General features: G+C 43.9%; 47 protein-coding genes and 1 tRNA gene (2 of these 48 running past the window's edge). 27 read left to right on the top strand and 21 right to left on the bottom strand.

What is annotated here, in order from left to right:
- The 5 genes from MJ612_RS14575 to MJ612_RS14555 all read left to right on the top strand — a co-directional run.
- Positions 1-1,190, top strand: partial view of a gliding motility-associated C-terminal domain-containing protein gene (locus MJ612_RS14575; RefSeq protein ID WP_187030952.1) — the 3' end only. 8,158 nt of this gene lie to the left of the window's left edge; 1,190 of the gene's 9,348 nt are visible here — the last part of the coding sequence; its start codon lies off the left edge, out of view; its stop codon occupies positions 1,188-1,190.
- 8 nt (positions 1,191-1,198) lie between these two features.
- Complete coding sequence (locus tag MJ612_RS14570) at positions 1,199-2,203, top strand: PorP/SprF family type IX secretion system membrane protein (protein WP_187030954.1); 1,005 nt, start codon at positions 1,199-1,201, stop codon at positions 2,201-2,203.
- Between the two features lie 122 nt (positions 2,204-2,325).
- Positions 2,326-2,859, top strand: coding sequence for a hypothetical protein (locus tag MJ612_RS14565; RefSeq protein ID WP_187030956.1), 534 nt, complete (start codon positions 2,326-2,328; stop codon positions 2,857-2,859).
- Between the two features lie 26 nt (positions 2,860-2,885).
- Positions 2,886-3,290 (top strand): DUF2721 domain-containing protein, encoded by a 405-nt coding sequence (locus tag MJ612_RS14560; protein ID WP_187030958.1) that lies wholly within the window; start codon positions 2,886-2,888, stop codon positions 3,288-3,290.
- An 85-nt stretch (positions 3,291-3,375) separates the two neighbouring features.
- On the top strand, positions 3,376-4,593 hold the full coding sequence (locus tag MJ612_RS14555) for an S-adenosylmethionine:tRNA ribosyltransferase-isomerase (protein ID WP_187030960.1): 1,218 nt from the start codon (positions 3,376-3,378) through the stop codon (positions 4,591-4,593).
- Between the two features lie 175 nt (positions 4,594-4,768).
- Here MJ612_RS14555 and MJ612_RS14550 read toward each other — a convergent pair whose 3' ends face one another.
- From MJ612_RS14550 to MJ612_RS14540, 3 genes are all read right to left on the bottom strand, one after another.
- Positions 4,769-6,169: a M20/M25/M40 family metallo-hydrolase gene (locus tag MJ612_RS14550; protein WP_187030962.1), complete on the bottom strand. Its 1,401-nt coding sequence runs from the start codon at positions 6,167-6,169 to the stop codon at positions 4,769-4,771.
- A 148-nt stretch (positions 6,170-6,317) separates the two neighbouring features.
- Positions 6,318-6,764, bottom strand: coding sequence for a hypothetical protein (locus MJ612_RS14545; protein WP_187030964.1), 447 nt, complete (start codon positions 6,762-6,764; stop codon positions 6,318-6,320).
- A 278-nt stretch (positions 6,765-7,042) separates the two neighbouring features.
- Entirely contained in the window at positions 7,043-8,038 is a 996-nt protein-coding gene (locus tag MJ612_RS14540; RefSeq protein WP_187030966.1) for a DUF1028 domain-containing protein, read from the bottom strand.
- A gap of 189 nt (positions 8,039-8,227) precedes the next feature.
- On the opposite strand from MJ612_RS14540, the gene MJ612_RS14535 reads away from it, so the two are divergent.
- The 7 genes from MJ612_RS14535 (at position 8,228) to MJ612_RS14505 (ending at position 18,752) form a co-directional block, all read left to right on the top strand.
- A complete protein-coding gene (locus MJ612_RS14535; protein WP_187030967.1) occupies positions 8,228-9,022 on the top strand; it encodes an NYN domain-containing protein in 795 nt (264 codons plus the stop codon).
- A 58-nt stretch (positions 9,023-9,080) separates the two neighbouring features.
- Positions 9,081-9,935 carry a dienelactone hydrolase family protein gene (locus tag MJ612_RS14530; RefSeq protein ID WP_250419195.1) on the top strand — a complete coding sequence of 285 codons (855 nt, stop codon included), beginning with the start codon at positions 9,081-9,083 and terminating at the stop codon, positions 9,933-9,935.
- A 449-nt stretch (positions 9,936-10,384) separates the two neighbouring features.
- A complete protein-coding gene (locus MJ612_RS14525) occupies positions 10,385-13,114 on the top strand; it encodes a S8/S53 family peptidase (protein WP_187030969.1) in 2,730 nt (909 codons plus the stop codon).
- Positions 13,115-13,270: 156 nt separating this feature from the next.
- Entirely contained in the window at positions 13,271-14,788 is a 1,518-nt protein-coding gene (locus tag MJ612_RS14520) for a DUF6056 family protein (protein ID WP_187030971.1), read from the top strand.
- Positions 14,789-15,233: 445 nt separating this feature from the next.
- Positions 15,234-17,165 (top strand): molecular chaperone DnaK, encoded by a 1,932-nt coding sequence (dnaK, locus tag MJ612_RS14515; protein WP_187030973.1) that lies wholly within the window; start codon positions 15,234-15,236, stop codon positions 17,163-17,165.
- A gap of 107 nt (positions 17,166-17,272) precedes the next feature.
- Positions 17,273-17,959, top strand: a complete 687-nt coding sequence (locus tag MJ612_RS14510; RefSeq protein ID WP_187030975.1) for an outer membrane beta-barrel protein — start codon at positions 17,273-17,275, stop codon at positions 17,957-17,959.
- Positions 17,960-18,014: 55 nt separating this feature from the next.
- Positions 18,015-18,752, top strand: coding sequence for a hypothetical protein (locus MJ612_RS14505; RefSeq protein WP_187030977.1), 738 nt, complete (start codon positions 18,015-18,017; stop codon positions 18,750-18,752).
- A 76-nt stretch (positions 18,753-18,828) separates the two neighbouring features.
- Here MJ612_RS14505 and MJ612_RS14500 read toward each other — a convergent pair whose 3' ends face one another.
- Positions 18,829-20,034, bottom strand: coding sequence for a hypothetical protein (locus tag MJ612_RS14500; RefSeq protein ID WP_187030979.1), 1,206 nt, complete (start codon positions 20,032-20,034; stop codon positions 18,829-18,831).
- A gap of 48 nt (positions 20,035-20,082) precedes the next feature.
- Entirely contained in the window at positions 20,083-21,261 is a 1,179-nt protein-coding gene (locus MJ612_RS14495) for a toxin-antitoxin system YwqK family antitoxin (protein WP_187030981.1), read from the bottom strand.
- Positions 21,262-21,467: 206 nt separating this feature from the next.
- On the opposite strand from MJ612_RS14495, the gene MJ612_RS14490 reads away from it, so the two are divergent.
- Together MJ612_RS14490 and MJ612_RS14485 are read left to right on the top strand one after the other, a co-directional pair.
- Positions 21,468-21,962 carry a methylated-DNA--[protein]-cysteine S-methyltransferase gene (locus MJ612_RS14490; protein WP_187030983.1) on the top strand — a complete coding sequence of 165 codons (495 nt, stop codon included), beginning with the start codon at positions 21,468-21,470 and terminating at the stop codon, positions 21,960-21,962.
- 95 nt (positions 21,963-22,057) lie between these two features.
- Positions 22,058-22,516, top strand: coding sequence for an RDD family protein (locus MJ612_RS14485; RefSeq protein ID WP_187030985.1), 459 nt, complete (start codon positions 22,058-22,060; stop codon positions 22,514-22,516).
- A gap of 56 nt (positions 22,517-22,572) precedes the next feature.
- Here MJ612_RS14485 and MJ612_RS14480 read toward each other — a convergent pair whose 3' ends face one another.
- From MJ612_RS14480 to MJ612_RS14455, 6 genes are all read right to left on the bottom strand, one after another.
- Complete coding sequence (locus MJ612_RS14480; RefSeq protein ID WP_187030986.1) at positions 22,573-23,136, bottom strand: SixA phosphatase family protein; 564 nt, start codon at positions 23,134-23,136, stop codon at positions 22,573-22,575.
- A gap of 26 nt (positions 23,137-23,162) precedes the next feature.
- On the bottom strand, positions 23,163-26,036 hold the full coding sequence (locus MJ612_RS14475; protein WP_187030988.1) for a tetratricopeptide repeat protein: 2,874 nt from the start codon (positions 26,034-26,036) through the stop codon (positions 23,163-23,165).
- Between the two features lie 51 nt (positions 26,037-26,087).
- A complete protein-coding gene (locus MJ612_RS14470; RefSeq protein WP_187030990.1) occupies positions 26,088-26,669 on the bottom strand; it encodes a hypothetical protein in 582 nt (193 codons plus the stop codon).
- 113 nt (positions 26,670-26,782) lie between these two features.
- Positions 26,783-27,478 (bottom strand): phosphatase PAP2 family protein, encoded by a 696-nt coding sequence (locus MJ612_RS14465; RefSeq protein ID WP_187030992.1) that lies wholly within the window; start codon positions 27,476-27,478, stop codon positions 26,783-26,785.
- A 118-nt stretch (positions 27,479-27,596) separates the two neighbouring features.
- Positions 27,597-27,678 (bottom strand) — tRNA-Leu (locus MJ612_RS14460).
- 112 nt (positions 27,679-27,790) lie between these two features.
- Positions 27,791-28,510: a phosphatase PAP2 family protein gene (locus MJ612_RS14455; RefSeq protein ID WP_187030993.1), complete on the bottom strand. Its 720-nt coding sequence runs from the start codon at positions 28,508-28,510 to the stop codon at positions 27,791-27,793.
- A gap of 91 nt (positions 28,511-28,601) precedes the next feature.
- Here MJ612_RS14455 and thpR point away from each other — a divergent pair, with 91 nt between their 5' ends.
- The 11 genes from thpR (at position 28,602) to MJ612_RS14400 (ending at position 41,090) form a co-directional block, all read left to right on the top strand.
- Positions 28,602-29,159, top strand: coding sequence for an RNA 2',3'-cyclic phosphodiesterase (gene thpR, locus MJ612_RS14450; RefSeq protein WP_187030995.1), 558 nt, complete (start codon positions 28,602-28,604; stop codon positions 29,157-29,159).
- Between the two features lie 40 nt (positions 29,160-29,199).
- On the top strand, positions 29,200-29,691 hold the full coding sequence (locus MJ612_RS14445; protein WP_187030997.1) for a CinA family protein: 492 nt from the start codon (positions 29,200-29,202) through the stop codon (positions 29,689-29,691).
- 21 nt (positions 29,692-29,712) lie between these two features.
- Positions 29,713-30,351, top strand: coding sequence for a class I SAM-dependent methyltransferase (locus MJ612_RS14440; protein ID WP_187030999.1), 639 nt, complete (start codon positions 29,713-29,715; stop codon positions 30,349-30,351).
- A 746-nt stretch (positions 30,352-31,097) separates the two neighbouring features.
- On the top strand, positions 31,098-32,888 hold the full coding sequence (locus MJ612_RS14435) for a M61 family metallopeptidase (RefSeq protein ID WP_187031001.1): 1,791 nt from the start codon (positions 31,098-31,100) through the stop codon (positions 32,886-32,888).
- A 109-nt stretch (positions 32,889-32,997) separates the two neighbouring features.
- Entirely contained in the window at positions 32,998-33,582 is a 585-nt protein-coding gene (locus tag MJ612_RS14430) for a hypothetical protein (RefSeq protein ID WP_187031003.1), read from the top strand.
- A gap of 119 nt (positions 33,583-33,701) precedes the next feature.
- A complete protein-coding gene (locus MJ612_RS14425) occupies positions 33,702-34,718 on the top strand; it encodes an MBL fold metallo-hydrolase (protein WP_187031005.1) in 1,017 nt (338 codons plus the stop codon).
- Between the two features lie 65 nt (positions 34,719-34,783).
- The gene (locus tag MJ612_RS14420) at positions 34,784-36,256 is read left to right on the top strand and encodes a sodium:solute symporter (protein WP_187031007.1); all 1,473 of its coding nucleotides are present in this window, start codon (positions 34,784-34,786) and stop codon (positions 36,254-36,256) included.
- Positions 36,257-36,635: 379 nt separating this feature from the next.
- Complete coding sequence (locus tag MJ612_RS14415) at positions 36,636-38,453, top strand: ABC transporter ATP-binding protein (RefSeq protein ID WP_187031009.1); 1,818 nt, start codon at positions 36,636-36,638, stop codon at positions 38,451-38,453.
- 146 nt (positions 38,454-38,599) lie between these two features.
- A complete protein-coding gene (locus tag MJ612_RS14410) occupies positions 38,600-39,121 on the top strand; it encodes a hypothetical protein (RefSeq protein WP_187031011.1) in 522 nt (173 codons plus the stop codon).
- A gap of 102 nt (positions 39,122-39,223) precedes the next feature.
- A complete protein-coding gene (locus MJ612_RS14405) occupies positions 39,224-40,090 on the top strand; it encodes a DUF2911 domain-containing protein (protein WP_187031013.1) in 867 nt (288 codons plus the stop codon).
- A 76-nt stretch (positions 40,091-40,166) separates the two neighbouring features.
- Complete coding sequence (locus MJ612_RS14400) at positions 40,167-41,090, top strand: class I SAM-dependent methyltransferase (RefSeq protein ID WP_187031015.1); 924 nt, start codon at positions 40,167-40,169, stop codon at positions 41,088-41,090.
- Between the two features lie 231 nt (positions 41,091-41,321).
- Here MJ612_RS14400 and MJ612_RS18360 read toward each other — a convergent pair whose 3' ends face one another.
- The gene (locus tag MJ612_RS18360; protein ID WP_255487978.1) at positions 41,322-41,450 is read right to left on the bottom strand and encodes a hypothetical protein; all 129 of its coding nucleotides are present in this window, start codon (positions 41,448-41,450) and stop codon (positions 41,322-41,324) included.
- 18 nt (positions 41,451-41,468) lie between these two features.
- Between MJ612_RS18360 and MJ612_RS14395 the strand changes: the two genes are divergently transcribed.
- Both MJ612_RS14395 and MJ612_RS14390 read left to right on the top strand, forming a co-directional pair.
- Positions 41,469-42,932, top strand: coding sequence for a sensor histidine kinase (locus MJ612_RS14395; protein ID WP_187031017.1), 1,464 nt, complete (start codon positions 41,469-41,471; stop codon positions 42,930-42,932).
- Positions 42,933-42,988: 56 nt separating this feature from the next.
- Positions 42,989-43,423: a response regulator gene (locus MJ612_RS14390; protein ID WP_187031018.1), complete on the top strand. Its 435-nt coding sequence runs from the start codon at positions 42,989-42,991 to the stop codon at positions 43,421-43,423.
- 22 nt (positions 43,424-43,445) lie between these two features.
- On the opposite strand, the gene MJ612_RS14385 is transcribed toward MJ612_RS14390, so the two are convergent.
- The 9 genes from MJ612_RS14385 to prfB form a co-directional block, all read right to left on the bottom strand.
- Positions 43,446-44,063 carry a ribonuclease HII gene (locus MJ612_RS14385; RefSeq protein ID WP_187031020.1) on the bottom strand — a complete coding sequence of 206 codons (618 nt, stop codon included), beginning with the start codon at positions 44,061-44,063 and terminating at the stop codon, positions 43,446-43,448.
- A gap of 149 nt (positions 44,064-44,212) precedes the next feature.
- Positions 44,213-45,682 carry a RagB/SusD family nutrient uptake outer membrane protein gene (locus tag MJ612_RS14380; RefSeq protein WP_187031022.1) on the bottom strand — a complete coding sequence of 490 codons (1,470 nt, stop codon included), beginning with the start codon at positions 45,680-45,682 and terminating at the stop codon, positions 44,213-44,215.
- Positions 45,683-45,700: 18 nt separating this feature from the next.
- On the bottom strand, positions 45,701-48,865 hold the full coding sequence (locus MJ612_RS14375; protein ID WP_187031024.1) for a SusC/RagA family TonB-linked outer membrane protein: 3,165 nt from the start codon (positions 48,863-48,865) through the stop codon (positions 45,701-45,703).
- Between the two features lie 576 nt (positions 48,866-49,441).
- Positions 49,442-50,170 carry a hypothetical protein gene (locus tag MJ612_RS14370; protein WP_187031026.1) on the bottom strand — a complete coding sequence of 243 codons (729 nt, stop codon included), beginning with the start codon at positions 50,168-50,170 and terminating at the stop codon, positions 49,442-49,444.
- 69 nt (positions 50,171-50,239) lie between these two features.
- Entirely contained in the window at positions 50,240-50,758 is a 519-nt protein-coding gene (locus tag MJ612_RS14365) for a lipid-binding protein (protein ID WP_222619646.1), read from the bottom strand.
- A 10-nt stretch (positions 50,759-50,768) separates the two neighbouring features.
- Positions 50,769-51,416, bottom strand: a complete 648-nt coding sequence (locus tag MJ612_RS14360; protein WP_187031028.1) for an immunoglobulin-like domain-containing protein — start codon at positions 51,414-51,416, stop codon at positions 50,769-50,771.
- 26 nt (positions 51,417-51,442) lie between these two features.
- Complete coding sequence (locus tag MJ612_RS14355; protein WP_187031030.1) at positions 51,443-52,909, bottom strand: SusD/RagB family nutrient-binding outer membrane lipoprotein; 1,467 nt, start codon at positions 52,907-52,909, stop codon at positions 51,443-51,445.
- Positions 52,910-52,930: 21 nt separating this feature from the next.
- Positions 52,931-56,110 carry a SusC/RagA family TonB-linked outer membrane protein gene (locus MJ612_RS14350; protein WP_187031037.1) on the bottom strand — a complete coding sequence of 1,060 codons (3,180 nt, stop codon included), beginning with the start codon at positions 56,108-56,110 and terminating at the stop codon, positions 52,931-52,933.
- Between the two features lie 626 nt (positions 56,111-56,736).
- The gene (gene prfB / locus MJ612_RS14345; protein WP_187031039.1) for a peptide chain release factor 2 occupies positions 56,737-57,671 on the bottom strand; it runs 143 nt beyond the window's last position. Within the gene, positions 56,737-57,671 belong to an annotated coding region that runs on past the window's edge; the region does not span the whole gene.

Raw genomic sequence — 57,671 nt, 5'->3', positions numbered from 1 at the left:
GCATTACTTACCGCTGGTTCTATACTGCTTCCGGCGGAACCGCGATCGGCTCTGGTATCACCTTTACAACACAGCCATTGCGTACCAGCACTACCTATTATGTAGAAGCTGTAAATGCAACTAACTGTGCCAGCAGTACCCGTCGTGCAGTAACTATCACAGTTAATCAGTTAATCACGGATAACACCATCAGTACAGCACAGACGATCTGCAGTGGAAGTATACCGGCTGCCCTCACTGGCTCCGTAGCTTTCGAAACTTCAGAACCTTACAATTACCAGTGGCAGCAAAGCACAGACGGCGGAAACTTTACCAACATTTCCGGTGCTACAGGCCAGCATTACGCTCCAACCGAAGCATTAACCAGAACTACCTGGTACAGACGTGTGGTACGTTCGTCAGGCCCTTGTGCAGACCATATTAGTAATGCCGTAAAGATGGAAGTAGTACCGTTGCCAACTGTGCCAGGTATAGCTTCTGTTTCTATATGCCCTGGAGCAAGTGCTACTTTGCAGGCTACCGGTGTAGCAGCCGGCACAAGGTTGGAATGGTACGATGCACCACAAGGCGGTACTTACCTTGCCGAAGGAACTACTTATAGAGCTACCCCAAGTGTTACTACTTCTTACTGGGTACAGGCCGTGAACAGCAACAACTGCGAAAGCGCAGCGCGCCAGGAAGTAAAAATTATTGTAACAGCACCACAAGCTCGAATTAGTGGCGATGTAACAATTATGCAGGGTAAATCTACGAAGTTGGTTGCCAGTGGCGGTGCAACTTACAGCTGGTCTCCGGCTACTGGTTTAACAGACCCAACTGCCGCTTCTCCACTTGCCAACCCAGATGTAACCACTACTTACACTGTAACCATCACAACTCCGGAAGGTTGTACAGCTACTGCTTCAGTAACGGTAACTGTTGTACCGGCCATTGTTCCGATGAACGCTATGACTCCAAACGGTGATGGCATTAACGATGTGTTTTATGTGGAGCACCTGGACAAGTATCCTGATTGCCGAGTGGAGATATTTACCCGCTGGGGAGAGAAGATCTTCGAAAGCAAAGGTTACGATGAGCCATGGAACGGTACCCGCAATGGCAAACAACTGCCGCTGGGCGCTTACTACTACATCATTCATTTGTCAAAAGACGAAGCACCAATTTCAGGAAGTATAACTATTATTAAGTAATGCCAGCTATGAGACGATTAACAGCAATAGTAGTGGCACTGGTTGCCGCAGCAGGCACCGCACTGGCGCAGCAGCGCCCACAGTACACACAATACGCGTTAAACAATTACCTTACAAACCCTGCAGTAGGCGGCATAGAAAGCTATGCCGACCTGCGCACCAGTTACCGGGGGCAATGGGCAGGCGTAGAAGGTGCACCTGAAACCTTCTATGCCACTATACATGGCTCTATTGGTAACCCAGACAATAACAAAACCTCTCCCAAATCCAGGAAAGTAAATAAGTCCGGATTTTCGAGCCGTAACAGCTACAAAAAAGCAGTACCACACCATGGTTTAGGAGCAGTTATGCAAGTTGATAAAGCTGGCTTATTGCGGACTTCTACTATAAATGCGACATATGCTTACCACCAGCCGATCACCAGGTATCTTACCTTATCAAGCGGACTGGCAGGCGGAGTAACGCAGTATAATGTAGATGTAAATCGCGCACAAGTACAGGATCCAAGTGACCCTTACCTGGTGGGTGGTAACATGTCAGCCACTAAGGTTGATGTAGGTGTTGGGTTATGGTTGTACAGCCCTGACTTTTACGTTGGCTTATCAGGAATGCAGTTATTAAAGAGCAAGCAGGAAATTGTTACAACTGATGACCCAGCCATGAACCTGCAGCCCCACTTTTATGGCACAGCGGGCTTTCGTTTCCAGACCTCAGGAGATGTAGCAGTAATACCTTCTGTTATGGTGAAAGCAACCTCATCGGCTACACCTGCTGTTGACTTGAACCTGAGGGCACTGTATGCACAGTATGTTTGGGGCGGTGTATCTTACCGCCACAACGATGCCTGGGCACTTATGGCGGGTGTGAATCTCAACCACCTTTTTGATGTAGGCTACTCTTATGAAGTTGCTACCTCCAGCATGAGCAAAGTAAGCGCCGGCAGCCACGAAGTAGTAGTAGGTTTTAAACTGAACAATGCCAGCAAAGTGCTATGTCCGCAGTGGGTGTGGTAGTTTAAGTATAACATCAACAAATACAGAAAAGGCCCGGTATACCTTAGGAATACCGGGCCTTTGTTTTTCATAGTATAAAAGCGGCCAAACCATTACCTTTGCAGACTATAAAGCAATAACCGATGAGCGCCAAAAACCTACAGTTACTTTTAGAAACAGCCTATAACTCTGAAAACCCTCAGGTTTTTGAAGAAGGCGCTGCTAATGTGTATAAGAAATTTGAAGAAGTATACAGAACCTTTGTTAAGACAAACAAGGCAACTGATGAACTTAACTTCAGGTTTGAGCGCGTGCGGCTGGGGGTGGCTATTGCGTTTATAAAAGCCTATACGCGCCTTGCTGATAACGAGACAAGCATAGAAGCATTGCATGTATTGCAGGATGCCCTTAAAGCGAAAAGCTCACAAGAGATTGACAAGATCGTACAAAAGAAAATCGCGGTATTTGATAACCTGTACCACGAGATCTTTGTGAACGAAGAGCGCGAACAGATACTAGGTCTATTTGAAGCTACGCTGGATGCTCACTCAAAAGAGGAACTGGACGAGTTAATGATAGAAGGGCTGGAACTTTTGACTGCCATTGATTTTGAGCACCACGCACAGCAGGATGATGACGAACCACTGGATGAAGATTTCCTGAAAAGTATTCAGTAACTGCACTCACTGGTCTGCGCACAGATATGGAAATTACGCTCACCACTCCTGCCCTATTGTTCCCGGCAATTTCGTTGTTGCTGCTGGCCTATACCAACAGGTTTATGGCGCTGGCCAACCTTATCCGGAGCCTTAAAAAGCGGTATGCTACTACACACAGCCATTTAGTGTTTGGGCAGATAGAGAACCTGCGCACCAGGCTGGTGCTTATCCGTAATATGCAGGCGCTGGGCATATCCAGTATGTTTGGCTGTGTTTTCTGTATGTTTATACTTTTTGCAGGCTATGACACAACAGGCAAGTACCTATTCGGGCTAAGTCTGCTATTGCTGCTTGGATCTCTGGGGCTTGCCCTGCGCGAAATACAGATATCCGTAAATGCGCTCACACTCGAACTGAACGATCTAGAAGAAGAAACTGAAAAAAATTAGTTATGAGTTCAGAGTTACGAATTACGAGTTGCTATACTTGTATTTTTAACTCGGCACTCGAAACTCGTAACTCAGAACTATAAAAATGACCGATCCTAAAAAGCTGGCGATAAAAGATTTTGTGTACGAGCTGCCAGATGAACGAATAGCTAAATTCCCGTTACCGGAGCGTGACCAGTCGAAGTTACTATACTATAAAAGTGGCGCGATAACCGATTATACTTTTACAGACCTGCCGGAGCTTTTACCAGCCAATACTTTACTGGTTTTTAACGATACCAAAGTAGTACAGGCACGCTTGCTTTTCCAGAAAGAGACAGGTGGTATAGTGGAGATATTTTGCCTGGAACCTGTTAAGCCACACGCTGAAGTACAACTGGCCATGCAGCAAACCGAAAGCTGCACCTGGAAATGCTTGGTAGGTAACAATAAACGCTGGAAGAGCGGGAAGCTATACTTATACTTTGAAGATGGCAAACTTACAGCAGAGCGCGAAGCACAGCAGGACGGGCATTTCCTGATAAATTTTGCCTGGGAGCCGGCTAACTTAACTTTTGCTGAAGTACTAGAGCGCTGTGGTAAGCTGCCACTCCCACCTTACTTAAACCGCGATCTTACCCCCGACGACCGCACTCGTTACCAGACAATTTATGCGAACCAGGAAGGTGCCGTAGCTGCCCCAACTGCCGGCCTGCACTTTACGGATAGGGTAATGGAAAGTATAAAAGCTAAAGGCATCGCCACTGCTTACCTGACCCTGCATGTTGGCGCCGGCACTTTTAAGCCGGTTAAAGCTAATGTGATGGAAGAACACGAGATGCATGCCGAGCAGCTATACTTAACCAAGGCTTTTATACTTCAGTTGCTGGCGCAGGCAGAGCAAAACAAGCCTGTTATTCCGGTTGGTACCACAAGTATGCGCTCCCTGGAGAGCTTGTATTGGCTAGGTGTGAGAGTACTCCAACAACCTAACTTGCCACAGGAGCAACTGCACATTACCCAATGGTTAGCCTATGAAAGTATAAATCTGCCTGGTCCTTCCGAAGCTTTAATGGCGTTGCTGCAATACATGGACAAGTATAAAACCGACCACCTGCATGCCAGCACCCAGATCATCATAGCGCCGGGTTATACTTTCCGCATCTGCAAAGGATTGGTTACCAATTTTCATCAGCCTGAAAGCACACTGCTGTTATTGGTTTCAGCTTTGATCGGAGAGAACTGGCGCAACGTATACCAGCACGCTATGGATAACAACTATAGATTCCTGAGTTACGGTGATAGTTCGCTGTTGCTACCGTAGTAACCAAGACACTCACAGGTTTTAAAAACACTGTGAGGTCTTATCAATTCTATGTATCCATCAAATCCTAAAAATCCTGATTCAGACAAAATCAAAACGCCTGCCCCGGATAGCCTGGGCAGGCGTTTATACTTTATAGTTCGGAGATCATCTTTATATCTCCCAATCCCTAAATCTACAAACCGTACTGCGAGATCAGGTAAACCAATGATGCCATGGAAGCAGCACCTAACTGCATTTCGCGGCGGTTTACGGTTTCAAACGTATCGATATCGGTGTGGTGATAATCGAAGTAACGCTGTGAATCAGGCTTAAAACCGATCAGGGCAACAGTGCCTTGTCCTTTTAATGGGCCGATGTCGGCGCCACCACCACCACGGGTTAACTCATATAAACCGTAAGGCTCCAGTAGTGGTCTCCAGGTTTGTGTTTTGGCATACTGAGCATCATTCCCATCAATTCCGAAACCACGCGGTGTAAAGCCACCAGCATCCGACTCAATCGCAGCTATGTGTTTCTCACCTTTAGCTTTGGCTTCTTCGGCATACTTACGACCACCGCGTAAACCGTTCTCTTCGTTCATGAAAAGTACAGCTCTGATCGTACGCTTCGGTTTAATACCTAAATCTTTGAACAAACGCAGTACTTCCATCGACTGCACTACACCGGTTCCGTCGTCGTGCGCGCCTTCTCCCAGGTCCCACGAATCCAGGTGGCCGCCTACAACTATAATCTCATCCGGTTTCTCGGTTCCTTTTATCTCCCCGATCACGTTGTAAGACAGCACTTCCGGCAGGTTCTCGCAGGTCATGCGCATATAAAACTTCAGGTTTGGATCGTTCTTCAGCTGCTTGCTCAGCATTTCGGCGCCTTTGGTACTGATCGCTGCTGCAGGTATTTTTTCCACATCATCCTGGTAGCGCGTGTTACCGGTGTGCGGCACATCCTGTAATTCGTTGGCCATAGAGCGAACTATAACCGCCACAGCCCCAAGCTTAGCTGCTGCTACCGGGCCACCACCACGCTGGTCAACGGCATCGCGGTATGAGTTCATGGTATGCACGTGGGTGTTATCGAAGGCGCGGTTAAAGAACACGATCTTGCCTTTTACCTTACGCTTGCCCAGTTTCTCGAGCTCCTCGAAGTTATGCACCTCTACTACCTCAGCAGTAAGGCCACTTTCGCCGGTACCAACTGAAGAGCCAAGCGCTGCAATATTTACGTTAGATGAACCCACATTTGAGCTCAGAATTCGGCCAATCTCTTTATCGCCACGCACCCAGTAAGGCACCATCACTTCCTGCACATACACACGATCTAGGCCCATTTTGTTCATTACCTGCTTGCCCCATTCTACGGCAGCAGCTGCCTGCGGCGATCCGCTCAGTCTTGCGCCGATGTTCTTGGTAAGGTAACGCAGGTCTTCGTAGCTTTTTGTGCTGGTAAGGGCGTTGTCGTAAAACTTCTTGATAGTAGCAGAATCGGAAGGTGCAGTTGGGCCGTTTGCCAGCGCCGGCACTGCTACCACCGTTGCTGCTGCCAACAGCCAGTGGCGGAGTCTATTTTTAAATAACATTAGTCAGGTGGGTTGTTTTAGTTTAGGTTGTTTCGTTTGTGCCTATAAGTTAAAAAAATGTTTTCGGAGTTATAACATATAGCTGCGACTATACTTGCACTTTCCTGCTGATTTTATACTTTGTCGGGGTTAGGTATAGTTTTGGGAATTAAATTTCAACTTCTAGAAGCACATCATCTTTAGTCATCTCTGTTGTTAATACAACTGTTTTATTAAGTGTTAATGCTACATCCTGCATGTATTCAAGTATAGCTTTGTGGTCATTTTCTGATTTAACTTGCTGCGGATCAATGTCGCTTTCCATTTCGGATTTGTAATACAGACAACAGTTTATAATAACATTTCCCAGAATAATTGACGCCCTGTTTACATCTTCGAAACTATCAGGATTAACAAAATATTCTATTAAATCATCTACATTAATCCTCTCCCCAGTTGTGTGAGTACGCCCATTGTAGAAGGAAACTTTGTACTTTTCATTTACCAGCTTACTCCATATTTTCCAGTCTTCTTCATTCGTATTAAACACATAGATATCTCTCAAAGAACCATCTTCATAGTATAGTTTTTCCTTAATTGATTTCCAGCTGTTCATTAATTAAAGATTAGTTTCACAAATAACTTTTGCTGTTTCGGACATCCATGTCCGAAACCCATCTGCTGCGGACTTCTTAGTCCGTTCTACTACCTATTGTAACGGGGATAAAATGTACCCGGCAAGTTTACTTCCGGACATTAATGTCCGGAAGAGCATAGTGTTAGATCTAAATACCAACTGGCCAGAGGCCCAGGCTATAGTTGGGCACGAGCGAAGACGCTCGCACTATAAAAATTATAACAACTAATAACCAACAACCAGTACCTAAACGCCACTTACTTCACCTCCAGTATCTTTTTCAGGTCCTGAGGCTTAAGCGTTAGCAAACCAACTTCGGGTAAACGGGCGGTAAGTTCTTTCCAGTTAGCGTCTTTTTTATATACTTCTTTTAAAAGTTTGCTTGCACCGTTTACATCGCCGTTGTTAGCCAGGGTAATGGCGTGCCAGTATTTCATCTCCAGGTTTTCAGGAAACATGTCCTCGGCTTTGCCATATTCTTCCATGGCTTTCTGCATCTGCCCTTTTTCTACGGCAAGGTCTCCGTTGTTCATGTGCTCGTAGGCACGGTATACTTTCAGCAAGCGCTCCAGTTCTTCCAGCGGTTTTTCGTGGTCGTCTACACGCAGGTCTATCGTTTTATCGTCCCATGGTTTGTCTGTTTTCTTGCCTTTTACCACTACCAGCACCGCCGATTGCTTACCACGTATGTCACCGCCTTCGCGTTCTGCGGCCTGCATAGCCAATAATACACGCTCAGCCAGTGGTTTACCATTGCTGGTTTCAAAAGCTTTTGCCATGGCTGGCCATACTTTGTCGGTCAGCATCATGTTGGCCTGCACCGAAAAGTTCTTGCCCGTAATATGCCCGGCATAGCGAATGCAATTCTTACCAGTATGGGTTGCTACGCGTCCCTGCGCATCCAATATAGAAACCTGGCGCACTTCACGACCTTCATCATCAGCCAGAAGTATAGCCAACGCTTGTTCAGGAGTTTTGCCTTGCTTCAGCAGTTCCAGTCCGCGCATACCAAATGATTTGTTTGTAAACGATTGGGTAGCCACCACACCTACGCCAGCTTCTACCCACGGCACAGCCGTACCTACCGAGAACCAATGGCTTTGCACACCCACCGCCATTTCACCGGTTTCAGGGTCGCGGGCAACTATAGAATAGGTATGGGCAAGTGGTTCTTCAGCTTTAAATACCTGCGCACGTGCAGCAGGCATAGCCAGGCAGCAAACCGATGCCACCGTATAAAGCGTCTTTTTCATGAAGTTAAGGTTCATAAGAGAAAGTATAAATTGTTCTAGATATACTGTAAGCTGTTTAAAGTTGTTAGACTGTTGCAGCCATCGTTAAGAAATCTACAGCCACAACTCTGCTTTAGCGTATAAGTATAACATAAAAATCAAATAGCTCCAATACAGGCCGGCAAGACTGCCGCCGACTAATAACCACACATGAGAAACCCTTATCCTGAAAAAAAGAAACACCGCTTAGCTATACTTATAGACGGCGATAACGCCCAGCCCAGCCTTATAGTTAAACTTCTGGCTGAAGCCGGAAAGTATGGACAGATAACGATACGTCGTATTTACGGCGACTGGACCACCCCGCAAATGAACGGCTGGAAAGAATGCCTGAATCACCATGCCATACAGCCTATACAGCAGTTCAGGTACACCATAGGCAAAAATGCCACCGACAGCGCCCTGATTATAGATGCTATGGATTTGCTGCACAGCGGCCTGGTGGACGGTTTCTGTATTGTATCTTCAGACAGCGATTATACCCGATTGGCAACACGCATACGGGAGGCAGGTATTTTTGTAATGGGCATCGGACAGCGCAAAACGCCAAAGCCATTCGTAAACGCCTGTAACATCTTTATATTTACCGAAAACCTGGTTGATCATATCGATGAGAAGCAACTGGATGATGCCGAGCCGGTAGCTGAAAATGGACACACCCACCCAAGGCCTAACCCGGTACCGTTGCTGAAAGAAGCTTTTAGCATGGCAGCCGACGAAGATGGCTGGGCGCACCTGGGAGCCATTGGTGTAAACCTGCGCCAGCTAGACCCCAGCTTCGACCCACGCACTTTCGGTTACGGGCAACTTTTGCAACTGATTAAAGCACATAAAGATCTCTTTACCATCCGGAAAGAAGACGACAAGGGACCATCGGCAGTATATGTAAAACGGGCGAACAGAAGGCGTAACAAGAAACAACCTTTAGAACAGAGCAGAGATTAGGCACTATCAAATGTAACTGCCCCACCAGAGTATAAACTATAAACCTATACTTATACCTATGAAGAAAAAAATCATCTCCTTTGCCGTAGTACTGCTAAGCGGATCAATGGTTTTTGCGCAGGAAAAAATGAATTGCTGCACTAAACCTACTGCCGATGTCACCACACAATTTGCCATGCTTACCGGAAATAAAAACTTTCAGATGAAGCATGAAAATCCACTCCCGTTTACGCTAGAGAACCAGAAAGGCAAAATGGTAACGTTTAAAACTCTGGATGGTAAAACCGGCAAAGCTTACGAGATAAAAGCCGCTAAGAAAACAGACAATTACCTGCTGGTGATACACGAATGGTGGGGACTTAACGACTACATAAAACAGGAAGCTGAGCGGCTGGCAACAGAACTTGGTAACGTAAATGTGCTGGCCCTGGACCTGTATGATGGCAAAATAGCCACCGAACGCGAGAAAGCTGTGGAGTACGTACAATCGGTAACGGCAAAACGCGGTATAGCTATAATAAACGGCGCTATAGCCTATGCCGGTAAAGACCCCGACATTGCAACTATTGGCTGGTGCTTTGGCGGCGCGTGGTCGTTGCAGGCAGCTATAGAAGCCGGTAGCAAAGGAGAAGCTGCTGTTATTTACTACGGCATGCCCGAGCGTGATGTGGAGCGACTGAAAAACTTAAAGGCTCCTGTGCTGGGTGTTTTTGCAAAGCAGGACAACTCCATTACCCCCGAGATTGTGCAGGAATTTGAGCAGAAAATGAAGCAGGCTGACAAGGAAGTAACTATAAAAATGTATGATGCCGTACATGCTTTCGCCAACCCTAGTAACCCAAAGTATGACAAACAAGCCGCCGAAGATGCGCATAATCTGGCTGTAGAGTTTCTGAAGAAACACTTGGATTAATGATCTGATCTATAGTTAACATATATTCTTCCTAAAGACAGCTACAAGTAGCTGTCTTTTTTATTTGTCCAAGCTCTGCCTGCTTATAGAATTATTGCTGCATACTAGGGCTCTACATTGTATCAAAAAATTCCATAAAATATATGACACGATAAAATTATAAATACATAAAATTGTATTTTTATGACTGCCAGAGAAAGCCTTCATTCTTAAACCTGCTCTTACACTTCAATTTACCCCTTTATATCATCCTATTGCAAACTCGCGCATAAACAACCTTATCTCAACTCATTACACGATTTTCAAAAATTTTTTCCGCTTCACTAACGATGTTTAAACAAGTAAAGTACAATACTTCTAAATAATCGAACAAGTACTAACAAAATCACTTTAACCCTATATTTTATAACTATTCTAATTATATGTAACACTTTTAACTCACCTTACCTATGACTAAATTTTTAAGCTTTATCATGTTATTCTTGCTACTAACGGGTAACTTAAGTGCACAGGATAAGCTGGACAGCGAACTTAAAAGTTTGCTTCAAACCACCACCGGCTCATTGGGCGTAGTAGTGACTTTCCACGGCAATACAGCCCCCACCCCTTCTCATCTGGCGCTGCTAAACTCGCTGGGCATTACCAAAGGCATCACTTTTAAATCTCTTCCGATAGCTGGCGTACTGGCAACAGCCGCCCAAATAACTGCTCTGGAAAAAGATCCACAGGTGCGTTCTGTTTATTTAAACAAGAAACTTACCTACTATAACTACAATGGCACACATTTAACTGGCGTCCGCAGGCTCCGCACCGACAAGGAAATGACGTCCCGTAATAAAGGGCTTCCGGTTTCTGGTAAAGGTATAGGTGTAATGATTAACGATAGCGGTGTTGATGGCACACACGACGACATAAAACTGGGCACACACTTGGTACAAAACGTACTTGGCTCTACAAACCTGAATGCACAAGACGCCATGCTACCTGTAACCTGGCTGGAGAACGTACCAAACACTGATACAAATTCAGGCCACGGTACGCATTGTGCTGGCTCTGTTGGCGGTAATGGTGCTAAATCTGGTGGTTTATACGAAGGCGCTGCACCCGGTGCACACCTGATCGGCTATGGTTCTGGTGCTGCTCTATTTGTATTAGACGGAATCGGCGGATTTGACTATGCCCTGACACATCAGGCGCAGTATGGTATCCGTGTTATTTCTAACTCCTGGGGATCAAGTGGCGATTTCGACCCGAATAACCCGATAAATGTGGCATCTAAAATTGCTTATGATCGTGGCATTGTATCACTGTTTGCTGCCGGTAATGATGGTCCAAGCTCTGATACCCACAACCCGTATGCTGTTGCGCCTTGGGTAATATCTGTTGGTGCCGGCGATAAGTATGGCAAACTGGCCGAGTTCTCATCGAGAGGAGTAAAAGGTGAAGGCGGAACGTTTATGATAGACGGCGAGACCTGGACCTATGAGAACAGACCTACTGTAGTAGCACCCGGCGTTGATATAGTTTCTACCCGCGTGATCGGACCGGTAGCATCTCTGGAAGCGCAGCATGATATTGAGACCTTAGATCCTGCTCACGTGCCTTATTATACTCACATGAGCGGAACATCTATGGCTACACCACACACGGCAGGTGTAGTAGCGCTTATGCTGGAGGCTAATCCTTCGTTAACACCGGCACAGGTAAAAGACATTCTTCAGAAAACTGCTACCAACATGCCAGGCCTTGAGACATGGGAAGTGGGTGCAGGTTATGTAAATGCGTATGCTGCCGTTGATCATATTTTCCGTAACACTACTTTTGGCGCTTACTCTAACCTGACCAGAAGATTTAACAGCAGCGTTACATCACAATCAGAGACGACTCCATTTACAATAGACTATAACCCGCTGCTGGCCGCTAATAACCAGATTACTTTTACAGTAACGGAAGGAACCAACAGCATCGAAGCAAAAATAAGCTCGGGCGGTTTGTTAGGCCAGACAGGGAACCCAGTTAACCTTATACTATTAGGCCCGGATGGCAGCGAACACAGAGCAGGTATACCTGTAACGTTTACCCTGACTTACGACAGAGGCGTAGCCGTTGCCGCTCCTGCACCAGGCCAGTGGATTCTGAAAGTAGAAGGTTTACAAGGTATAGCTTTACCAGAAACTATAAATGGTACCCTGAACATGCAGCGCGTAACCGGCACTACAGGTATGGCAGATATAGTTGGACATCCGGCTGAAGCATCTATTAAAATGGCTGTTGCAGCGCGCCTGGTAGATGGCTTGAGCGGTGCCTTTAAACCGGATGAATATCTGAAGCGAATCCAGCTGGCAGATTACCTGATGATGGGCCAGGCAATTCGCCAGTATATGCCAACGAACGGTGCCGTTACTTTCTCAGACCTGAAAGGAAGTGAACTGTTGTTAGGTGAATCAGTAGCTGCAAAAGGCGCTGCCTTACGCGACAGGTTGCATGCCTATAATGGTGTTATGTTACCAACTAGCACTGGCAAATTCTCCCCGACCGGCAACGTAAACAGAGCTAGTCTAGCGTACTCCCTGGTACAGGCACTGGGCTTACAGGAATACGCCCTGGAGCGCAACGGAAAAGCTGTTACAGTAAATGTAGACGGTAAGGATATTCCGATTGAAGATGCCAAGTACATACCTGTCGGACTGGAAGGTTATGTAAGTATAGCATTAGAGTTAGGTTTGATAAATGCTTACTACAGTGTTACCCAAGGGCCACTTGACCTGTTCCCAACGATGCATGCTACATTTAAGCCATTACAGAACGTAACCCGTGCTGAGTTTGCTGTAATTATTACCAGAACATATACGAGCTGGGATGCTGCCACACAACCGGTTGCCACATCGGGTACAGAAGCCATGCAAACTGCCGGTGTGCAGTGGCAAGAAAGCTACTCCTATCCTAACCCAAGTACAGGTATAAGCACCATCATCTATTCCGTTACAGCAGAAGGTACGGTATCTGTAGAAGTATTTGATGTGATGGGCAGAAAGATAAAGACATTGGTAACAGAAAGACAATCTGCCGGTCGTCACTCATTGAAGTTTGATGGCAGTAAGTTACCAGGCGGTACTTATTTGTATCGTGTAACGGCCAACGGTAAAACATCTACCAACAGAATGATGATTACGAAATAACAAGTACTAATACTGGTTTTATGGTTTAGGAAAAGCTCCCCTGCAAATGGGGAGCTTTTTTTGTTATATGGCTTATAGTTAAGTCTCAGTTAAGCATTCCTTATTTTATCTGCTGCTAAATCTTATTACTTTTATCCTGCTACAACTGACTTTGCCATGCCCTTGCTACCACAGGAGAACCGTTTCCATACTTATACTTACTGGATACTAATAGCTGCAGGCATTTATACCTTGTTGCCCTACCTTATACTTTCTTTTTATAGCCACCCGCAGGCCGACGACTTTAGTTTTGCAGTACGCGACCAAGAGTTTAGTTACCTGACTGTTTTACAAGACTACTATACTAATTGGACAGGCCGTTATTTCAGCACTATAACGCTGTTTCGCATCAATCCTATGATTAGTGGCTCGCTTGTGCTTTATAAAATATATCCATTGGTTTTACTGCTTTCATTTTGTGCTGCGCTATACTATGCAATTGATACTATTACGAATAAAGCTTTCAACAAAAAACAACTGCTGGCACTAGCGTCCATACTTTTTACCTTATACTTACTGCAGCTTCCAAGCCCCTCCGAAGGCTTTTACTTTTTCTCTACTTACGCTACGTACCAGTTACCCAATATACTAATGTTGGTACTGCTGGCGGTACTTTATAAATTCCTTCAAGCCAAGAGCAGGTTAAGCAAAGTGGGCTATACTGGACTGGTAAGTATACTTTGTGCAGCCATGATCGGTTCAAATGAGATGGCCTTAGTTGTTACATTTACTACAGTGCTCTTAATAACTATAGCAAACCTGAAAAACGCAGAAGCCCGTTCGTACCTCTTGTTCCTGCTTTTGGTTTGTGTTATTTGCTGCCTTGTGGCGGTGTTAGCGCCTGGCAATTTTAACCGCATGAGCAGCCACCCCAATGCAGGTAAGCTGTTATGGTCGGTGGTGTATGCCGCTTTTATGACGGTACTTTCTTTTTACCGCTGGTTGCTTCCAATACTTGCAGCTTCAGTAGTTTACATTTTATACTTTGGGTTACCACTGGCAGAAAAACTAAAGTATAGCCGTGCATTCAGAATAGATATAAGACTAGCCATAGTATACTTTCTCACTACCATCTTCCTGATGAATTTTGTTTTTGCCTGGTCTACCGGCGAACGTGCTACGCCACGTTTAGAGAATGTGATCTATTTCTTTTTCCTGTTTGGATGGTTTTACCTGTTGCAGCTAACCATACAGAAGTACAAACAAGCTTTAACTTTAGAGCAGAAGCCCCCGTTGGCAATACCAGCATTTGTATTGCTCATTTTTATACTTAGCATTTTATCAGTTGAGAACAACATCAGCACAGCTTATATTGATCTGATCTCGGGTAAGGCTGCTGCTTACAATAAGGCCCTGATCCAACGGTACACGCAACTCAAAAAATCTGATTGCAAGGTCTGCACCGTTGATCCACTTCCGGCCATTCCTAAAACTATTTATTTCGCTGATATCATTTCGCAGGCTGAACAAAATAAGGCAGCAAGTGATATGATGTGGGTAAACAAAGGGCTTGCTGCCTATTGGGGTAAAAGTATAATCTACCTTTCCAAACCAAATCCACCTATCCAGGATAATTTAACTAGCCTGCGTAACGCTGGCAAAAGCACCCTGCGCGAAAAATCTGTTATCAAATAATTTTTTTTCTGGACTTGCAACCCTTTTGCACCTACAGGTACTCTTGTTTATAGAAGGCCTGCTCTAAACTTCTTAAGGTGTAAGTTAAACAGCAATCAAGCCTTTGCATAAATGTGTTTTAGGTGTTAAAGTGAACATGGCTCCCGTTACTTGTTGTAGCGGGGGCTTTTGTTTTTTATACCTGTCCGATCCTGTTCTCTTTAATCCTAAACTATACTTCTGCCGTTTGCTAAAAGTACGTGCTTTAAACAAAGCGTAGGTAACAGGTAAATATGTCGCAGGTAGCTTTGCTGCTTAAGAATTAGGCAGACAAAACAGAGGATATACTTTTGCTTCGTGACAGAATGACATAAAAATTTAGCCTGAAAGCGGTTGGCATATTGGTTGATATAGTGCTAACAACTGAAAAGAAATTTTGAATAGGAAACTATAATAAAACTATAGAATGGGAAAAATAATTGGTATTGACTTGGGTACAACCAACTCGTGCGTTGCTGTAATGGAAGGTAACGAGCCGGTGGTTATACCTAACAGCGAAGGCCGCAGAACAACGCCGTCTATCGTTGCATTTCTGGATGGCGGTAACGGTGAGCGTAAAGTAGGTGATCCTGCAAAACGCCAGGCAATTACAAACCCACAGAACACGATCGCTTCGATCAAACGTTTTATGGGTCACAGCTACAACGAGGTTAGCGAAGAAGCAAAACAGGTATCTTACAAAGTAGTACAGGGTAGCAACAACACAGTGCGTGTTGAGATCGGCGACCGCCAGTACACGCCACAGGAAATTTCGGCAATGGTGCTTCAGAAAATGAAGGCTACTGCAGAAGATTACCTTGGCACAACTGTAACAGAAGCGGTTATTACCGTACCAGCTTACTTTAACGATGCACAGCGCCAGGCTACCAAAGAAGCCGGACAGATTGCTGGTCTTGAAGTGAAGCGTATCATTAACGAGCCGACAGCAGCAGCGCTTGCTTATGGTCTGGATAAAAAACACAAAGATCAGAAGATTGCGGTATTCGACTTAGGTGGTGGTACGTTCGATATTTCTATACTTGAGCTGGGTGATGGCGTGTTTGAAGTACTTTCTACGAATGGTGATACACACTTGGGTGGTGACGACTTCGACCAGAAGATCATTAACTGGCTGGCAGATGAGTTTAAGAACGACGAAGGCATTGACCTGCGTCAGGACCCAATGGCCCTGCAGCGTCTGAAAGAAGCTGCTGAAAAAGCTAAGATCGAGTTGTCTTCTTCAAACGAGACGGAGATTAACCTGCCATACATTATGCCGGTGAACGGTATTCCGAAGCACTTAGTGCGCAAACTAACTCGCGCTAAGTTCGAGCAGCTTTCAGACGATCTGATTCGTCGTTCGATGGATCCATGCCGCAAAGCACTTCAGGATGCTGGATTATCTACTTCTGATATCGACGAAGTAATATTAGTAGGTGGTTCTACCCGTATCCCGAGAGTACAGGAAGAAGTTGAGAAGTTCTTCGGTAAGAAGCCTTCTAAAGGTGTTAACCCGGATGAGGTTGTGGCGATTGGTGCTGCAATTCAGGGTGGTGTATTGACAGGTGAAGTAAAAGATGTACTGCTACTTGACGTAACGCCGCTTTCACTGGGTATCGAGACAATGGGTGGTGTGATGACTAAACTAATTGAGTCTAACACAACCATTCCTACGAAGAAATCTGAGACTTTCTCTACTGCATCTGATAACCAGCCATCTGTAGAGATCCACGTACTGCAGGGTGAACGCCCAATGGCCCGCGATAACCGCACCATTGGTAGATTCCACCTGGATGGTATTCCACCAGCACCTCGTGGTGTTCCGCAGATCGAAGTAATTTTCGACATCGATGCCAACGGTATACTTCACGTAACGGCTAAAGATAAAGCTACTGGTAAAGAGCAGAAGATCCGTATCGAGGCTTCTTCTGGTCTGAGCGAGCAGGAAATCGAAAGAATGCGCCAGGAAGCTGAAGCCAACGCTGAAGCTGATAAGAAAGCGAAGGAAGAAATTGAAAAGCTGAACGCAGCCGACTCTATGATCTTCCAGACCGAAAAGCAACTGAAAGAATATGGCGATAAGTTATCTGCTGGTAACAAGTCTGCGATTGAAGATGCTTTAGGTAAGCTAAGAACAGCGCACGGAGCGAAAGACATTGCTGGAATTGATGCTGCATTGGAAGGTCTGAACAATGCCTGGAGTGCTGCATCGCAGGAGATGTACGCAGCCGGTGCCGGACAAGAAGGCGCTGCAGGTGCACAAGCCGGCGGTAATGGCCAGCAAGGTGGTCCGCAAGGCGCAGCAGCTGACGGCGGCGTAACCGACGTAGATTACGAAGAAGTAGACGGTAACAAGTAAGAACCGAATACGCAACTATAAATCAAAAAGCCCCGCTGGTTTCAGCGGGGCTTTTTGATTTATGCATAATTTATAGTATATAGCATTTATATAATATAAATTAATCTATGAAACGACTTATACTTTTAGCCTGCACTGCATTTATTATAGTTCAAGCATCCGCTCAGGATCAGTCAAAATCTTTTTATGCAACTGTTGGCATCGGAGCTTCAGTAAAAAAAGGAGATGGCAACACTACCAAAACATTTGAAGTTAGCCCAGCTATCAATTATTTACTTAATGAAAGATGGTCTATAGGTTTGTTTGTAGAACATAGCAGGGCTGTCAGTAAATCAGAGTCTGTACAAGTAGGTACAGGTACTGGGTCTTATAGCCGAGAAATAAAATCTAGCCAGCAGTCATGGTATCTCGGACCTCAAGTACGCTACTTTTATCCTGTCCATAATAAACTTTTTATTTTCGCTGAAGCGCAAGCCGGTTACATACATGCAACTTCTGATGCAAGCAATGGATATCTATGGGTTGGAGTAGGTGGAAACCGTCAACGCAATACTGGTGTAAGCTCAGGACAAAGCGATATAGAAAGTTACACTACAGCTCTGCAGGCATATGTATCTCCAGGTTTGATGTATTTCATAAAGCCACGTTTTGGCTTAGAACTGAAAATGAATGCACTGCAATACAACCATGGATTAAAAGACAGCAGACTGCCAGGTGGGGAAACTGAAGACCGTGAGTTTGAAGCAGATCTATGCCTAGAGGGTTCAACTATAGGAGCAAGTTTCTATTTTTAATTCAGAATCAAGCTCCAGCTAAATCTAATAAACCATAGCTCACTAAAACATACTTATGAGAAAAACTATACTTCTAATTTGCTTTTGTATAACATCGGGTGGCGCCTTCGCTCAATTGCAATCCGGCTCTGTTTACACAGGAGCTACCATGGGTGGCAACTATAAAAAAGAAGCAGATATTAAAAGCTCCGGCTTCAATATCAATCCTTCTGTTGGTTATTTTGTGAGCAGTAACTGGATGATCGGTATTCAAAGTCAATTTGAAATTTCTAAAACCCAGACCGGAGAAATAAAGACTGCTCCAACTAACAGCTATACTTACCCTTCTCAAACACAGGTAAACGAAAAGACTACTACATGGGGCTTGGGCGCTATGGTGCGTTTTTATCAACCGGTAAGTAATAAGTTTGCTTTTTTTATAGAAGGAAATGCTGGCATTAACACCACCAGGTATAAAGTCGATGTAAAACAGCAGGCCGCAGGTTTCCCAACGAATAATGGCGGCATCCCACCCTTCCTCGGTTCAACTTATTACAGAGATCAGAATGGAAAAATCATCTTAAACGCTGATGGTAGTTATTATACCGGTAACGACCCTCTACACCCAGAGACGAAACAAAATAGCACGTACGGTAATGTAGCTCCAGGTATCGTATTTTTCCCGGTACCAAAAGTTGGAATAGAACTTAAGCTAAACGCTGTAACCTACACTAAGCAGGAAGATACCGAAGCTGATATAAGTGCTGATTTTAACTTAACAAGAACAACCATAGGTGCAGGTATTTACTTTTAAAGTATACTAAAGCAATCATAAAACAAAAGCCCCGCTGGTTTCAGCGGGGCTTTTATCTTAACTACTATATGTAACTCTACATTCCATATGCATTAGTCTTAGGGGGCCGTACTGGTCTGCCAAAGATATCTCCCTCTTGTTGCACTGGGACCCGATGTGGCCACGGTTCGACTTTAGACTTTTTAGCGCGCGCCCTATCCCATATTGTTCGATAATCGAAGGAATATGTAAATCTTTGAGCTACCGGTTTGTAGGCCTTTGTAGCCGGTAACCAGGGACCTAAATCTTTTAAAGCTTCTATTAAAAGAGTTTCTATCCCGGTTTTACTGTGTATCTCAAACTGACTTAGTTTCCCTTCAGCATCCACATCAAAAGAGACTTTCACCTTTCCTGATTTTATATCTCCTCGTAAGTTTTTGTCGGTATGCTTATATAAATCTTTCTTTAACTGCGTATTGCCCTTAGGATACATTGGCAGAAGGTTATTATCAGGATTATCTTCACAAATAGCAGCTTGTAAAGCTATTGCATTTAATACATTCTGCTCCTGCCCCAGATACAAGTAGTTCACTGTATCATACCTTCTACCCTGATCGTAACCTTTCACAAACTTTCCATTCTTATAGATCTGTTCTACCCTAAGAGACTTATCATTAGAATACATTATCCATTTACCCTGCATCAACCCATCTACTACCTTACCTTTCCAATACACCAAATTCTCATTAAAAGTATCTCTGCTGTTATAGTTATAAATCTTTGCCTTACCATTTCCATTTTCAATCAGCACTGTGCCATCTAGGTCCCATACTTTTTGTAACAGAACCTTATCACCTTTCACTTCAAACGTATACATCGGATTACCATTTGGATAAAAGTACTCCCAAGTTCCTACCATTTGCCCGTCTTTATAAGTACCTCTTTGCCAAAGCGTACCGCTCATATAACGGGTTACAAAAGGACCATCTAATTGACCATCATTGTAAGCAGACTCTGTTATTACAACGCCATCTGATCTATAGTCTTTAAAAGGGCCATAAAATATCATTTTGTCTTTATCAAAAACAGACTCACGATAAAAAGAAGCACACGCTGGTGACGTCAGGTTATAATCAGTCCGGAAATAGAACTTATACTTGTCCCCGCCCAAGGGTTTTATACAATCAGCCAGCGCAGGAGGTATTGTATCGGTAGCAGAAGTTACCTTGGCACTTGCCATAGGCCCAATTAGCAGCCAGCATAGTGTTAATATTCCGATAAGTTTGAGTAGAGGTGTGTTCATAGTGGTTTGGTAAAGTGAGTTCAACTACTGTTTTAAAAGCAAATTTTGTTAGTCTTTTGCCTTATAGGTTGGCGGGTTCAATGTTATTTTAGTTTCAGGATCATTCATAATATTATGTGGATTCTGATTCATTTGCATTTGAGTTTTGAACCCACCCTCACTGGGACTACTCCCACTCAATTCAAGTGCAAGGGTTACCTTTTGTGCAATAACTTTATTTGAAAGTTTCGCCGGATGCCAAGGACCTAATTTAATTATAGCTTTTTTAACTAAATTTTCTACTCCAACTTTTGTTTCATAGCTAAATTCAGACAATTGCCCGTCCTCTCCTACTTCAAAAGAAATAATTACTTTCCCTCCTACAAGTGGTTTTCCCACGTTATTTAAAATGTCTTTTCTAAGTGTTTCTTCTCCACGAGGATACAAAGGAGGTGTATTGCCTGCTGAATTAGGACCACAATCAGATATCCTGAATGCTTCTGCAAAAACAAAAGATTGTTCCTGACCTAACGAAAAGAAATTAGCGATATTAAAAAACTCTCCAGAATCATATCCTTTTACAAACTTACCGTTTCTATAGATTTCTTCTACACTAGTAGCTTGGCCTTTAATATACTGCTTCCAGCTCCCTTGTAGCAACCCATTCTTAACCTCACCTCTCCAATATGAACCAGCATCATTGTTTTCAGAATTGTTCTTATACTGATAAATAGTAGCTTTTCCGTTTCCGTTTACAACCGTAAGTTTTCCATCCTGATTCCATACTTGGTCTAAACAAACCTTATCACCATTAATCCTGATGGTATACATTGGTTTACCATCAGGAAAAAAGTATTCCCAGGATCCAACCATTATACCATCCTTATAGTTACCTCTTTGCCATGTATTGCCATTTAAGTACTTAATTAAATGCATACTATCTAAATAGCCATTCTTGTAGGCTCCTTCTACTAATAATAAACCATCTACTCTGTAGTCTTTAAATGGACCACTAAATACCACTTCAGAAACATCAAAGGAGGATTCTCTATAAATAGAAGCGCATTCAGGATCAGTTAGCTTATAATCTGTTTGGAAAAAGAATTTGTATTTGTTCCCTTCCGTGGCCTGTATACAATCCGATGGTTTTATAGTTTGGGTTGAACTTTCCTGTGCAACAGCCGGCTGGCTTATAAGCAGGTAGCAGATTACAGAAAAAATAATCGATGTGGTAAAGGTTCTTTTCATAACAAGTAGTTTAGGTATAGCCTGTGTTACATCCCTACTGTAATAATAATTTGCTATTAGGAACTATCTAAATATTAGATAAAAACTATACAACAAAAATAAAGCCACTCCCAAATTTTCTTTAAAACGACATATGAAATTGACATTAAATTATACTTTCAGCAGATAAACCTTGTACTCCTGCTTCTTATTTCTTACATTTAGCTATGCTCGCTGACTTTTATACCTGCTCATTCCTAACACCTATTGGCTATCTGAACTTGGCTGCTACCGATAAACATCTGATATCATGCCTGTTTTCGGATATAGCCTACCCTACCACCCCGGAGCAACCTGCAGTTTTACAGCAAGCTATCATCCAGCTCGACGAATATTTTGCCGGTACACGCCAGCAATTTGACTTACCCTTACAACCCGAAGGCACTGATTTCCAGAAGAAAGTGTGGGATTATTTAAGTTCTATACCTTTTGGCAAAACAACTTCTTATATGGCAGTGGCACGCGTTGTTTCCGGAGAGAAAGCAATACGGGCTATTGGTGCGGCTAATGGCAAAAACCCTATTTGCCTTATTGTTCCCTGCCACAGAGTGATCGGCAGCGACGGCAGCCTTACGGGTTATGCCGGTGGTTTATGGCGCAAAGAGTGGCTGTTAAAGCACGAAGGCATCCTGAAACCTACACAACAACTGGCGTTATTTTAACTATAACTCCCTATAACACAACCTGTTTTGTTTTTTTATAGTATATCAGGACCAAGTAAGAGCGGTTAAGAAATAAACTATGATAAAAATCTACAATGCAGGCTATTCATGTTAATACTGGTGAACGATTAGTAAGAGCTACTATCGGGATGCGTGCTATAGCTTTGCTGATTGATGTAGTGCTTATACTTATAATTGCAGCTATAGCCGATTATTATACCATTAGCAGCAATGAAACAACGTTTTTATGGAAACCCGAAACGTTTCTATACTTGCTGCTGGGCTGGCTATACTTTGCCGGTGCCGAATCAAGCTCGGTGCAGGCAACATTAGGTAAATACCTGCTGGACGTAAAGGTGGTAGGCAAGCCTAATTCACGCCTTACTTTTAAATGCGCCACTATCCGCTATTTTGCCAAGCCGCTTTCACTGGTAATTATGCTCATGCGGTTTGTACGTGGCTTGCCGGTTGCCAATCACCGGTACTTCCATAACCGGGTAACAGATGCTTATGTGGTTAAAACCACCCGGAACAACAGCTACCAATTGCACTGATATAAAAAGCCCGCTTATCAAAATAAGCGGGCTTTTGATTTGTTTACAAGTATAGCTTAGTTGGTAGCAGCACCATATGTAGCAGCTTCTACGGTAGCAGTATTATCAGCCTTAATAGTTATTTTAAAGATGTGATCATACTTGCTGTCTGCCACTTCGGCGAAAGGCTTTTTAGCTCCAAACGCTTCAACTATAGGAAGTATGGTATTAGAATGACCAACCACTACTACCGTTTTGCCGGCATTGTTCTGCAGGATCTGCTTCTTTAGCCCTTCAAAATCGTGTGCTTCGTAAGTGTTTATCGGCATTTTACGGGCATCAGCCAATGGTTTTACAGTTAAACTATTGCGCTTATACTTGGTGCTATACACTGCATCTACTGGTTTGCCATTAAGGTAAGCAACTAAAGCTTTCGCACGTGCTTCGCCTGCAGGAGTAAGTACCGGGTCCTGATTTGTTGAATCTGCAGTTACTTTTTCGGCATGTCGTACTACATAAACAGTAGTAACAGTGCCATTGCCGGCATTGGTGGCTGCATTAGACTCCGGCGACTGATTGCACGACCAGGCTAACCCGATCACTAGAGCAAGTATAAAACGAAAGTAAAAAGGAAGTTTCATAAAGGTTAGTTATAGTTTAAGTATAGTTATATCTCTGACTTTCCGGTTGTGGCAAGTACTTTTCGGGCCTGCTCATTCCTGCCCCTCCTTTGTAACAGATCAGCCAGTTGCAGGCGCGCTTCATACTGATATGGGTTTGCCTTAAGGGCAGCTTTATAAGATTTCTCGGCCCTTCTGCTTTTATCCAGCTCCTCCCACAAAATACCGACAGCTGTTAAACGTTCGGCCATGTCTGCAGGTGTTTCCGGAAGAGGTTGTTGTCTTAGCAAAGTGGTAGCCTTTTCTACTTCGCCTAATCTGGCAAGCAAGGTTACTAGTTTATAGTTGTCGGTAGTCCGGAGCTTTAACTTACCTGATAGCAATGGTGCTGCCGTAACCCTGGCCGAATCCTTAAGCCCCAATGCAAGTTGATAATTTGCCATTCGTACCATATAGGCAGCCCGTGGGGTACCACTGGCGGTAAGTATGCGCTGCGCCTCTTCCAGGGTAGTATAAGCTTTTCTGTAGTTACCCTGGGCAGCCAGTACATCAGCATATTGCTGGCGTAGCTCATAGTTCTGTGGTTTTAATGCAGCCAGCCTCGCAAGCTCTGCCTCACTTTCCGGTGCTTTTCCTGTAGTACCTTTCAGCCAGTGTGCATAGGCCAGGGCTTCATCACGCCGATCGCGAAGGTATGTTGATACCGTTGGCGCAGTTTTCACATAAGCTTCTGCTAAAACTATTGCTTCCGGAATTTGCCCGTAAGATGTATATAACTTTGCGAAAGCCATACTTGCTGTTGCCCGCGTCAGGAGGTCATCTTCCAGTTCCAAAGCTTTCTGGTAAAGCGCTACCTGGTTTTTAAGTGCTTCGGGAGCTTCTATCACATTATCACGACGCATTGCTTCCTGCACTTCTGCCCTAGCTATATATACAGGTGCATACTTTGGATTTATACTTTCTGCTTTGCTAAGCCACTTCTCCGCATCGCCATACTTTTTCTGTTGCTGTTTTACACCGGCGTAGGCCAGCAGCGCAGGCTGGTAATTTGCATCCCAGGTCAGTGCGGTATCCAGTAAAACACTTGCCTTGTCATAAAGCCGGTTTGCCAGTGCCCGCTCCGACAAGTTCAGGTATACCTGCGCCCAGTTACTGGCCATTGCCTGCTTATCTCCTGCCAGGTATGCCCGCTGTCGTTTTACCAGCTCATCCAGGAAAGTATAAAGCTCCGGATCTTTGGCTTTGAGGTCGGCAGTGGTGTTGATGGATTTATGGTTGAGCGGATGCACTTTTACAGGCTCGAAGTATGCCGGGTAGGTTTGGGCCAGGTACTCGTGCTCGTTATTGGCAGAATAATAGTCCAGGGTGCGGTTCTCCTTCATAGCGTTCTGATACAGGCGGCGCACAGCCCGGTTCTCGGCATCGGTAAACACGCTGCCATGAAACAAATGCACATACTCATGCAGTACCACATTCCGCTCCAGAAACGAACCCCGGATAACGTACTCGATAGCAGCTGCGCCACTACCTACCCCGCGTATGTCCATCCATTGGCGGTTATCAAATGTGGTAGCCTGCCGGAAGAAGGGTGAATTCATGGCTGTGGCCAGGTCGTGGTGCAGCGGCGGAATAACGAACTTCTCATTCTGCCTGCTCAGGAACGGGAAGTAAACTATACTTTCATAGAGTTGCGACCATACCATTTTCTGCACTTCATCGCCGGGGTAATAGGTAACATCCGGAAAAACGCGGGCAAAGTTTACAGGGTCTTTAATTATAGTTTGCCGGATTACCTGTTGCAACGAATCGTAGTTGTGCAGGTAAGGCAGTTGCTTTTGCTTGATAACTGCAGCCAGGGCATTATGTGCCGGGCCGTAATGTTTTTTGTGTTTTAAGATATTCTGGAAGATTGCTTGTGCCGAGTCCAGGCGCTGCTGCCGGTCCATATCGAAGGCCATGTAATACACCGAACCGCGCAGCATTGCCGGCAACACCGATTGCGTAAACTCCTGCTGTACTTTAGATGCCTGTGCCAGTGCTTCCTGTAATTTGTTTTCAGCTATCAGCTTTTCTGCCTGCTGTAGTGCCTGCCGCACTTTGTCGTCTTCGGGTTGGGCATAATCGGCGTAGGTAAGGTTGGTGTGACCGTTGCCCCAGTGCCAGTGCGTTACATAATGCAGCGGGTTCAGTTCCAATGCCAGTTCCCATTGCGCGGCCATGTCGTTTAGTTGAGTGGCATCTACGCGTCGCCAGATGGCATAGCCATAGTTAAAGCGTGCATCCGGGTTAAAGGGATTTAGAGTAAGGCTGGTAATAAGCGGTTTTTCGGCAAGTTCCGGCTTCTGGTTCCAGAAATGCACATCCGATTCCAGCAGGTAAGCTTCCGCATTTTCAGGGTTATACTTCTGTACTTTCAGAGCGTGGGCCAGCGCTTCGTTATACTTCTTCTGGAGCATTAAAATATGCCCCACTTGTAAAATAGCCGATTCGTGTCTGGGTGCTTTTGCTAAGATCTGGTTTGCTGTAGCTTTTGCTTTTTCCAGTTCCCAGGCCTGTACCTGTAATTTGCTTTTCAGCAGCAGCGCTTCCGGAGATTCTGGTTGAAGTTTCAGGGCCTGTGTTACCAGCTTTTCGGCCTGCTCAAACTCATTTTGAAGTATAGCCAGTTTTGCTTTGGCAAGTATAACCGGCACGGTTGGCTTAGTTGATTTTATAGTTTGCTCCGCTTCCTGCCACAAGCCCAGCTCCAGCAATTTCTCTGCTTTCTCGGCGGGTACTATAGTTGCTACCTTCGCCTGTTGCCGCTCCCGCTGCAACTTCTCCCGGATAGCTTTTATATCGTCGGGGTGCTGGGCCTGTGCAGGGATTGCAAGGGCAAGGCTAACGGTGAGGAGAAGTATAGTATTTGAGATTGGAAGCATAGAATTTACTTATTGCGCAGGTGCTGATGACATTATAACACTAACTATAACTTATTCAGATACTGTTTTGTGATATGATTTCAATTCATTCTTCTTAATATCAAAGTATGACGCGAAATCGGTATTAGGCTCTCCATTCTCAAACTCTAATATAATTTTATCACCAACTATAGTTACAGTATCAGGAATAAAGTCATTGTTATACCTTTTATCAAGAAAGATGATTTTGTTGTCTATAACCTTATACTTACCATAAAAATAATCTTCTGTAAAAAGAGTGGAAGCATTTACTTCAAATTGACGGTTTTCTCTTAAAGTCAGGTGAATTGCGGAAAGGTCATCCATAAGTGTAGCTTGTAGCACCCTCTTACTTTTGACCAGCTCTGAATTATATAAAAAGGTTGACACAATTGATAATATAATAAGCCCACCGACAAGCGTTCCGGCTCTGTTCTTTTTAATTATTGTGAAGATGAATAACCCGAGTAACTGTACTATAAGAATCAGGAAAGGGAATAAATAGAAGATCCACAGGCGTTCTGAAAGATAATCTATATTGAAATAGGCTACATAGAATGCTATCCCGACCAGAATTAATAAAAGAATCTGAATTGTGTTGTAGTATCTAGCCATCACTTAATTACTTGATCGAGAGAAGAACATTAGTAAAAGGAGTACTTCTTACTTTAAAAATACACACTTCTCCACTCAGATAAAACTTTATATCGGATTTATTACATATAAGCTTACGCCTGCTTCCGCTCCACTTTCCGGATGTATACTTTTTCGAGTTTGCGCATGAAGTAGATGGTGATGAGCAACCAGATAATTCCGGCTGAATAACCTGCCAGCACGTCGGTGGCGTAATGCACGTTGAGGTAAATGCGACTGTAACCTATAAGCAGAAGCAGGAATGTAAGCAGTATAGTTAGCAGCCAGCGCCAAAAAGGGTTAGACACCGTGCGCCAGACAATATAAATGAGCAAGCCGTAAAACGAGCCACCGATCATGGCGTGGCCGCTCGGGAAACTGAGCCCGGATTGCTCCAGCATGGCAGTTTCGGGACGAGGTCGCTCGAACACACGCTTTAGCGCCTGATTTAGCAAAGAAGTGGTAAGCGAAATAACCAGCACCTTTAAGGCAAACCATTGCAGGTGCCGGAACCAGGCAAAAATTAAAACAATAAGAGGAGGCACCACCATCAGATAATCAACAGAGGCGAAAAAGGAGATATAGCGCATAACACGCGTAGTTTCGGGGGAAGTATGGCTGGCGGCAAAGCTGAATAAGGCTGCATCAAGGCCGGTGCCTTTATCAACAAAAACAGTGTGGGCCATGTACACAAACAGCAGAATACAGGCAAAGAACATACTCCACACAAGCACCACTTCTACCGACAGCAGCGCCAGCGCACTTACAAACCGCTTAAACCGTGCTCTCATGTTTTTTGCTTACGCAATTACAGCTACGAGCGGTACAACTCCGGTTCAGAAACTGAAAAACATAAAAAAAGCAAAAGCCGGTCCTTAATAAGAACCGGCTTTTGCTTTTGAATTAATGTGCGCACGGGGAGATTCGAACTCCCACACCCGAAGGCACAGGCTTCTGAGACCTGCACGTCTACCAGTTTCGCCACGTGCGCGCTGGTCACTAAATCAAATAAACATCCCCAAAACCCTTTAACCCTTCGTTCATTGGGATTGCAAAGGTACGACAGAATTTATTTAATGCAATATCTAAATATAAAAAATCATTTATTTTTTAACCATCGGATCATCCATCAGCACCGGGGTAATTTCTTTACGAGAATACCGCTCTATTCGTCTAAGAATCCAGATGCCAATTACCACCCACATAAAGCCGGCAGCAAAACCAGCCAGCACATCAGTGGCATAATGCACCCGCAGGTATACCCGGCTAAACCCAATAAATATCACGAAGACCGATAAAAAAGCGATTAAAGTATAACGCAATACAGGCGGTTTTACATTATGCCACACCAGGTAGATCAGGAGTCCGTAAAAGGATGCCGCCACCATGGTATGCCCGCTCGGGAAACTAAGCCCATGCGCTTCTACCATCGGCACAATCGGGCGAGGCCTGTCGAAAAAGTACTTGAGTACCACGTTCAGAGTTATACTTCCCAGGGCTACCACAGGCACTTTCAGCGAATACCAGCGGTGCTTCCGGATAAACACAAAATACGCTACCAACAGCAGGGCCGCCGGCGTAAGAAATTGCCGCGATGCAAAAAAGGTTATAAACTTTATAAAATTATTAAGACTGGGGTTGGCTATACTTGCTGCAAAATCAAATGCGGCGTCGTCCACTCCAAGTTCGTCTCCCTGCATAATCTGACTGCTTATGTAAAAGAACACTACTACGCATGCTATAAACAGCAGCCAGACAAAAACCAGCTCCAGTGTAAACAACGCTACACTCGCCATCATTTTTTTATAGAAACTCTTAATCATGCCTGTACTTTCATAGTTTTAACTGCTGTGGTAGTGTTGTCTGCGTATAGCTTTAAACGTAATAACACTAACCAACGCTACTGTTATACTTATGAATGATACGATCAGGTTATTTATTGCCGCCCCGCTGACGGACGAACTAGGGCCTTACCTAAAGGAAGAACTCAGGCCTTTTTTAGATGATACCTTACGGCCTATACCTTTGCAAAACCTGCACCTGACGCTGTTTTTTATAGGCAATGTGCCTGCGACCGAACTGGATACCATCCGCAAAAAAGTAAAAGAAGTAGCACAACAGTGTAAGCCATTTGACTTGCTCCTGGAAGCTGTGGAACAAGGGCCGAAACCAAAGACGCCGAGGCTGATCTGGGCAAGGTTTCAGGAACACCCGGAGTTTGCCAAACTAAGTATAAAACTAGCTCAGGCACTGGCCCCCGATGAACCTAACAAACTGAAACCAACACCACACATCACCATAGCCCGCTATCGTAAAAACATTACACGCCCCGAATTTAAAGCAGCTGTATTCCCTGAAAACGCTATTACCCTGCCTGTTACTACAATCGGTATCTGGAAATCGGACCTGGCAACGCCGCACCCGGTGTATAGTATACTGGAGAGTTACCTGCTGGGCCAAAACCTAACTTAACCCGGGCAAGTAAGTATAGCTCTGAAACTATAACCCAAAGATGACACAAACTGAACTGACAGAACTGGTAACTGCCCTGAGAGATAATAACCTGACCATTGCTTTTGCTGAGAGCACTACTGCCGGCATGCTGGCATCTGAGTTTGTAAAGGCCAAAGGCAGCAGCGATGTACTGAAAGGCAGCCTGGTAGTGTACCAGCCCGAAGTAAAAATCAAGCTGCTGAACGTGCGTCAGGAAACCCTGGACCTGTATACAGCCGAATCGCAGCAGGTAACCAACGAAATGGTAATGGGCCTGAAAAAGTTGTTGAATGCTGATATAAATGTAGCTGTGACCGGCCTGGCGGGTGGTGGTGGCTCCGAAACCGACGAAAAGCCTGTGGGTACCATATTTGTTTCTTTCCTGTATGATGGCAAAGCAGAAGAGTTCAGGGAGGTGTTTGACGGCAATACACAGGCTATCCGAAAAAAAACAGTAGATTACATTTTCGAAAAGCTTAAAGGTGTGCTCGAGCAACACTACGACCGCTAACCTATTTTATACTTCCACAATTTGCCCGCAAACACAGATAGCGGTTTTAACCGTGTAGCATCCTTTTACGACCCGCTGGCCCGACTGGTGTACGGTTCAGCATTACAGGATGCACAAAGCTGGCTTATTCCTTTTATACCCCATGGCGCTGCTATACTTGTTATTGGTGGCGGTAGCGGCTGGCTCCTGGAAAAGCTGCTTCAGCACACATCCCCACAACATATTTTATACCTCGAAGCATCCGAAAAAATGCTGCAAATGGCCAGGCAGCGAAATCAGCATCAAACTATAGTTGAGTTCAGGCAAGGCACAGACGCAGACCTACACCCAGGTGAGCAGTTTGATGTGGTTATCACCCCGTTTATACTTGACCTCTTTCCGGAAAAAAGACTTACCCAACTTATGCAACGGCTGTATGCTGTCTTAATCCCTGAAGGTGTTTGGTTATTCGCTGATTTCTGTCCGGTACAGCAAAAACCACCTTTCTGGCAAAAGCTGCTCGCTAAAAGCATGTACCTGTTCTTCGGAATTTTGAGTGATGTGAAAGCAAAACAGCTGCCTGATTACAAAACCCAATTCAGCGAACTGAACTTACAGGAGCAGGCCACCAAGTCGTTTAATAAAGGCTTCGTGCAGGCTAAGGTTTTCAGGAAGGTATAGTTGTCAGAACCACAGATTAATGGGATTTAATTGATGGACAGGATTTGTGAAGGCTCCGCAACGTGTTCAGCGCGGGGAGTGCTTGGTTTAGATTTATAGTTGCTGTGGTCCAACCACCCCTACCCCTCCTTGTATAAGGCGGGGAGTTTTTCTGCTACTGCTATAGTTTAAGATATTGTTTTATAGTTGCTGTTAGTCATCCCCCTGCCCCCTTCAAAGGGGGACTTTCTGTTGCTACCATAGTTGCAGTTATAGTGTTATAGTTACAGGCTGAAGATTGGACAGGTCGCGACCTGTCCCTACGAAACTACAACCACGAAAAAGCTATTCAACAATAGTTTCTCAATCAAACTATAGATTAACTATCTAACTGATCACAGTCTTTGGGTGGAGCGCCTTTGATTTGTTGCGGTGCCGCAAGGCAGCCGGAGCAGAGCGGAGGCAGCTTCAAATCAGCAGCGCGATACCCGAAGACGAGGCCCCGCGACCGTGAGCGCACCAAAGCTGCATATGAAACAGTAGGCAAGTAAAGCTCCCAGGAAAACAAGTACTTTGGAAGTATAGCTTGGCTCAAGTTAGTATAAGCTTTCACTATAGGACAAATAAGATCCCTCACCTAACGCTCGGATGACATTACAAAGCACCCTTGATTTGTGTTGAAACATCCTTGTGCTTATATTTCAAAAACCAAATAACCTCACCTCCACATGCTTTCAAAAATCTATACTTTACTGTTAGTCTTATGCATGGCATCCCCTTTAGTGGCACAGCAGAAAGTTGCCTATACTTTGTCGTTCCCGAATGCAGTGCACCACGAAGCGCAGGTTAGTGTTACTTTTTCGGGTATCGCTACTGATACCCTGAAAGTACAGATGAGCCGAAGCTCGCCGGGGCGCTATGCATTGCACGAGTTTGCCAAGAACGTGTATAATGTAAAGGCTGCCAACAGCCAGGGCAAAGCGCTTAAAGTATGGAAAGCCACACCGCACCAGTGGAACATTGTAGGTCATCAGGGTACAGCAACTATAACCTATATTTTGTTCGGAGATCATGCTGACGGCACTTATGCAGGAATAGACGAAACCCACGCCCACCTGAACATGCCAGCTACTCTAATGCATGCCATAGGATTTGAGAAAGCCCCGGCCCAGGTAACGTTTAATACCCCTCAGGGCAGCAACTGGAAAGTAGCCACACAATTAAAGCACGAGCAAGGCAATACCTATTCGGCACCACATTTCCAGTACCTAATGGATAGCCCGACCGAGCTAAGCAACTTTGATCTGGCCGAATGGGCCATCCGTGATAAAGGAAAAGACAAGACCATACAAGTAACCCTGCACCATACCGGCACTAAAGAGCAATTTAACGAGTATGTGCAGAAGACAAAACAGATAGTAGCGGAGCAGCGTGCCGTTTTTGGTGAACTACCGGACTTTGATTTTGGGCGTTATACCTTTATAGGCTGCTACATGCCACACGCTATCGGTGATGGCATGGAACACCGGAATTCAACTATAGTTACCAGTTCGCAGCCGCTTGCCAAAGCCATGAACGGCCTGCTGAACACGGTTTCGCATGAGTTTTTCCATGCCTGGAACGTGGAGCGCATCCGACCGAAAAGCCTGGAACCGTTTAACTTTCAGGAAGCAAATATGAGCGAAGCACTTTGGCTGGCCGAAGGTTTTACCAGCTACTACGGCGACCTAATTATGCCCCGAAGCGGAGCTTTCAATACCAAAGCGTACCTCGATAACCTGGCTGCCGACCTGAATTATGTATTGCTCTCGCCGGGCCGCCAGTACCATAGTTTGGTAGAGATGAGCCAGCAGGCACCGTTTGTTGATGCCGCCCGCTCCGTTGATCCTGTGAACCGCCACAACACCTTTATCTCCTACTATACTTACGGCAGCATGCTGGGCTTGGCGTTAGACCTTACCCTACGCCGGGACTATAACAAAACGCTGGATGATTATATGAAGGCACTCTGGCGCAAGTATGGACAGCCAGAAAAACCCTATACTTTAAAAGATCTCCAGGAAACCTTAGCAGAAGTGAGCGGCGACAAAGCCTGGGCAGAAAAGGTATTCAGAGATTATGTAAATGGTACCGAATTACCGGATTACGAACCATTGCTGGCACAGGCTGGCCTAGCACTTCGCAAAGCACAACCGGGGGTGGCTTTACTGGGTCTGGGCGGACTAGAATACACCAAAAATGGCGTTATGCTTACCTCCGGCACCACCGTTACATCTCCGGCTTACAAAGCTGGCCTGAACCGTACCGATATCATCCAGACACTAGACGGAAAAAAGATCAGAAGCGAAAAAGACTTGGATAAAGTTCTGGCGAACCATAAATCCGGCGACACCATACCTGTAACCTACATCAGCCGCGGCACTACCCATAATGCAACTATAACTATGGCTGAAGTACCTACGCTTGAAATTGCTTTGTATGAGAACATTGGTAAAGCGCTGACACCGGCCATGCAGCAGTTCAGAAACAGCTGGATTGGCCCTAAAGCCAAAGAGTAACAATTACAACATCTGCCTGTAGTTACCGTTATTTACAATAGGGGCAAGTACTTGTTTTTAAAAGGTATAACATCTAATTTAGTAGGTATAATCTGAAGATCGATTTCACGTGAAAATAGCAGTAAAAATAATGTTGGTCTGCCTGATGTGCTTTGCCGGCAAAGCGATGGCTCAGGCTCCGGTAAAACCTACTGTAGCTACATTACCTACTGGCCCAAGACTAAGCTATAACCTTAACATGGGTGCCAGTTACAATAGTTACTTTGGTACCAGCACCTACATCCAGCCTACGGCCCGCTACCAGGTTACTGATCGTTTCCGTGGTTATGCCAGCTTTACGTTTGTAAATACCATGCCTCAGAATTATGTGCTACCAACAACCGAAGGTGGCAGCATGATGCGTAGAACAAACGGTTACCAGCAATACATTGTAAATGTGGGTGGCGATTACTTGGTAAACGAAAAACTTATACTTAGCGGAAACGTGTGGAAAGACCTTTCAGCGATGCCAAAAGAGTTGGGAGCTTATAACAACTATAATTCCATGGGTCGCCAGGGTGCAGATTTTAGTGCCACTTACAAGTTTAGCAATAAGTTTTCGGTAACAGGTGCGGTACGTTATACAGATGGTGCCTCACCATATTATAGTCCATACTATAATTCAGGTTTTAGCAACGGACCGTTCGGTTATTAACAGAAGATTTTATACTTAAAAACGCTTTCCCGGTAACAGGAAAGCGTTTTTTATTTGTACAACTCAACCCAAACAGTGCAATTTTAGTTATATTATACCATCACCAAGCGTTTTATACTTTGCAGAATAAGGACCCGAAGGTAAGGCACATCAATAACCCGAAGCTGGAAACGGTAAAACCCGGCTACAAAGGCAATAAGATCATCAACAACCAGTTTGCCAATGGCGACGAACTATACATCCCTGACTTCAGCAATGTGCTCCGCTGGAAGCTCTCGGCAAACCCTCAGAAAGCAGAGAAGAAAGCCGATACATTTACGCCACCTTTAATCCAGAACAACAATTTTTTACATACTTCAGAGGATATGATCGTGTGGCTGGGGCATGCTACATTTTTTATCAGGCTACAAGGTAAAACTCTGCTTACCGACCCTGTATTTTACGACCTGCCAATGCTAAAACGCCGCGTAGGACTGCCCTGCGCCCCGGAGGAGTTTAAAAATATTGATTACCTGCTCCTCTCCCATGCCCACCGCGACCACCTGGACACAGACTCCATCCTGACGATTTGCCGCAATAACCCGGAAGTAAAAGCCTTAACCCCGCTAAATGCCGGAAGCCTGATCCGGAGCGCCAGCAGGCGTTTGCCTTACCAGGAGGCCGGTTGGTACCAGCGCTACGACATTACACCCGACCACCTGGAAATCTTCTTTGTTCCGGCTTCGCACTGGCACCGCCGCGGCCTTTTTGATATGAACAAAGTGCTCTGGGGCGGTTTCGTGATCAGAACCAAAGAACAGACTTTATACTTTGCCGGCGACACCGGTTTTAACGGCCACTTCGAGGAGATTGCGGAAGTGTTTGGCCCGATGGATATTTGCATTATGCCTGTTGGGGCTTATAAACCATCATTCCTGATGCAGAAAAGCCATCTGAACCCACATGAAGCCGTGCGCGCTTACAACCTGTTGCGCGGCGGCACTTTTATACCTATGCATTATGGCACCTTCGATCTGTCGGATGAGCCAGCAAGCGAGCCGGTTCGGTTACTGGAACAAATTGCTTCAGCAGGTTTGGTAAGCGGGCTGAAAATACCAGCCATCGGTGAACCTGTGCTGCTCCGCGACCTGAGTTAGCGAACTATAACATAGCGCCATACTTTTACTATATTTGCGGTAACACCTAACCAACAGGCAGTACTATGTCTTCTACCCTTATTATCAGCTTAATCATAGGCTACTTCCTTATCCTGATTACTATTTCCTGGTTCACCAGCAAAAACACTGATTCCGAAACCTTCTTCCTGGCTAACAGACAGTCGCCGTGGTATGTGGTGGCGTTTGGTATGATAGGCACCTCACTTTCCGGGGTAACGTTTGTTTCTATACCTGGCATGGTGGAGAAAGCACAATTCTCTTACCTCCAACTTGTGCTGGGCTATTTGCTGGGTTATTTCGTGATAGCTACTGTGCTGATGCCACTCTACTACAGGCTGAATCTAGTATCGATTTATACATACCTGGAGCAACGCTTTGGCTACTGGTCTTATAAAACCGGGGCGGCTTTTTTCCTGCTCTCGCGTACGTTGGGTGCATCTATCCGCTTGTTTTTGGTGGCCGGCGTGTTGCAGTTAGCTGTGTTCGATGATCTGGGCATTCCGTTTGCGGTTTCTGTAATCATAACTATACTTCTGATCTGGGTTTATACTTTCCGTGGTGGTATGAAAACCATTATCTGGACCGATACTTTCCAGACCACGGCCATGCTGGTAGCGGTTGTTACGACCATCTGGTTGATATCCGATGAACTGAATATGAGCTTCCAGGGACTGATAGACCGGGTACAGGCCAGCGAATACTCGCAGGTGTTTTTCTGGGATGTGACAGATAGCAAATACTTCCTGAAACAGTTCTTTTCCGGTGCTTTTATTGCCATTGTAATGACCGGCCTTGACCAGGATATGATGCAGAAGAACCTGAGCTGCAAAAACATTGGCGAAGCCCAGAAGAACATGTTTTGGTTCAGTATTATACTGGTGTTCGTAAACATCCTGTTCCTGACGCTGGGGGCATTGCTTTACATTTATGCCAACTCAAAAGGTATAGCCCTGCCTGCTAAAGGCGACGATGTGTTCCCGTTCCTGGCACTTAACCACTTCACCCCGTTCCTGGGCATCGTGTTTATACTTGGTATCATTGCCATCACCTACGCCTCCGCCGACTCAGCGCTAACTGCATTAACAACATCTTTCTGTGTCGATTTCCTGAATTTCAGTGAGCGTAGCGAGCATGAGCGTGTACGTTTGCGTTATATTGCGCACTTCGGCGTTTCTGTGGTAATGGTGTTGGTAATTATCGCTTTCGAAATACTGAACTCTGAAAGTGTGATAACAGCTGTATTTAAAGTAGCCGGCTATACTTACGGCCCATTATTAGGGCTTTATACGTTTGGCCTATACACCAAACGCGCTGTCCGCGACAAATTTGTGCCAGCCATCTGTATCATCGCTCCAATCCTGACCTACATCATCAGTGCTAATTCTGTAGAGTGGCTGTATGGTTACGAGTTCGGCTTTGAAGTACTAATCCTGAACGGCTTCCTGACATTTGTTGGCCTTTACGCCATCTCTTCGGGTAAAATCGACGAACTGGAACTGGCACAGGAAGAAGTATAAAGTAAGAGGTAAGAGTTTGGGAAGTATGAAATGAAAGTAAAAACTTATCTCTATGGCTCGAGTATCCTCACTTATATTTTGCTGGCGCGAGTTTGCAACCCGTGCCTTGATATGATGTCGGATTTGTAATCTCACTGGGCCAGAGGCCCAACTATATTTCGTCACGAGCGAAGACGCTCGCGCCATGCTGATAAACTCTTACATCCCAAACTCTTTAATTCTTACTTCTTAAACTCCTAATCTCGTAACTCTTTATTGCTTACCTTTGCAGGATTGTAAAAGGGCAACTTTATACCTGGTCAGCAGGTATCATGTTAACACCCTTTCCGGCTACCTTATATAAGGGGCTGTTCTAAAATAAGTAACGTACAGTACATTAATGGCAAAACGCGGATTCGGGCAAACAGGAGCGCAGGACGGCGAAGAACGAAAGAAGATAACGAAGGAAAGCTTTCGACGCGGGCTCCGCATTTTCAGCTACGTATTACCTTATAAAATCAAATTTATAGTTGGGCTTATCTTCCTGGTATTCTCCAGCCTTACTTTTATGGGCTTTCCTTACCTGGTAGGCAAGCTTTTCGATTCAGCATCCGGCAACTCAACAGGCATCCTTTCCAACATCAACGTTATCGCGATGGGGCTGTTCGCGGTGATTCTGCTGCAGGGTATCTTCTCATTTTTCAGGGTATACTTTTTTGCACAGGTAAGTGAGAACGCTGTAGCTGATATCCGCAAAGACCTCTATAGTAAATTCATGCAGCTGCCGATCTCATTTTTCGAGAAACGCCGTGTAGGTGAGATTACCAGCCGCATTACTACAGATGTTGCCCAGGTACAGGATGCTATGTCTATTACTTTGGCAGAGCTTTTCAGGCAGTCTACCACGCTTATAGTTGGTGTCATCATCATCATGTGGACGTCTATAAAGCTGTCGTTGTTCATGCTGGCTACTTTCCCGGTGCTTATAGTTCTGGCGCTGGTTTTTGGTCGCAGAATTAAAACACTATCCAAGAAAACACAGGACGAACTGGCAAACACCAACGTTATAGTTGAAGAAACGCTGCAGGCTATAAATACGGTTAAGGCATTTACCAACGAGATGTTTGAAGTAGCCCGTTACCGCACCACGCTAAACAAGGCAGTAAGAACAGCCATTACCACAGCCAATTACCGAGGTGCTTTTATATCCTTTATCATCGTGGGCCTTTTCGGGGGAATTATATTGGTGATCTGGTATGGTGCCACGCTGGTAGCTAACGGCGACATTAAACAAGGCGATCTGGTTTCGTTTGTATTATATACTGCCTTTATCGGGGCATCGGTAGGTGGCTTGGGTGAATTGTATGGTAAAGTACAGTCTGCACTGGGTGCCACAGAGCGTATTTTAGAAATACTGCAGGAGCAGGAAGAACCAACCGACAAGAGCTTGCGCGCCCTTAGCCAGGTACCACGTGTGCAGGGTAACATTACCTACAGCAACGTAGCTTTCTCCTACCCTACCCGCCCGGATATACAGGTTTTAAAAAGTATAAATTTCGAAGCACTCGCTGGCGAGAAAGTGGCTGTAGTTGGCCCTAGTGGTGCAGGTAAATCTACTATTATACAACTACTGATGCGCTTTTATGATGTGCAGGCTGGAAGTATAACCGTGGATGGCAAAGACCTTCGCGAGATGGACCTGACTACGCTGCGTGGCAATATTGGTATTGTGCCGCAGGAAGTGCTGCTGTTTGGCGGTACTATCAGAGAGAACATCGCTTACGGCCGCCCTGAAGCTACCGAAGCCGAGATCATTGAAGCAGCTAAAAAAGCCAACGCCTTTAATTTTATTGAGTCTTTCCCGGAGGGGTTGGATACATTGGTTGGCGAACGCGGCATAAAACTATCCGGTGGACAGCGCCAGCGTGTAGCCATTGCAAGAGCTATACTTAAAAACCCGGCCATACTAATACTTGACGAAGCCACAAGCTCACTCGACTCAGAATCGGAGCAACTGGTACAGCAGGCCATGGATGTATTGATGAAAGGCCGAACAACCATCATTATTGCGCACCGCCTGGCAACCATCCGTAAAGCAGACAAGATATTGGTGATAGATGGCGGTGAAATTGTGGAAGAAGGCTCACACGAAGAACTATCCGCTAACGAAGACGGCATTTACGCCAACCTGCTCAGGCTACAGTTTGAGCTCAGTTAAAAGTATACTTATTAAATGAGTAAAACCTGTCGGGCTATCACGGCAGGTTTTTTTATTATACTTTATACTTAATATTATATTTTTCGTAAGTTCGATGCAAAACTACATTTAAATCCATACCTATAGCCAACGCATACTGCAGCCATATGCTCCTTAGAATCACCCGCATTTTTGTTTTTTTCCTGTTACTGCAACTTCCGTTAGCAGGCCATGCACAGGAGTTTACTCAAAATATAAAAGCGTTGCTTTCGCTTTATGTAGAGGTAGGAGGCAATTCAGACAGCTATGCTATTAACTTCGACCACATCCTGTACCAACAGGAGCAATGGAAAGGTGGCTTAAGGGCAGGCTTGGGTACGAATATGTTTTTTATGGAGGAGGAACCAGGCGTATATCCTGTTGTACCCATAGAAGCATATGCATTGTTAGGCAAGTCCAGAAATAACATGGAATTTGGCGTAGGCTATACCCGCCGGTTTACCGATGCTCCTGAACTGTTGCAGAACATGTATTTCGGCAGAATAGGCTTCCGTTACCAGGTTCCAGCAGGTGGTTTGCTTGTACGGTTTGGGTTAACCCCATTTATCTCCCCGGAAAACAAAGATGATAAAACAGGCCATTTAGCAGTGGTGCCCCGTTTTGGGTTGAGTATAGGCCGGAGCTGGTAATTTGTCTGATATAAGACTACTGGAGTTGCTTATACTTTACATCCGCTTAAAAATTGAGTAATATTACATAACCAAGTATAAATCCATCTAAAAAATAAACTCATGAAAAAGAAACTGGTCGGCTTAGCCCTTTCTACTGCTTTATTGTTCGGCGCAGGTGCTGCGCATGCTCAGATTGCCATTCCGGCTGCCAGCCCTGCAGCTTCGATTACTCAAAAAGTTGGCCTTACAGATGTAAGCATCTCGTATTCCCGCCCATCGCTTAGGGGCCGCACTTTTGGTAAGGATGTTGTGCCGTATGGCGAAATGTGGCGCACCGGGGCCAACAGCCCGACGCTTATCAAGTTTAATGATGAAGTAACGATACAGGGTAATAAAGTACCTGCCGGCGAGTATGTGCTTATTACCATTCCAACTCAAACAGAATGGACCGTTATCCTGCACAAAAACAAGGAGCTTTGGGGTAACACTGATGCGCGTTACAATCAGGCCAACGACCAGCTTCGCTTTAAAGTAAAGCCACAGACCAACCCAAGAACAATAGAAAGCTTCACGATCAACTTTGCCAACCTGAAAAGCAACAGTGCTGATGTAGAGTTGCTGTGGGGCAAAGAGATTGCCAGCTTCACCGTTACAACCGACGTAGACTCCAAAGTAATGGCCCAGATACAGGAAAAAGTAGTGAACGGCACTAACGTAGCGCCGGGCATGTATGCAGCAGCAGCTTCGTATTACCTGAGCGCCAACAAAGACATGAAACAGGCACTGGAGTGGATAAAGAAAGCCAATACCAACGACCCTAAATTCTGGAACCTCCATGCACAGGCTAAAATTCAGGCTAACTTAAAAGACTATAAAGGTGCCATAAAAACCGCAGAGCAGTCTATAGAACTAGCCAAGAAGGAAAACAACCCGGAATATGTACGTATGAATGAACAGGCCATTGCAGAGTGGAAAAAAATGAAGTAATACCTGTTTAACAGCACTATAAGTTAAGCCTCTGCCCTGGCAGAGGCTTATTTTTTATACTTAACCAAAACTATAGTTGAGAGATATCGAAGAAAAACAACACTCAGAAGAACACCTTGGCCCGGCGCGGGAATATTGGTGGAACGAAGATTACTTGGAATTACTGGCCCATCGCCTGCACATTCAATACTGCCAGACACTGGTAGACATTGGCTGTGGCAAAGGCATGATGGGTTTTAAGTTCTCAAAATATATGCCCGACGGTAGCTCAGTGTATGGTGTAGACTATGAACCTGGTTATATTGCCGAGGCACAGCAGCGGGCACACAGCCAATACGGGCACAACAAAATCAACTATAACTTTAGTGTAGGCAACGCTACAGATATACCTCTCCCCGATAACATTGCCGATATTACCCTTTGCCAGACATTGCTCATCCATGTAAAAAATCCGCAGCGCGTTATCCAGGAAATGATCCGGGTTACTAAACCGGGTGCGTGGGTAGTAGCCTTAGAGCCTAATAACCTGGTCCCGAACCTGATGTTCGACCGGTATGGCGAAACAGACTTTAATGTAGAAAGCATGCTGGATGTGCTGGAAATAAAGCTACGGATAGAGAAAGGAAAAAAGAACCTGGGCGAAGGCTTTAATTCTTTGGGGGATGTTGTTCCTGATCTTTTTCTGAAAGCAGGTTTGCGTGATGTTAAAGTATGGATATCAGATAAAGCGCTTGCTATTATCCCGCCTTATGATACCCAGGAAAAGATACTGCGCGTAGAGCAGATGCTGCAATGGATAGAAACCGAAGCCATGGGTTACGATTACCAGGACAACCTGAACTATTACATGGCCGGCGGCGGCGAAAAAGAAAAATTTGATGCTTACTGGGAGAAACTGCTTTACAATAAAATCATGATGAAGCAGAAGCTGCTGAACGAAGAATATGTATCGGCAGGCGGAAGTCTGGTTTATATTGTAGCAGCCCAAAAACCTAGGTAAGTAACAACTCAGGCAGCTAGTTTTAGTAATTGTAACTGAAACTACTACACAAAAAATAGAAGTATAAATCCGCAGCCAGGCACAAATCTGTAAAGTATCTCTGCTCAGGCGGTACTATTTTTATTTGCACTTAATTATAACCCTACACCCGTGGTTTCGTAAGGGAATAAAACACTTTTTAGCCAAAATCAATAACACGCATGCATTTTCAACCTTTTTTATACCTCAAGATTATACTTTCTCACCATCAAGGCCTTCATAAGGCTTCCGGCAATCTTTGATTTTTAATCTTATATTTGTTTTAGTGGTAATGTCTCTGGCTATCATAATAATAGCATAATTACCACTCTGATGTTCCATAGAAAGTAAACTCTTTACATGAAATTATCGGTTAAGCTGTTTGTCGGGTTCCTCCTGATCTCGGCTCTCTTTACGGCTGTAGCTATAGTTAACTTCCGGCTATCAGAAGAAGTAATTAAAAATACACAATGGGTTTCACGTTCTCAGATCGTGGTTCGAAACTCAGCTGCTCTTCAGCGTAACATCATCGACCTTGAAACCGGTATCCGCGGTTACCTGCTTAATGGTAACGAAACCTTCCTGATTCCTTACTCACAGGCAAAGGCGCAGCTCCCAAGTCTATTTGAGGAGATCTCTACTTTTACAGAATACTCTCCCCAGCAAACTGAAAAGATAGAAGAGATTAAGAAGATGCAGCAAAACTGGCAGGCTAAGTATGCCGAGCCACTTATCGAAATGACCCGTGCTGACATGGCGGATAACTCCAGTGATCTGAGTTTAAGTATAGATAGCCTGGTGTTAGGGGAAAAGGTATTAATGGATTCTATCAGAACAGCTTTCAGGGACTTTAACACTTACGAATACGAGGTGCGCGAGGAACGCAGGAATCGCCTTAGCGAAAGTATAGAAAATACACGCCAGGTATCGTCTATACTTACTATAGTTTCGGTTATACTTGGTTTAGGGTGGGCTTATTACATTACCCGTCTTATTACAGGCCGTATCATGAAAATGGTGAACCTGGCCGATAAGATATCGAAAGGTAACTATAAAACCCAGATAAAGGATGATGCAAATGATGAGTTAAGTATGCTGTCGCATTCCCTGAACGTGATGGCCCATACGATTGATGAGTCTTTTAGCGAACTGGACAGGAAAAACAAAGAGCTGGATCAGTTTGCTTACGTTGTATCACATGACCTTAAAGCCCCCTTACGTGGCATAGAGGTGGCCTCGCGCTGGGTTGAGGAGGACATGGGCAAAGAACTGCCCGAAAACATAAAAGAATACCTGACCATGATGCGGGCTCGCGTGCACCGTATGGAGAACCTTATAAATGGTATCCTGGCCCTGGCACGTATAGGCCGTACTTCACCTGTAGAAGAAGTAGTAGATGTAAAAGAACTGTTGACAGAAACAGTAGATATGCTTACACTGCCCGAAAATTTTACAGTTACCATACCTGATCGCTTACCTGTTTTATATACTGCCCGGGTACAGTTGCAGCAGGTATTTTCTAACCTGATCAGTAATGCAATAAAGTACCATGATAAACCAACAGGCCAAGTAACTATAGGCTTTGGAGAGAATGAACATTTTTATACTTTCTCAGTTTCTGATACAGGCCCAGGCATAGATAAAGAGTACCACGAGCGTATTTTTGTTATTTTTCAAACTTTACAGGAACGAGATGCTTTTGAAAGTACTGGAGTGGGCTTAGCAATCGTTAAGAAAATTGTAGAGTGGCAGGGCGGTACAATTTGGGTAGATTCCGTGCCTGGTCAGGGGTCTACTTTTACGTTTACCTGGCCTAAAAACTAGAAATTCCGGATTAGATTAACTATTTTTGTTTCAGAGCACCTTATTACATTTAAATAATGAGTGAAAAAATCACAAATATCCTTTTAGTGGAAGATGACTATCTGGATATTATGAATGTAGAGCGAGAGCTTAAAAAAATTGGATTAACACAGCCTCTGCATGTAGCACGCAACGGTCGTGAGGGCCTTAAAATGCTACGTGGTGATGGTGTGCCAAGAATTACACCTGCCCCTAAAGTTATACTTCTTGATATAAATATGCCGAAGATGAACGGCATCGAGTTTTTAACTGAATTACGCCACGACCCTGAGTTCAGCCACATTCCGGTTTTTATAATGACCACCTCTAACGAGGAAACAGATCGTATGGCAGCTCAGAAATTACAGGTATCAGGTTATATTTTAAAGCCACTAAGCTTCGACAACTTTAATACTAACCAGTCTTCGTTAGATAGTTTCAGTTTGTTCCTGGACCTCATAAAGCTGAAGTAACCGCACGTTAAAGTATCAGTTGCTACACCACCTGGTCGGCATCCTCAAATACGAGTAGCTGCTTAGGTAATAATGTAAAGGAGTGCCTGTGGTAATGTGTAGCACCATGCAGTGCCAGCGCATCGCGGTGCTCTACGGTAGGGTATCCTGCGTTTCGTTCCCAGCCATACATTGTAAATTCTGCTGCCAGTTTCTGCATTACATCGTCCCGGTGTGTTTTAGCAAGCACCGATGCCGCCGCAATAGAAAGATATTTACCATCTCCTTTCACAATGCAGCTATGTGGTACTGTGCTATAAGGTTTAAAGCGGTTACCATCTACAATCAGGTATTCTGCCTGGTGCGCCAGCGCCCCAACAGCACGGTGCATCGCCAGGAAAGTAGCCTGTAAAATATTGATCTTGTCTATTTCTGCAGGGGTTGCCTCTCCTATCGCCCAGGCAATAGCATCCTTCAATACGTCTTCTCTTATTTGCTCGCGCTGCTTCTTATTCAGCTGTTTGGAGTCATTCAGTAAAGAATGCTTATAATCCGGGGGAAGTATAACTGCAGCTGCCACAACAGGCCCAGCCAAGCAACCGCGCCCAGCTTCATCTACACCTGCTTCCAGAACATTTCCGCTAAAACTCGAAAGTAACATCGCTATAAATGATGATTTATGCTATACTAGTGTCAAACACAAAACTACACAAAAAAGCTCCGCACCGACAACAGCAATTCATCAGGGTATAAGCGAATAAAAAAGCCCGCTACAAGATGTAACGGGCTTATAAGACAAACAAATCTATATTACAGGTCTTTGTTGGTTGCGATCTCAGTGCTTGGCATCGGCCATACATAATCACTAGAAGATGGCGCAACAGCTGGTGCACTTAATCCACCTCCTGTTTTCTCCGGGAAAGTTTGAAGTGTTCTAGTGATATCCATTGATCTGAAGCCCTCTCCTAGAAGTTCAATACGTCTCTCTTTTAAGATAGTATTTATAAGAGCTTCCTGGGTTGCAATAGCTTCAGCCGGGAAAATATAAGAAGCATCTGATCTTTGGCGCACTGCAGATAATAAGGCGATTGCCTTCGGAAGATCATTAGTTCTTGCAGCAGCTTCAGCATAATTCAATAATACTTCTGCATATCTTATTACAGGAACATAGTCAGTATACGGAGAAGGCTTATTGAACTTTTTCAGATACATATTTCCTCCTTCAGTAACTATAAAATTAGTTTTTCTTGCATCAGTATCAGGCCACGCCGGATCATTTACTATACCTGCAGTGTTTAAGTAGTACTCACCACCTCCGGTCGGAGCTGCATTAAAGTAAAAACCTAGCTGGTTCTGAGTACCTGGCACGTCCAAATCAGACATGGGCATTGAAAAGATCGACTCTGTTGTAGTATAGTTAACAAAAGGAACTGCAACATCAGCCTGTAGGGCATGTGCAACTCCAGTTGGTGCTGTAAAAGTTGTAGTACCAGATACAATCTTCTGAGCTTCTTCAATTACTTTACCATAATTACCCATATGCAAGTATACTCTGGTCTTCAAAGCAATTGCAGTATTTCTATGAGCTCTTGTTGTGTTTAGGAGATCTGTTGCATGATTTAATGGCAAGCCAGCTTCAGCATCGTCCAAATCCTGCAAAATCTGTGCATAAACCTCAGCAACCGTACTTCTGGCTAAGTTGTTATTTGCTGTAGATGTTTCAGCTTGTAAACGCAGTGGCAACCCCGGAGAAGCACCATTATCGGCATTAAATGGCTTAGCATAAAGTGTTACAAGACTATGGTAACAAAGAGCTCTTAGAAATTTAGCCTCAGCCTGATACTGTGTATAAAGTGCAGGATCTACTTTAGCTTTATTATCTTCCAGACCCTTTAGGAACACATTTATTCTGTTTATAGATGCATAAGCAGCTCCCCATAGGTTTTGTACCTCGTTAGTTCCGGACTGCACATTTTGCTGCCAGGTCTGTAGGCCAGTAACACCATTCGTTAGTCGGTTAATGTACTCCTCTCCTCTAATCTCATTATAAATTAAGAGTCTTCCACCATAAAACTGACCACTTTTGAGTGCATCATATAATCCATTCACCTGCCCAAGAATCCTTTCCGGAGTATCAAAGGCATTCTTATCTGATATGGATGTTTCCGGAACTGGGTTTAATAGCTCGTCGGTATCGCAGGCTGCAAATGTAAATGGCAAAGCTAGAAACGCCATTTTAAGCAGGTAGTGCTTGTGTACTTTAATATTTATATTTTTCATTTTATTCCAATTAAAATGTTAGAAGCCAATGTTCAAACCAACAGTAAATGTTCTGCCTTGTGGCACAGAATTACGCTCTACACCTGGTGTAATATTAGAATTACCATTGGTTGAAATTTCAGGATCTGCACCAGTATATTTAGTTAAGACGAAGGCATTGAAAACTTGCGTGTAAACTCTGATTGAGCTAATACCTGCCTTATCTGCAAAATTTGCAGGAATTTTGTAACCTAGAGTTGCAGATTGCAGCTTTAGGAAATCAGCCTTTTCAACGTTCTCAGAAATCACCATGGCAGAACCATTTGAAACGTTATCACCAAAAACTACACGCGGGAAAGCAGTGCTTTTGTTTTCAGGTGTCCATCTTTCCAGAACATCTGTATGGTTATTCCAGAAGCGCTGATCACGTAAACCTGCTTTGGTACCGTTGTAGATATAGTTACCACCCGAATAAGTGAAGTTCATACCAAGATCAATATTTCCATACTTGAAAGTGTTCTGAAAACCGCCATACCAGGTTGGTAATGCGTTACCCAGAATCTTACCGTCTGTGGCAGCTGTAATGGCTGGTGCTGTTGATCCATCCATATATGTCCAGCGCTGTGCTGCAGGGGCAGCATGGTTATATTGCACCTGCTTTCCATCTTTATCCAGGAAAATACGCTGACCATTTTCAGGATTAACACCTGCTGTTCTAACGCCATAAATACTACCTACAGGATAACCAACACGGGTTACGTTCGTCATTTCAAGGCCACCAGTAAAACCGAAAATATCAGCGTTACCATCTGCAAGAGCCGTTACTTCGTTTTTAATCGTTGTAAAATTTAAGTTCGTACTCCATGAGAATTTGCCCTTATCAATTGCAGTTGCATTAATAGCAAATTCCAGACCTCTATTATACATTGAACCAACGTTTTTCAAAATCTGGTTATCCGGAATACCTTTTGAAGGTGATTGTGGTGCGCTTAGGATAAGTCCATTTACATCATTATTGAAGTAAGTAAATTCCAGTTGTATTCTGTCGTTAAGAAAACCTAAGTCGAAACCTAAGTTAGTTTGATCACTGGTTTCCCATCCTAGTTCAGAGTTACCGGCCTGACTAAATACTAGTGTAGGAACTTCAGCATATAAGCCTGAGCCATAAAGGAACATAGAACCATAAGCACTAGGAAGGTTACCATTACCTACTCTACCCCAGCTTGCTCTAAGTTTTACACTGTTCGCTATGTCAGATAAACCGGAGTTTTGATAGAAACCTTCTTCAGAAAGAGCCCATCCACCAGAAACACCACCAAAATTACCCCACTTATTACCTTCCGCTAGTGCTGAGTTTCCATCACGACGGAAGTTAAAAGTCATAAAATAACGCTTAGAGAAGTCATAATTAAATCGAGCAAATGCGGATACAAAAGCTCTTTCTGTAATATAAGTACCTGAAGGATTAATATTTGTAAAGTTACCCTGATATTCATTAAAGAAGTTATCAGCAACTCCAAAACGGTTCGCACCCCAACCTTTATTCTCAAAAGATTGAATATCGGAACCTACTAAGAATGTAATATTATGCTTATCAGCAAATGACTTCTGAAGGTTTAATGTATTAATCCAGTTCCAGTTGTCAAGACGCTGCATAGTGTTGGTTGCATTCCCTTTATTAGAGAAACCATCACCATGTAGCGGGTTCTGGAAAGAAATTCCTTCTACAGTGGTTCTATCAATTGAATAAGAAGTTTTAAAATCAACTCCTTTAACAACTTGCACATTACCACCAAAGGTACCAAACACGCGATCAGACTCCGAAGTAAAAGAGCTAAGGTCTAATAAAGGAAGTGGATTGGTAAAACCAGACTGCGTAAGGTTTGCTCCTCTGCCCATTGTGTTGTCAGTTGTTCTGATATTATAAGAGCCATCAGGATTTCGTGGTGCTACGTTTGGCGCAGTAACAATAGCAAGTCGGCCTAAGCCACTGGTATTGAATGAAGAACCTGGTACCGAACCTGTATTTGGTGCAGAGTTGAAGCTGTTTACATAGTTTGCAGAGCCATTAACTCTTAACCAGTTATTAACTTTATGGTCTAGGTTGAAACGAACAGCTTTTCTCTGAAAGTTATTCTTTTTGATAAAGCCATCCTGATCAGAGATGTTTGCAGAGAAGAAATAAGTAGTCACATCTGAACCACCTGAAACACTTAGGCTATGGTTCTGCTGACGAGCCTGACGATATACTTCATTATACCAGTCTGTATCTATTAATTTACCATCAGCATCATAAGATGGGAAGAAAAGTGCAGATGCCACTTTAGGGTCATCAGCTTTACCACTTAATATTTTCTGGTTAAGTACAGCCTCATTTTTAATCAGCATATACTCTTCAGCATTTAATAGGTCAGGCAGTCTGGTAGCATTTGTTACACCGGCCCAACCTTCATAATTAACTCTTGGTTTACCAGATTTACCTTTTTTAGTAGTAATCAGTAATACACCACCTGCAGCTCTTGAACCATAAATAGCTGTAGACGCAGCATCTTTAAGAATGTCTATTGATTCAATATCTGCTGGGTTAATGTCGCCAAGTGCATTGCTGGCAGCAGAAGTACTAGACACATCACCAGTATTAATTGGAATACCATCCAAAACCACTAGTGGGAATGAACTTAAGGAAATTGAGTTTGTACCACGTATCCTTATAACAGGAGGGTTATTCAGAACCCCATTCGGCTGTACAATATTTACACCTGCAGCTCTACCACCTAATGCCTGATCAAAACTTTGAACAGGCACGTCTTTTAGTTTATCTCCTGAAACAGAGGCAGCAGAACCTGTAAATTCCTCTTTGGTTTGAGTACCATAACCAACAACAATTACTTCCTGTAATTTTTTTGAATCTACAGATAATGTAACATCAATACTGGCGGCATTACCAATAGCGCGCTCTACTGTAGTATATCCTATAAAACGAAATACCAGCGTAGTGGCATTTTCAGGAACGTTGAGTGTATACTTACCATCTGCTCCTGTAGCCGTACCTACAGATGTGCCTTTAACGATAACTGCCACTCCCGGCAGTCCTTGTGATGTAGCCTGATCTATTACAGTACCAGACACGGTTTTACTTTGAGCCATTGCCTGGTTCAGCAGCGTTAGCGTCAAAATAAAACTAAGTAGTAAAAGTTTTCTCATTTAGAATACAATTAAAGTGAATAATAGATTAAGTAGTTAAGGTTTAAGAGCTTAAGTAAAGGCAATAGTTATCCGTTACACCTTTTTAGAGGCGCAAAACATTTGAAATAAAGTTGCAGAAGCATTTTATGCTTGCTGTAACTATATAAACTAAACTATTATGAAAGATTTGATGCTTGCTTTACAACAGCCAAGCCATCATGTATATAAAATGAGAATAGAAAAAGAGGAGCTTTTATAATACAACTACACGTGAATCATCTGGCGATAGAGCTCCAATTCTTTAATCAATAATATTTATGTTTATCGACAAAAACAACATTTTAGCATATTTTTTTTCGACGAACAGGCATTTTACATCGACAAACCTGCTCATTAAATCTAGAGATCAGAAAAACCAGCAATGACAACAGATTATAATAACTTATACTTTTATAAGATAAATTATACAAATTCATAACTACAGTTACCTATAAGCGCAAAAGCACATATCCTAAAAGAGATATGTGCTTTTGCACTAATTAAGATTTTACCATTTATAGCCTACGGGTAACTATAGTAAGCAATCAGGTACATTTATTTAAGCTTAGCATAAAACCTGAGCAGTTGAATAGCATCCTCTTTTTTCTGCAGTTTCAGCTTTTTATCCTTGGCATAGGCCTTTACTTTATCTGCTTTACCCCCAAATACAGAAAAGCTATCTTTCTCCAGTTTTGTAAGGTTGTTGCCTTGGGCTATGTATAGCTTTTCTTTCTTAACCAGCTTATCAGTTTTGCTGCCAACGTCAAATTGAGGAGAGTAATTAGATTGCTTCAAGTGCAGTTCTGTGCGCGATAAGAGTTTTAAATCCTTAGCAGAAGCGAGTACTTTATAGAAAGCTGTATGCAAACCTGTGGCCACATCATTATCGCTGCCACTTACATATAAGGCCTTTTGGTTTGCTTCCTGTAGCTCAAATTGTTTAATGTAGCGGCCTTGCAAAACCTTAACTCCATCCGGAGTGTTTATTTCCATCACGTCATGCTTTATATCATACTTCAGTTGTGAGTCCTGCAACACATGACCCGAAGAAGTATAAAGTGTACCCGTTGCCCACTCATCATTCAGGTATATAGAGCCAGTGGCATTCTCAATTCTCTCGGTTATTTCGGTGATGTTATCATACTTAACTATAGCAAATTGCTGATTATGAAAGTAATCACCGGGTGGCAGGGCCAGTTTCTCGCCACGCTGTGCAAATGCATTTCCGTTTACAAAAGCTAAAATGAGCAGAGCTGCTCCTAAATTCAATTTTATAGTTCTCATAGGGCTATCATGAGTTTTTGAGATAAAAAAAGGGAGCAAAATGCTCCCTTTTTTAGATGTATTTCTCTGTTAGAATTCATCTTCTTCAAATCCAGTTCTTCTGTGGCCCGATACTATAAAGGTGGTATCAGGTCTGTCACTTAAAGAAACTTCGTAATAAATGCTATCTGTTTTTACACCTGACCTTGAACGTCCACCGCCGATAATCACTTTACCATTGTTTATGGTTACAGAGTTATTATCATACAGATTTAAATTGTTCTGTGTAGAGAATGTTCTATCCGCTCTATTTATACCAACTGCTGTTTTATAATGAAATGTATTTGTTTGACTTAAAGCTATTGTACCAAATTCATCAACAAACATCGAATCAGTATTGCCAGCAGTATTGTATGTCAGATGCTGATGATAGCCACCTGCAAATGGTTCAGGTGTACCAGAACCTGTTTGAACCTGGTAAGTCACATACCATTCGCCAGCCATATCTCCCACAGCGGTCATCTCCACATCCGGATCATCCCTGTCGCAGGAACTAAATACTCCTAATACGAACAGTAGTGCAATAATATATGTATATCTCATTTTCATAACGTTGCTATTAAAGTCTTACAAATGTTCGTAATACGGTACCAAACCCTGGAGCTATTACCCTCCAGCTATATTGACTGGCGGTATTACCTTGTGGTACAAAAGAACCATCTTCGATTGCATGTAATGCTCCGGATGCTACTACTTGTGGCGGGCCAATAAGAGTAGTGCCTTCCGGATGAAAGAATTGAATTGCATCAGAAGGTCCTGGGGTCCCTACTCCCCCAATATTATCAGCTCTATAAAGCCCTGGGCCAATTTTTGTAACTGTCGAGACCCCTGCAGCACCAGCAGTACGTTTGTATTGGCCACTAAGATCTATATCAACTACTGCCGGATCAAGTACACCTACATATCTGTATACAGAGCGTGTAAAACCATCCTTGTTAGTAGCAGAGTAGGTAAATATATATACTCCCGGCGTACTTGTATCAACCTCCCCCTCAGCAGTTACTTCTATCTCTTCACCAGCTTCTGTAGCTGTAACGGCTGAATCAGTATAGCTTTCTCCCACCAGTATAGTCTGGAACTGCTCACCCTGCATGTCGAATACCGGGTAGAAAGTGGTTTGAGAGATGCCTTCTGTATCTTCATCGCAACTGAGAAACAAGCTTGCAACGAGAAGCGTGAAAACGTAAAATATCTTATTCTTTTTCATGATTTCAAAGATTTAGATCGTTAGGATTAATCAATATCCCACCAGATAGGCGTTGTTATACTTTCAGGAGTTTGCGGTGCATTAGGATTGCGCTGCGAAACAATGCTAGGTAGCGGAAGTCGGGTTGGGAATAAATCACCTGTAACACCCTCAATAGAGTAACTGAAGAAATCAGGATAGCCAGTTCTAAGCTGTTCAAAAAAAGCTTCAATACCTTGGTAAGTACCAGCTAATGCAATCCATTTCTGAATTATAATTGCTTCCAGCTGTTCTTCAAAACCACCTCCCGGGAAAGCATATAAGCCACCTCTTTCTACTCCCATCTGCTCAAAAGATGCATCTACACCCGCATTATAAAGTACGGCTACATCACCAGTACCCCATCCTCTTAATACTGCTTCTGCTTGTAAAAAATAGCTTTCAGCTTCAGAAATAAAATAAACCGGTGCATCAGGCTCAATCAATGCTCTGGACACAGACAATGGGTTAAGTTGCCCTGATGTTAAGTTAAATGATCCCTGATCCATACCATTATAACCACCTGTTCCGGCCGCTCTGTATATTCGCTGCAGTCGCGGATCATTATTCGCCTCCAGGAACTCTAGCATAGTATTGCTTGCCTTCAGGTTCTGGTTCGTATTTAGTGCCGTACTTTGGTCCATTTCATACAGAGGATTTCTTCTGCTGGTCACATCTTCAAAAATGTCCACCTTAGCAGATTCGTCTTCGGGTTCTTCATCAACGATATCAGGTGCACCTAAAAATTCAGCACCTTCAGCATACATAGCTTGTATGCCTGCCTGTGCCACAGCAGGGCGGGCCTCAGACTGGCGTATGAAGATTTTGAGTTTCAGGGTATTTGCGAAACGCACCCATTGCACCATATCTCCACCAAATATAATGTCGTTCTCAGACAGACCAACACTGGCATCTTCTGCTGGGAAAGGCCGTGCCAGCGCTTCGTCTATCCTGGCAATAAGGGAGTCGTAGACTTCTGGCCCTGATCTAAATGCGGGAGCAAGTTGGCCTTCAACACCTTGTAGTGCTTCATCAAAAGCGATATCGCCATAAAGATCGGTTAAGACCTGGTATGTATAAGACTGCATAACAGTAGCCATAAGGTAGGCATCCCATTGTTCATTTGCTCTTGCTCTTACTCTTATAGATTCATAATCAGATAGAGCTCCTGAATATAGCTCAGTATACCTGGCTGCAAAGGTGCCATTAGTAGGAAGTATGTTATAAGAATCTATATCCTTGTACTGGTTAGACGCATTGTTTTGTGTATAATATTGCGACCATATACCACCAAGTATAGCATACTGGCCACCTACTGTACCTGCCGTAGAAATTACAGCTGCCGGAAACAGCAGTTCTGCTGGTGCATCTGCCGGGTTATTTGGATCTTCGTTAACATCCAGAAAATCATCGCATGAGGCCGTTACGAACAGCATTGCCATGATAGCTCCGAAATATCTAATTGCTCTTTTCATGTCTTTCAATTTTAACTGTTCTTAGAAACCAAATCTGAGACTTAAACCATAGCTTCTGGTAGTCGGTCCGCCTGCAAATTCACCAAACTCACTAAGCAGGTCGTTACCAAAAGTTGTAGACTCAGGGTCGATGATGTTGTTGTCCTCAGGAGTTGCTGCAAACAGGTTTCTGGCTACAAAGCTGATGTTGGCGCTACTGAATGGAGTACGCTCTATAAAAGTAGCAGGAAGGTTATAACCTAATGTAAGTTCGCGCATCTTCAGGAAGGTTCTGTTTTTAAGGTGCTCACGCTCAATTGGTGGGTTACTGCTTGGGTTCCAGTAATCTACTACACTTTGTGCATCAACAGGGGTAGTATTTGGTACAGTAATTAAATCGCCCTCACCATTCGTATCCGGAACTCCATCACCATCCGCATCAACAGTTACAACTGAATTAGGCACAATAAATGGTAGCCTATCATTATATAACGTGTTAGTTGAGTTACCCACGAACTGAGTCAGGCGTTGGGTATATGAATAGAACAGACCACCTTTTCTATAGTCGAAACCAAAAGAAAGTGAGAAATCCTTATAATTGAAGGTATTATATAAACCCATCTGGAAGTCAGCCTGCGCATCACCAAATTTAACTTCTTCACCTGCCAGCGGGAAGCCAGTTGTTTCATTAACTATAATGCGTCCCTGTGAATCGCGCTGGTAATCAATACCTTTAAACACACCAAGTGGTTCTCCTGCTTCTGCAACGAATCTAATGCCGTACACACCATTTAACAGCACCTCTTCAAGGCCTTCAGTAAGTTCTACAACTTCGTTTCTGTTTCTTGTGAAAGTATAACGAACATCCCAGTTAAAGTCTCCTGCCTGTACCGGAGTACCTGAAAGCAGCAGCTCTATACCTCTGTTCCGTACCTCGCCGAAGTTTTGTATTTTGGTAGTAAAACCTGTTGAAGGATCTACAGGCACAGCCAGAATCTGGTCAGTTGTTTTCCTGTTATAAAAGGCTAAGTCAACATTAAGCCTGTTATCAAAAAGGCCCAGGTTTGTACCGATTTCAATTTCAGTTGTAATCTCTGGTTGTAACTGGGTGTTACCGATCTGGTTGGTTTGTTCAAAGGCGTTTCTACCTGCAATCGGGAAAAGAATACTACCAAAGCCAAGACCTGTACCGCCTGGTATAAATACTTGGTCTACACTGTACACAGGAGCATCATTACCAGCTTGTCCCCAGGATGCTCTTAACTTACCATAAGATAATGTTGCTGGCATATCTGTGAACTGATCTGTGAACACCCAGGCTATGTTTGCTGCCGGATAGAAGAAAGAATTATCTTCTTTTGGAAGTGTAGAAGACCAGTCGTTTCTGGCACTCAAGGTCAGGAACAGGTAATCCCGGTAAGAGAATTCGGTCTGACCATACAAGCCTACTAATCTACGTTGTTGTGTAGTAGTATTTGCTGTTACAGGGTCTGTTGTGTTTGACAGGTCGAAGAAGTCTGGTATACTTAAGTTAGTGATAGATGCTGTCGTATTTTTACCATAGCGCTCGTTCACGTTAAAACCAGCCAACGCATTAAGATGGATTTCTTCTGACAGGTCATTATTAGTAGACGCAATTATATCAGAGTTTAACTCTCTTGCAATTGTATTTATCTCAGCTACATAACCTTCTGATGGGCTGGCTGTAGCGTTAGGGCTACCAGGCGTATAATCATAAGGCCTGATCCAGTCTTTTAATCCACCGTTTGCTACGTCACCACCACCACGGGCTGATAAGGTTAACCATTCATTTAATTTATAGTCTAATGTGATGTTACCAAAGAATCGGTTTTCTTCAAAGTCGTTACCGTTCATGGTTATTGGCCAGTATGGATTCTGCGCGTAAAGCGTAAAGTAGTTATCGTTTGTATTGAATGGGTTATTCAAGTCTTCGAAGTCTACTATACTCATATCCCGCGGAATCTGGATGATCTCCTGATACAAGGTTGTACCAGCGCCACCCTGACCAGTGGTAACTACTGCAGCATCTTTACGAACATAATTCAGACTGGAAGAAGCAGAAAGCTTTTCGCCTTTGGTAGAACCTCTTAAAGCAACCGTATTTCGATAATAAGTATCTGCATCGGTAGGTATAATACCATTTTCAGAAGCATTACTATAAGAGAGGTAATAAGTAGATTTCTCTGAGCCACCACTTACAGATATGGTGTTCAGGTAAGAACTACCTGTATCAAAAAAATCCTTCAGGTTATCTTCCTGTGCAGCGAAAGGTTTCAATTGCTGTGCGTTATCAACTACGTTACCCCATAGGCGTGTTTGTCCGTCTAGTCTTGGTCCCCAGCTACCGTTTTCGTTACTGATATAGGTAGCATTCCAACCTTGTCCGAAACGGTTTTGCAGTTGTGGCAGAAACAAAGGACGTGAGTAGGTAGCTGAACTGGCAAACTCAATCTTAGGTTTTTCGCCTACCTGGCCACGTTTGGTAGTAATAAGTATGGCTCCGTTTGCAGCTCTTGATCCATACAAAGATGTTGCTGCAGCACCTTTAAGTATAGTTATAGATGCGATGTCGTCGGGGTTAATGTCGTTGGCACGGTTACCGAAGTCCTGGGTTCTGTTAACATCACCAGGAACAGTACTGGCTGCATAGTTTCCGGAACCGTTAGTTATAGGCACACCATCCACTACATATAACGGGTTGTTATCACCGCCAATAGAGCTGTAACCACGAAGAATTACTTTTGTAGAAGCACCTGGTTGACCAGAAGCTTGTGTAATATTTACACCCGCTACCTTACCTTGCAGCGAGTTCATCGGGCTGGTTGCTCTGGCTTTGGTAATTTCGTCGTTCTGAACAGTACTGGCTGAATAGCCAAGCGATCGTTCTTCGCGTTCCACACCAAGTGCGGTTACAACAACCTCCTGCAGTTGTCTTGTATCAGCAGATAGTGTAACGTTTATCGAAGTAGCATCACCAATTGTTCTTGTTACAGTTTGATATCCGATGTATCGGAACTCGAGTGCATTGCTACCGGCTGGCACACTAATAGTATAAGCACCATCTACGTTAGTTGATGTACCAACGGTAGTACCTTGTACTATTACAGCCACACCCGGTAGGGCTTGTCCAGTTGCCTGGTCAGTTACTCTACCAGACACAGTCCTGCCTTGTGCAAACGCCTGTTGAAATAGGGTGAACATCAAGACAAAACTTAGAAGTAATAGTTTTTTCATTTGCTGTCATAAGTAAGATGAGTTAACAGAGTGAAAAGCAGATAACACGAGATAAACAGCCTCTTTCGCATAAGAGCAACAGAAACGTTTATGAGGAGCTATTGCGAACAGAAACTATAGCGCAGGCGGTAGAGGACTAATATTTTATAGTAGCACCAGGAGTATAGTTCTGAATGTAGAGGGAAGGCAATATTATTTAACTATACCTTATACGCACACAATCAAATTTAATCTTGATAAAAACTTATTTTTATCAATTTGTACCTGTTAATCAAGGGCATGTAGGACAGAAAAATACATCTGGAGCAGCTACAAACACTGTAACAAAGATTACTCTGAGCCCGAATCAATGTTTAAACAACCAGTATAGTAGTAATAGAAAATATTCTTTTAATTTTATTTATAGTGCGCCTTATACATCTATTGTTATATCGCTATATTATTTGAAGTCTTTATAGAGAATCTAACTTCATATTTAAAACTCGAAAAGGAGAAGTAACTTTGGTTCGGATTGATAAAATGAAAAGGCACCACAGCTAACTATAAATGTGCGTTAGCTGTGGTGCCGAAATATCTCTGTTGAAGTATGATTTCTATTGCTGCATCAGGTAAGCTTTAATATATTCGTCAAGGTCGCCATCTAATACATTCTGCACGTCTGTTCGCTCTACGCCTGTTCTTACGTCTTTTACTAATTTGTATGGGTGCAGCACGTAGTTCCGGATCTGGGATCCAAAGTCTATCTTCTTTTTGGTGCTCTCGATGCGGTCGCGTTCCTCGTTACGCTTCTCTACCTCTATCTGGTATAACCGCGACTTCAGCATCCGGATAGCATGTTCTTTGTTCATGAGCTGCGAACGCTCGATCTGGCATTCGATAACTATACCTGTTGGCTTGTGCTTTAAACGCACAGCCGTTTCTACTTTGTTCACGTTCTGGCCACCGGCACCACCCGAACGGAACGTATCCCACTCAATATCGCCCATGTTTACCTCGATATTGATGGTATCATCCACTACAGGGTAAGCAAATATGGAAGCAAACGACGTATGGCGACGCCCACCTGAATCGAATGGAGAAATGCGAACCAAACGGTGTACCCCAATCTCAGCTTTCAAATAGCCATAGGCAAAGTCACCGGTAATTTCCAGCGTTGCCGATTTTATACCTGCACCATCGCCAGCCTGGTAGTTGAGTTGTTTTACATTAAAATTATGAGACTCAGCCCACATAATGTACATACGCATCAGCATCTCAGCCCAGTCCTGGCTTTCGGTTCCACCTGCACCGGGGTTTATCTCAAGTATAGCGCTTAGCTGGTCTTCCTCGCCGCTCAGCATGCGTTTAAATTCCAGTCCTTCTATCGCTTCGGTAGTAGCTTTGGCTTCCTGCTGAATTTCTTCTTCTGTAACGTCTCCTTCTTTGTAAAAATCGAAAAGCGTTTCGAGGTCGTTATACTTCTTTTCTACCTCTTCGTAATGTTCTGTCCATACTTTAATGCCCTTTACTTCTTTCAGCACTTTTTCGG

The sequence above is a fragment of the Pontibacter deserti genome (assembly GCF_023630255.1).
Taxonomy (GTDB): Bacteria; Bacteroidota; Bacteroidia; order Cytophagales; family Hymenobacteraceae; genus Pontibacter; species Pontibacter deserti.
This window is presented reverse-complemented; position numbering and strand designations above follow the sequence as displayed.

Bases quoted from the DNA above. Each gene is read 5' to 3' on its own strand.
- MJ612_RS14350 (WP_187031037.1), bottom strand. From the start codon at position 56,110: ATGTTCACCCTATTTCAACAGGCGTTTGCACAAGGCAGGACTGTGTCT.
- MJ612_RS14435 (WP_187031001.1), top strand. From the start codon at position 31,098: ATGGCATCCCCTTTAGTGGCACAGCAGAAAGTTGCCTATACTTTGTCG.
- MJ612_RS14445 (WP_187030997.1), top strand. From the start codon at position 29,200: ATGACACAAACTGAACTGACAGAACTGGTAACTGCCCTGAGAGATAAT.
- MJ612_RS14455 (WP_187030993.1), bottom strand. From the start codon at position 28,510: ATGATTAAGAGTTTCTATAAAAAAATGATGGCGAGTGTAGCGTTGTTT.
- MJ612_RS14360 (WP_187031028.1), bottom strand. From the start codon at position 51,416: ATGAAAAAGAATAAGATATTTTACGTTTTCACGCTTCTCGTTGCAAGC.
- MJ612_RS14535 (WP_187030967.1), top strand. From the start codon at position 8,228: ATGAGAAACCCTTATCCTGAAAAAAAGAAACACCGCTTAGCTATACTT.
- MJ612_RS14415 (WP_187031009.1), top strand. From the start codon at position 36,636: ATGGCAAAACGCGGATTCGGGCAAACAGGAGCGCAGGACGGCGAAGAA.
- thpR (WP_187030995.1), top strand. From the start codon at position 28,602: ATGAATGATACGATCAGGTTATTTATTGCCGCCCCGCTGACGGACGAA.
- MJ612_RS14540 (WP_187030966.1), bottom strand. From the start codon at position 8,038: ATGAAAAAGACGCTTTATACGGTGGCATCGGTTTGCTGCCTGGCTATG.
- MJ612_RS14475 (WP_187030988.1), bottom strand. From the start codon at position 26,036: ATGCTTCCAATCTCAAATACTATACTTCTCCTCACCGTTAGCCTTGCC.
- MJ612_RS14355 (WP_187031030.1), bottom strand. From the start codon at position 52,909: ATGAAAAGAGCAATTAGATATTTCGGAGCTATCATGGCAATGCTGTTC.
- MJ612_RS14500 (WP_187030979.1), bottom strand. From the start codon at position 20,034: ATGAACACACCTCTACTCAAACTTATCGGAATATTAACACTATGCTGG.
- MJ612_RS14420 (WP_187031007.1), top strand. From the start codon at position 34,784: ATGTCTTCTACCCTTATTATCAGCTTAATCATAGGCTACTTCCTTATC.
- MJ612_RS14490 (WP_187030983.1), top strand. From the start codon at position 21,468: ATGCTCGCTGACTTTTATACCTGCTCATTCCTAACACCTATTGGCTAT.
- MJ612_RS14385 (WP_187031020.1), bottom strand. From the start codon at position 44,063: ATGTTACTTTCGAGTTTTAGCGGAAATGTTCTGGAAGCAGGTGTAGAT.
- MJ612_RS14405 (WP_187031013.1), top strand. From the start codon at position 39,224: ATGAAAAAGAAACTGGTCGGCTTAGCCCTTTCTACTGCTTTATTGTTC.
- MJ612_RS14555 (WP_187030960.1), top strand. From the start codon at position 3,376: ATGACCGATCCTAAAAAGCTGGCGATAAAAGATTTTGTGTACGAGCTG.
- MJ612_RS14470 (WP_187030990.1), bottom strand. From the start codon at position 26,669: ATGGCTAGATACTACAACACAATTCAGATTCTTTTATTAATTCTGGTC.
- MJ612_RS14375 (WP_187031024.1), bottom strand. From the start codon at position 48,865: ATGAGAAAACTTTTACTACTTAGTTTTATTTTGACGCTAACGCTGCTG.
- MJ612_RS14530 (WP_250419195.1), top strand. From the start codon at position 9,081: ATGAAGAAAAAAATCATCTCCTTTGCCGTAGTACTGCTAAGCGGATCA.
- MJ612_RS14365 (WP_222619646.1), bottom strand. From the start codon at position 50,758: ATGAAAATGAGATATACATATATTATTGCACTACTGTTCGTATTAGGA.
- MJ612_RS14390 (WP_187031018.1), top strand. From the start codon at position 42,989: ATGAGTGAAAAAATCACAAATATCCTTTTAGTGGAAGATGACTATCTG.
- MJ612_RS14520 (WP_187030971.1), top strand. From the start codon at position 13,271: ATGCCCTTGCTACCACAGGAGAACCGTTTCCATACTTATACTTACTGG.
- MJ612_RS14550 (WP_187030962.1), bottom strand. From the start codon at position 6,169: ATGTTATTTAAAAATAGACTCCGCCACTGGCTGTTGGCAGCAGCAACG.
- MJ612_RS14480 (WP_187030986.1), bottom strand. From the start codon at position 23,136: ATGAAACTTCCTTTTTACTTTCGTTTTATACTTGCTCTAGTGATCGGG.
- MJ612_RS14495 (WP_187030981.1), bottom strand. From the start codon at position 21,261: ATGAAAAGAACCTTTACCACATCGATTATTTTTTCTGTAATCTGCTAC.
- MJ612_RS14395 (WP_187031017.1), top strand. From the start codon at position 41,469: ATGAAATTATCGGTTAAGCTGTTTGTCGGGTTCCTCCTGATCTCGGCT.
- MJ612_RS18360 (WP_255487978.1), bottom strand. From the start codon at position 41,450: ATGGAACATCAGAGTGGTAATTATGCTATTATTATGATAGCCAGAGAC.
- MJ612_RS14465 (WP_187030992.1), bottom strand. From the start codon at position 27,478: ATGAGAGCACGGTTTAAGCGGTTTGTAAGTGCGCTGGCGCTGCTGTCG.
- MJ612_RS14370 (WP_187031026.1), bottom strand. From the start codon at position 50,170: ATGAGAACTATAAAATTGAATTTAGGAGCAGCTCTGCTCATTTTAGCT.
- MJ612_RS14570 (WP_187030954.1), top strand. From the start codon at position 1,199: ATGAGACGATTAACAGCAATAGTAGTGGCACTGGTTGCCGCAGCAGGC.
- MJ612_RS14380 (WP_187031022.1), bottom strand. From the start codon at position 45,682: ATGAAAAATATAAATATTAAAGTACACAAGCACTACCTGCTTAAAATG.
- MJ612_RS14565 (WP_187030956.1), top strand. From the start codon at position 2,326: ATGAGCGCCAAAAACCTACAGTTACTTTTAGAAACAGCCTATAACTCT.
- MJ612_RS14505 (WP_187030977.1), top strand. From the start codon at position 18,015: ATGAGAAAAACTATACTTCTAATTTGCTTTTGTATAACATCGGGTGGC.
- MJ612_RS14485 (WP_187030985.1), top strand. From the start codon at position 22,058: ATGCAGGCTATTCATGTTAATACTGGTGAACGATTAGTAAGAGCTACT.
- MJ612_RS14510 (WP_187030975.1), top strand. From the start codon at position 17,273: ATGAAACGACTTATACTTTTAGCCTGCACTGCATTTATTATAGTTCAA.
- MJ612_RS14410 (WP_187031011.1), top strand. From the start codon at position 38,600: ATGCTCCTTAGAATCACCCGCATTTTTGTTTTTTTCCTGTTACTGCAA.
- MJ612_RS14560 (WP_187030958.1), top strand. From the start codon at position 2,886: ATGGAAATTACGCTCACCACTCCTGCCCTATTGTTCCCGGCAATTTCG.
- MJ612_RS14545 (WP_187030964.1), bottom strand. From the start codon at position 6,764: ATGAACAGCTGGAAATCAATTAAGGAAAAACTATACTATGAAGATGGT.
- MJ612_RS14525 (WP_187030969.1), top strand. From the start codon at position 10,385: ATGACTAAATTTTTAAGCTTTATCATGTTATTCTTGCTACTAACGGGT.
- dnaK (WP_187030973.1), top strand. From the start codon at position 15,234: ATGGGAAAAATAATTGGTATTGACTTGGGTACAACCAACTCGTGCGTT.